This is a genomic window from Bacillus sp. 9.4, from assembly GCF_055486415.1.
In genome coordinates this window covers 800551-858221 of sequence record NZ_JBVFMU010000002.1, presented here as the reverse complement: position 1 = coordinate 858221, position 57671 = coordinate 800551, and the positions used below count along the sequence as shown (strand labels likewise).

Sequence of the window (57671 nt, the reverse complement as noted above, 5' to 3'; positions counted from 1 at the left end):
TACTGTCTTCAATAACAAGTTCTTTTCCTTGTACGTCACCTTTTAAGTGTTTTAATAGTGACATGTTTTCTTTGCTTTTACCTGAAATCTTAACCTGTTTTTGCATGAACAGTACCTCCAATGATTTTATAATCTAAAAATTTATTACAAATTTATCCTAATTTCTGAAATCGGTAACATGTCAACAACTTTTTTAAGGAAGGGAAAATATGCCTACAATTGATGAAATAGCAAAATTATGCAACGTGTCTAAAACCACAGTGTCAAGAGTATTGAATAATCATCCGTATGTGTCGAAAGAAAAAAGAGATATGATCTTAAAGGCAATTAACGATCTTGACTACACTCCCAATTATTTAGCTCGGAATTTTAGGAGAAATAAGACACAAACGATAGCTTTATCGGTTCCGAGTATTGACCATCCATTTTTTGCTCAATTAATAAAAGGGGTCTCACATGAAGCACTGTTTAAGAATTACAAGGTAATTGTATTTCAGACCTTTTATGACAAACAGACAGAGCTAGAATTGTTAGAGTTATTGAAGCATAAAGAAGTGGATGGTATTATTCTTGGAACTTTAGAAAATGAATGGGATCAGATATCCCCTTTTTTAAAGTATGGTCCTATCTTATTATGTAATGAATATCATCACTCAGCGGACATCACGATAATTGGGTATGATGAATTTGAAGCTACATACATGGGGGTAGTACATTTAATTGAAAGAGGGCATAAAAAAATTGGGTTTTGTTTTGATACTCCATATAGCGAAGCTCAATGTCAGAGGAAAGAGGGTTACTTGAAAGCTTTACAAGATTACAATTTACATCATAGAAGCGAATGGATATTCGGCGAAATGTTTAATATCGAGGATGGCTTTCGTGTTTTTCATAAGATAAAGGATCTAAAGGACAGACCCTCAGCAATATTTACAGGAAATGATCAAGTCGCCGCAGGGATTATTAAACAGGCAATGAAAAATGGCTTTAAAGTTCCAGAAGACTTAGCTGTAATTGGTTTTGACAACCAATTGATTTGCCAAGTCGTTACTCCGACCATAACAACAATTGATATTCCCGTAATAGAATTAGGCCAACAGGCTGTGTTGAAAATCATCGAGTCCATTTCGGGTAATGCCTCTTTAAACAGAAGAATTATTAAACTGCCAACAAAGCTTATTATAAGAGAATCAACGTAACGATAGATTTCCCTTTATCATTTTATATCTTTATATAAGAAAAAGAGGTTATTCATTTTAACCTCTTTTTCAATAGTAAGTCGTCAATTATTTCTTTCACTTCACCCTCTGGCAGCACTCACTTCAAATCTGATCCATTAACAACGAAATATCCACTTATATTTCCCCATCTCGATGGTTTGCGAATTAAAAGTTCTTGAACCCTTTTTTTAACTAGGCATTACTGCCGCTAATCGAGCTCTTTTTGTCTTTTTTTTCACCATGAAGATGGTGAAGCAGGCGATAAAACGGCGGCAGCAGGGCAATAACCAGAATGACGCGAATGACCTGAACCGCAACGACAAAGGTGGAATCAGCATGTAAGGTAACAGACGTCGTCGCCATCTCTGCAATCCCGCCGGGCGCAAATGCCAGAACAGAAGTGATAAGCGAAATTCCTGTCAGCTCGGAAACGATCACGGCGCTCAAAAACATTGCTGCGATTAAACCGACGGACGAGACAAACCCGACGATGATAATACGGGTGACGCCGGCAAACATGCTTTTGTACATCTTAGAGCCGATCGTTGCCCCGAGAAATACTTGTGATACATGGTTAGCTTGTGACGGCCACCATGCCATCATGTCGTGCCCTGTCACCGCAGCTCCGCCAACATGTACAATTGCTACACCGAGCATGCTGCCGAGCAGCCATGGAGCTGGAAATTTTAAAAATTTCGCAGCTTTGCAAGCTCCCCAGGCAGCGAGAATAAGAATGACGGTCCACAAAACGGGAGCGAGCCTAAAATCTGTCGTTGCAGAAGAAATCGTCTCTGCTGCGGCACTTGCGGTACGATCTTGTTTTGTATAGATCAGAATGACTAAAAACGGAATGGAAAGCACCACGAGCAGCACACGCATCATTTGAACGAGGCTGACTATAGCGGTATTGGCGCCTACTTCCTGTGCGATGCTCGGCATGGCGGAAAGCCCGCCGGGAGCGGTGCCGACAAAGCTAGTCATCATATCCGTTTTGCTGAAACGCCAAAGCACATATCCTGACAGCATGGCCAGCAGGATAGACAATATCAGCATAACGCCGACTGAAAACCAATGGTCTTTGAGAACAGAGAGAACGGATAAATTCAGCTTTTGGCCCAATTCGATGCCGAGGATCATCTGCCCGAGGGCGAGCCATCGTCGGTTAATTCCTTTTTGGTCTGGTGCCATCATCAGCCATGCCGGCCGTATCATGGCGAGGCAGCAGGCGACAATCAGTGTTCCGATCATCCATCCAATTGATATTCCGGTTAATGAAAGAATAAACCCCCCGGCTGCACTGATTGCGATAAACCATAGATCTTTGAGGAGATTTTCGTCTTTCTTCAATGTAAAACCCTTCTTCCTTTTTCACGTAACACTCCAATTGTTCACGTAGTGAATGTATTTATTACTATAGTATATTTTTGTTGATAAAGAAATTATGAATTATTTTCTATAAGCGATTCACTTTTCTTATGACCTTGTGTTCGAGCTTCTCTATTGTGTAAGTCAGAGATAAACCCGCTGTCAGCAGACATACGGCAAGAGCGTAAAAAATCACTTCTCCGCCAAATGATGTCAGGATCAGCCCGCCTGCCAGCGGTCCGATTGAGCGGGATATATCCCAATGCAGACCATAGACAGCATAAAACCGGCCCAGCAAATGAGGCGGCGCCAATTTCGATATGAAGGTCTGGATGTGGGTTAGCCCGATGCTTTCGCCAACCGTCATCACCGCTGCCGTCACTAAAAGCATTGTCAGAGAGGTTGAGCATGCAAAGCCGGCTGCCGCAAGGGAGTAGCAAATATAAGTAATGAAGAGGATCGTTTTCATTGAAAGCTTTTCGGTCCCTTTGACAAGAGGTACTTGGAGAACACAGCTGAATAAAGCTTTTGCTGCTGAATAGATGGTCAGCATGGACAGATAATCAGAAAACATGTTTTTGCTGAACAGTCTGTATGTTGTTTCTGTTTGTGCATATAACATGCTGATGGGGAGAGAGAGCAGCAAAAGAAGCAGGACAGGCCTGTATATCGTAAAGCTCGCGGACATTTTCGGGGTAACAGCTGGGTGTAGCGGCTTTGTCTCTGGCAGTTTCAGTGCAGCGATCAGAAAGTAGATAAACAATGCTGCAGCATCTAATGCGAATATCCACACGGGGTTATGATTGTACAGAAGCAGCCCCACTAGCGGTCCTGCCGTCAGACCCGCTGAATAGATCGCATTGATGACCGCAAACACTTCCGAACGTCTGCTTTCCGGCGTGCTTTCGGCGATTTGGGCGCGGGAAGCAGGAATGTACAACGACCTTCCGATGCCATTCATGACATAGAGAATAGCGATAACATACGCATGCTCAGCAAATACAAACCCAGTCATTGCCGCTGATTGAAGAAGCAATGCGGTCAAAATCGCTGTGCGCCGCCCAATCCGGTCCGCCGCCTTTCCTACAGCGAGCGTCAGGAAAATATCAGCAAATGGCTGAAGGCTAATGATCAGCATTGGCATCATGATACTGCCGTTTAATTGTTCATGCAGATACAGCACCATAAAAGGTCCCATCATTGCACCTGTCAGGCTTGTCAGCAATTCGCCGAAAAAGCGGAGCCGAACGGGAGCGGTATATCTCGATTTTATAGAGTGAAAACTGGCCAACATGTGATCGCCGCCTTTCGCTGTTTGATATAGTAGTAGTGTATAGAAGGGGCGGCGGCCCAAAAAGTGAAGAAAAGAAGAGATAAAAGTTCCCCTTTTGTCGGGAGGTGCGGGGATTGAAGCTGATAGAGCACTACGTGGCGCTTGTAAAAACAGGCTGCGCCGAGTATGGGCAAATGAACGAAATGACGCTTACTGAGATTGCCGACTGTTTATTTTGTACAGAAAGAAATGCAAAGCTCATTTTACATAAGCTGGAGAACAGCAATTGGATTATCCGGGAAAGCGGGGCGGGGCGCGGCCGCAAATCTAAAATCGCGTTTCTTCGGAGGCCTGAGGAACTGCTTCTTCAAACTGCAAAGGAATATACCATGTCAGGAAAGCTTAAAAAGGCAAAGGAGCTGCTTCAGCAGTATCAGTCCGCGTTTCCGGGGCTTCAAAACGAATATAACATGTGGCTTTCAGAGGTATTCGGATTTGTGACGGAGACAGGCGAGAATGGGGCGAAGGATGTCCTGCGGCTGTTCATCACGCCTGAATCTGTCAGCAGTTTGGATCCATGCCAAATATTTTTGCGGTCTGAGGGCCATTTCGTCAAACAGATATTTGATACACTCTTCACGTTTGATTCGGATATGCAGGAGCCGAAGCCTCATTTGGTTCATGGATGGGAAGAGGTCGGAAAAAAACAATGGAGATTTTTTCTTCGAAAAGGTGTGTCATTTCATAATGGACAGCCGCTGACATCGCGGGACGTTGCGTTTACATTTCAGCGCTTTTTGGAACTGGGTGACAACCCGTATAAATGGCTTCTGCACGGAGTGAAACAAGTCTTAGAAAAGAGCCCTTATTGTGTGGAACTCATACTCGATAAGCCGAATGCGCTTTTGCCGTATGCTCTTTGTGATGAACGGCTGTCCATACTGCCGGCAGAACAGGGCGGCGGGAAAAATGGAACAGGGCCTTTTCAGATGAATCAGCAACACAGCGGGATGCTTGTGCTTGAAGCCAATGAGCGCTACTTCAAGGGACGCCCCTATTTGGATCGCGTTGAGTTTGTGTTTTCTGAGCAAGCCGGAGAGATGAACGGTTTTACCATTCAAGAAAAACAAACATGTCCTGAGCAGCAAACTGTTTTTGATGAGCGGCATGTTCAGTATTTGTCGCTCAATCTGAAAAAGAAGGGGCCTCTTCAACACCGAAGCTTTAGAAAAGCGCTCCGGCTGCTAATTTCCTCTGAACGGCTCGTTCGTGAAGCGGGAGGGCACCGAAGTATCCCGGTTACGTCCTTTTTGCATCCGAGTTCTTTTGAGTGGGAGGGCGTTTCACCATCTGAATTGTTGAAGAAAAGCGGATACGAGGGCGAAACAATCGTGCTTTATACCTTTTCGGAAACGGATCATCGTGAGGACGCCGAATGGATTCAAAATATTTGCGCCCAGCACGGTATCAGGCTTACACTTCAATTCTGTGATTCTGCTGATCTGCGACGGCCGGAAATCTTGCAGATGGCGGATATCATTCATGACAGTGCGACGTTTTATCAAGACAGCGAGCTTGGTTTTCTGCATTTGCTGCTGTCGGAGAACAGTTTCTTGTATCAGCATCTATCTGAAAAGCTGACACAGATATGCTCAGGAATGACGGAGCAGATGTTTTCCATGCCTGACCGCTGTTCGAGAATCGACATCCTGCGTGACATTGACCGGCAGATGATACAGGAGCTGAATGCGATTCCGCTGTATCAAAATGTGCTCCAGGTGACATCAAGTAAAAATGTAAAAGGCCTGGTGCTTGATGAAGAGGGATGGATTGATTTGTACTCCGTATGGCTGTCCAAATAAAAAGAGGGTTCTTTTTTGAACCCTCTTTTTTACGCTGCCATGCTGCGACATTGTTCAGCACAGGTGAAGCAGGCTTTCGCACATGCTTGGCAATGATCATGATCGTGTTTTCCGCATTCAGTGCCGCATGCTTCACAAATATCGGCGCAAAGTGCACAAATTTCTTTCATAAACGGGCTGTCCGTTTGCATGGCTTTGACCGCCAGCGCGCAAATATCCGCGCATTCCCTGTCAAGCCGGATGCATCCGCTGAGATGATGCTGCATGCTTTCTTCCAAGCATTTAGTAAAACAATGATTGCAAGCCTTCATACAATCGCTGCAAGCCTCAATACAAGCTTCAGAATATTGCTCCATGGTTGATTCCCCCTGTATGACAGTATATGGTTTTATGTTTCCCGGCTGCATTTGAAAAAAACAGGGGAGTGTGTTTTTAGCTGAGGTGATATGTACATATACCCTGAACGGGTATATCTAACGTTCCATCAGATAGTATAGGAACCAGACAGCGTGATTTTGTTCATCACGTGCTGCGCGTGTAAAGACGCCTTTCGCTTTTAAGTTTGACGTTTCCTCGGCCGCACGCAAGTAAAAGTCGACGGTTTCTTGTTCATCTTTAAAAGCGGCGTCCAGTCCTCTTGTGAAATTGTCCGGGCATTCTTCCGTTTGTTTCGGCATGATGTGTTTGCCGGTAATTGAACCATACAGTGTGGAAAATTCACGGAGGTGGCGAATCTCGTCACGCCTGATTTCTTCAATCTGTTTTCTGACCTCATCGCTGTGGGCGAGTTCGGCAAGCTTGCGGTAGCATTGAATTGCACTGAATTCTCCGTTGATGGCCTTCTGCAAATTCCGAATCAAAACAGGATCTTCCCTGTATGGCACCGGATAGGGATAGTAGCTGTAATGCAAGGGGATTCAACTCCATTCTTAGGAATTGGGCTTCTGTAAAAGCATATGTTGGGCAGGGAGAGATGTGCGGAGATAATCAGCTTTTTATATGTGAAAAGGCCGTTTTTACCAATAGATCAGATTGGTCATTTTCGTCAACATTCGATAAAATATATAGAGATAAAAAGAGAGGGGTCTTCTAATTTGGGAGCAGAGTTTTTAGTAGGCAGGTCCGGGAGTGGAAAAACGAAGCTGATCATCAACAGCATTCAGGATGAATTGCGCCGGGCTCCATTCGGGAAGCCGATCATTTTTCTAGTCCCGGATCAAATGACGTTTTTAATGGAATACGAGCTTGCTAAAACGCCAGATATGGGCGGGATGATACGCGCTCAAGTGTTCAGTTTTTCACGATTGGCCTGGCGCGTCCTCCAGCATACGGGAGGAATGAGCAGGCCGTTTCTGACGAGCACCGGCGTACAAATGCTCCTGCGGAAGCTCATTGAGGAGCATAAACAGGAGTTCAAAGTCTATCAAAAAGCGAGTGACAAAAGCGGGTTTACCGCACAGGTTGAGCGGATGCTGACAGAGTTTAAGCGCTATTGTCTGGAACCGGAGGATATCCGCCGGATGGCAGAAAGCGGAACGGCTTCCGAGTATCGCGGAGAACGTGTTTTATCTGAAAAGCTCCATGACTTATCAATTCTGTATCAGCAAATGGAAAAAAGCCTCGCAGACCAATATCTTCACTCTGAGGATTATTTGACATTGCTGGCAGAGCATATCCCGCTTGCGGAAGATATAAAAGGCGCCCATATCTATGTGGATGGCTTTTATCAGTTTACACCGCAGGAATTCAGGGTGTTGGAGCAGCTTATGGTTCATGCGGAGCATATCACGTTTGCGCTCACAGCGGACAAGCCGTCATATGAGCGGGAGCCGCATGAACTGGAATTGTTCAGAATGACGGGGAAAACCTATTACCGCCTGCATCAGAAGGCGAAGGAACTGAATTTGGACATTACGTATAAAGAGCTGAGCGGGACTGAGCGGCATACAAAGACGCCGGAATTGGCGCATCTAGAGGCACAGTATGAAGCGCGTCCGGCCGTTCCATACGCAGAAAAACAAGAAGCCCTTACTGTGATGCAGGCCGCAAACAGACGAGCTGAGCTGGAAGGCATTGCCCGGGAAATTCACGCCCTAGTCAGAGAGAAGGGATATCGCTATAAGGATGTAGCAATTCTTGCGCGCCAGCCGGAAGACTACAAGGATATGGTGAAGGAAGTTTTCGCAGATTACGAGATTCCTTATTTCATTGACGGAAAAGCATCTATGCTGAACCACCCGTTAATCGAATTTATCCGGTCAAGCCTTGATGTTCTGAAAGGGAATTGGCGTTATGAAGCGGTGTTTCGCTGCGTGAAAACCGAACTGCTATTCCCGCTCAATGAACCGAAGGCCAAAGTGAGAGAACAGGTCGATCAGCTCGAAAATTACTGTATCGCCTATGGTATTAAAGGCGACCGCTGGACAAAGGGCGATCGTTTCCAATACAGGCGTTTTGTGTCATTGGATGATGATTTTGCACAGACTGATCAGGAAATCGAAATGGAAAACATGTTGAATGACACCCGCGATTGGATTGTTCCGCCGCTTTTTCAGCTTCAAAAACGCATGAAAAAAGCAAAGACGGTTCAAGAGAAGGCAGAGGCGCTCTATCGTTATTTAGAAGAGACGGATGTGCCGCTGAAGCTGGATCAGGAAAGGCAGCGTGCTGAGGATGACGGCAGAATCATTGAAGCGCAGCAGCATCAGCAGGCGTGGGACGCAGTCATTCAGCTGCTTGAGGAGTTTGTTGAAATGATGGGAGATGATGAGATTTCTCTTGATTTGTTTCAGCAAATGATAGAAGCCGGCGCGGAGTCGCTTACATTTTCTCTAATTCCGCCTGCGCTTGACCAGGTGTTTGTCGGCAATATGGATTTGTCCAGAATGTATGGCACCTCCTGCACCTTTGTGCTCGGGGCAAACGACGGCGTTCTGCCGGCACGCCCTGATGAAAACGGGGTCCTGTCGGATGACGACCGGGAATGGCTGAAAACGATTGGGATTGAGCTATCCTCAGGCGGACGAGAGCGTTTGCTTGATGAGCACTTCCTCATCTACATGGCGTTTTCAAGTCCGTCTGACCGGCTTTACGTATCGTATCCGATTGCTGATGCGGAAGGAAAAACGCTTTTGCCGTCGATGATCGTTAAGCGGCTGGAAGAACTGTTTCCGCATCATAAGGAGCGCCTGTTAACAAATGAACCTGAACAGGTCAGCGATGAGGAACAGCTGATGTATGTTGTGAATAAAAGCGTGGCACAGTCCTTTACCGCGAGCCAGCTCAGGTTATGGACTCGGAAATACGACATCAGCGACGTCTGGTGGAGCACGTACAATGTGCTGATGAGTGAGCCGGACAGGCTGCAATCGAAAAAGCTGTTCTCAAGCCTGTTTTTCCGGAATGAAGTGAAGCAGCTTGAACGCAGCGTGTCGAGACAGCTCTATGGTGAACGCATTCAGGGCAGTGTCTCAAGAATGGAAACCTTTAACGCGTGTCCGTTTTCCCATTTTGCGTCACACGGGCTGCATCTGAAGGAACGGCAATTCTTCAAGCTTGAAGCACCGGATATCGGCCAGCTGTTTCATTCCAGCTTAAAGCTGATTTCAGACAGGCTGCGTGAGCAAAAGCTGGATTGGCGCGATTTAACGAAAGAGCAGTGCGAGCTGTTTTCCTATGATGCGGTAGAGCGGCTGGCACCGAAACTGCAAAAGGAAATTCTGCTCAGCTCAAACCGGCATTATTATGTGAAGGAAAAACTGCAAAAAATTGTGACACGTGTGTCCGGCATTTTAAGCGAGCATGCGAAAGCGAGCGGATTCGTACCGATCGGGCTTGAACTGGGATTTGGAGGAAAAGGGCCGCTTCCGCCGCTGACCTTTCAACTGAAAAACGGCTGTACGATGGAACTCGTCGGGCGAATAGACCGTGTTGATAAGGCTGAAAGCTCAAAAGGCCTGCTCCTCAGGATTGTCGATTATAAATCAAGCGACAAAGGCCTTGACTTAGCGGAAGTATATTACGGATTGGCACTGCAAATGCTGACGTACCTTGATTTATCGATTACACATTCAGCTGACTGGCTCGGGATGAGGGCGACGCCTGCCGGAGTGCTGTATTTCCATATTCATGACCCGATGATTCAATCTAATCTCCCGCTTGGGCTTGACGAGATTGAACAGGAGATCTTTAAGAAATTTAAAATGAAGGGCTTGCTCCTCGGTGATCAGGAAGTGGTTCGCCTCATGGATACAACCCTTCAAGAGGGACGTTCAAATATCATAAACGCCGGCTTGAAAAAAGACGGATCTCTTAGATCAGACTCGGCAGCAGTCGGTGAAAAGGAATTTGATTTTTTGACAAAGCATGTGCGCCGCACCTTCCAGGAAGCGGGCGAACAAATCACCGACGGGCACGTATCCATTGAGCCGTACAAAATGAAGAACAAGACGCCGTGCACATACTGTGCGTTCAAATCAGTATGCCAATTTGATGAATCACTGGAAGAAAACGAGTATCGCCCATTAAAGGCTGAAAAGGACAAGACAATACTTGAGTGGATAAAAAAGGAGGCGGATGGCAATGAACATTCCTAAACCGGCAGACAGCACATGGACAGATGACCAATGGAATGCCATTGTTTCAACCGGCCAGGATATTCTTGTGGCAGCGGCTGCGGGCTCTGGTAAAACCGCTGTGCTCGTTGAACGAATGATTCGGAAAATCACCGCGGAGGAAAACCCAATAGATGTAGACCGTCTTCTCGTTGTGACATTTACAAACGCCTCAGCGGCAGAGATGAAGCACCGAATCGCAGAAGCCTTGGAAAAAGAGCTTGTACAGCGCCCCGGCTCGCTGCATATCAGACGCCAGCTTTCTCTTTTGAACCGGGCCAGCATTTCGACGCTCCATTCCTTTTGCCTGCAAGTGCTGAAGAAATATTACTACTTGATCGATCTTGATCCGGGCTTTCGGATAGCTGATCAGACGGAAGGTGAGCTACTGGGGGATGAAGTGCTTGACGAGCTGTTTGAAGACGAATACGCAAAGGGCGAAAAGGCGTTTTTTGAGCTTGTTGACCGCTATACGACAGACCGGCATGATCTGGATCTGCAATTTCTCGTTAAACAGGTGTACGAGTATTCCCGATCCCATCCCAACCCGGAGGCGTGGCTGGAAAGTTTTGTTCATTTGTATGATGTATCAGAAAAGAGCGCCATCGAGGAGCTGCCGTTTTATCAATATGTCAAAGAAGATATTGCAATGGTACTTAACGGGGCGAAGGAAAAGCTCTTGCGCGCGCTTGAGCTGACGAAAGCGCCGGGCGGCCCGGCGCCGCGTGCTGACAATTTTCTTGATGATCTTGCGCAGATTGATGAACTGATTCAGCATCAGGACGATTTCAGTGAACTATATAAGCGGGTGCCCGCCGTCTCTTTTAAGCGTGCCAAAGCAGTAAAAGGGGATGAGTTCGATCCAGCGCTCCTTGATGAGGCGACAGATTTGAGAAACGGCGCAAAAAAACTGCTTGAAAAGCTCAAAACCGACTACTTCACGCGAAGTCCTGAACAGCACTTGAAAAGCCTAGCCGAGATGAAGCCTGTCATTGAAACGCTCGTACAGCTTGTCATCAGCTATAGAAAACGATTCGAAGCTGCGAAACAGGAGAAATCAATCATCGATTTTTCTGATTTGGAGCATTACTGTTTAGCGATTTTGACAGCTGAGAATGACAAAGGTGAATGTGAGCCGAGCGAGGCTGCAAGGTTTTATCAGGAACAGTTTCATGAAGTGCTCGTTGACGAATATCAGGATACCAACCTCGTGCAGGAATCGATTCTGCAGCTCGTCACAAGCGGGCCGGAGGAGACTGGCAACCTGTTTATGGTAGGAGATGTCAAACAGTCGATTTATCGATTCAGGCTTGCGGAGCCGCTTCTTTTCCTCTCTAAATACAAACGGTTTACAGAGAGTGGAGAAGGCACGGGGCGGAAAATCGATTTAAATAAAAATTTCCGAAGCCGGGCTGATATTTTAGACAGCACCAACTTTTTATTTAAACAGCTGATGGGCGGCAAAATCGGTGAGGTCGATTATGACGAGCAGGCTGAGCTGAAGCTTGGTGCAGCGTATCCGGACAATGAAGAGACGGAAACAGAGCTGCTGCTGATCGACAACGCAGAAGATACGGATGCAAGCGAGGAAGCAGAAGAGCTTGAAACGGTGCAGTTTGAGGCAAAAGCCATCGCTAAGGAAATTCGCAAGCTGATTTCATCGCCATTTAAGGTGTATGACGGAAAAAAGAAAACACATCGCAATATTCAATACCGAGATATCGTGATTTTGCTCCGTTCGATGCCGTGGGCTCCGCAAATCATGGAGGAGCTGAGAGCACAGGGCATACCGGTTTACGCCAATTTAACGTCAGGCTATTTTGAAGCGGTCGAAGTCGCCGTCGCGCTTTCTGTGCTGAAGGTGATTGATAATCCGTATCAGGATATACCGCTTGCCTCTGTGCTGCGCTCACCGATTGTCGGAGCAGATGAAAACGAGCTGTCTTTGATCCGGCTTGAAAATAAAAAAGCGCCGTACTATGAGGCAATGAAAGACTACCTGGCTGCTGGTGACCGGAATGATGAGCTTTATCAAAAGCTAAATACGTTTTACGGACATCTGCAAAAATGGCGCGCGTTTTCGAAAAACCACTCAGTATCTGAGCTGATTTGGGAAGTGTACCGCGACACCAAATATATGGATTATGTCGGCGGGATGCCGGGCGGAAAACAGCGCCAGGCCAATTTGCGTGTTCTTTATGACAGGGCGCGTCAATATGAATCAACGGCATTTCGCGGCTTGTTCCGTTTCCTGCGGTTTATCGAACGCATGCAGGAACGGGGCGATGATCTTGGTACGGCGAGAGCGCTCAGCGAGCAGGAGGATGTTGTCCGCTTAATGACGATCCACAGCAGCAAAGGGCTCGAATTTCCAGTCGTGTTTGCAGCAGGTCTCGGCCGGAATTTCAACATGATGGATTTGAACAAATCGTACCTGCTGGATAAGGAGCTCGGATTTGGCACGAAGTATATTCATCCGCAATTACGCATCAGCTATCCGACACTTCCGCTCATTGCGATGAAGAAAAAAATGCGCAGGGAGCTGCTGTCAGAGGAATTGCGTGTTCTCTATGTTGCATTAACGAGAGCGAAGGAAAAGCTGTTTCTGATTGGCTCATGTAAGGATCATCAGAAACAGCTTGCAAAATGGCAGGCATCCGCGTCCCAAACTGATTGGCTTCTGCCAGAATTTGACCGCTATCAGGCGAAAACGTATCTAGATTTCATCGGGCCGGCTCTTGCCAGGCACAGAGACTTGGAGGATTTGGCTGGTGTGCCAGCACACGCTGACATCTCAGATCACCCGGCTCGTTTTGCCGTTCAAATGATCCATTCCTATGATTTGCTTGATGATGATCTGGAAGAAAGAATGGAAGAAAAAAGCGAGCGCCTAGAAGCGATCCGCCGAGGTGAACCAGTTCCCGGCTCGTTTGCGTTTGATGAAAAAGCCCGCGAGCAGCTGAGCTGGACATACCCGCATCACGAGGTGACGCAAATTCGGACAAAGCAATCGGTTTCTGAGATCAAAAGAAAAAGAGAGTACGAGGATGAATACAGCGGCAGGGCCCCTGTAAAACCGGCTGATGGAAGCATTCTGTACAGACGTCCCGCTTTTATGATGAAAAAAGGCCTGACAGCGGCAGAGAAAGGGACTGCTATGCATACGGTTATGCAGCATATCCCGCTGTCACATGTGCCGTCGATAGAAGAAGCTGAGCAGACGGTTCACAGGCTTTATGAAAAAGAGCTTCTCACTGAAGAACAAAAAGACGCTATTGATATAGAAGAAATCGTGCAATTTTTCCATACAGAAATCGGCGGACAGCTGATCGGCGCAAAGTGGAAGGACAGGGAAATACCATTCAGCTTAGCGCTTCCGGCCAAGGAGATCTATCCTGATGCACAGGAGGCAGATGAGCCGCTTTTAGTGCAGGGTATCATTGACTGTCTCTATGAAACTGAGGACGGATTATATCTATTGGATTATAAGTCGGACCGGATTGAGGGCAAATTCCAGCATGGATTTGAAGGAGCGGCCCCGATCTTGAAGAAACGATATGAAACGCAAATTCAGCTGTACACGAAGGCAGTGGAGCAAATTGCAAAAACTAAGGTAAAGGGATGTGCGCTTTATTTCTTTGACGGAGGGCACATTCTGACATTATAGCGAGATCCATAAGCTCCGGAATTTCAGGCGGAGCGGGTCTCGTTTTCTATATAAAAGAGAGGTGAAAGCATTTGCGGATTTTACATACGGCTGACTGGCATCTTGGAAAAACGCTTGAAGGAAGAAGCAGGCTGAGTGAACAGGCCGATGTGCTGGATGAAATGAATACGATTGTAAAGGATGAGCAGATCGATGCCATTGTAATGGCGGGGGATGCATTTGACACCGTAAACCCGCCAGCTTTAGCCGAGCAGCTGTTTTATGAAAGCCTGTCTGCGCTTAGCGACAGAGGAAAGCGCCCGATCGTAGTCATTGCCGGAAACCACGATAATCCTGACCGTTTGTCAGCCGCTTCACCGCTGACACATGAAAACGGCATTCATTTAATCGGTTATCCGACAACAGAGCCGATTCATATTGAAGTGCCTTCAGCAGGAGAGCTTTTGGCGGTTGGAGCGCTGGCGTACCCATCTGAAGCAAGGTTAAATGAAGTGCTATCCGATACGTTTGATGAAAAGCTGCTCCGTGATCACTATGATGTGAAAATCAGGCAGGCGTTTGAGCATATGACAAGCCGGTTCCGGAACGATGCAGTGAAGATTGCCGCAAGCCATATTTATGTGGCAGGCGGAAACCAAACCGATTCAGAGCGGCCGATTGAAGTCGGCGGTGCATACACGGTGGCTGCTGAAAGCCTGCCGGCAGATGCCGCTTACGTTGCGCTCGGCCATTTGCATCGCCCGCAAACGATCAAGCGGGCGCGGACGCTTGCGCGTTATTCAGGATCTCCGCTCGCCTACAGCTTTTCTGAAGCGGGCTACGCAAAATCAGTGACGATTGTGGACGCAAAGCCTGGGGAAGAGGCCACTTGGCAAGAGGTGTTATTATCAAGCGGCAAGCCCCTTGTGAAGTGGAAAGCGGCAAATGGATTAAGTGAGGTGTACAGCTGGCTGGATGAAGGCAGAGATCAGAATGCTTGGATTGACCTGGAAATCCGTGTCACAGACCAGCTGTCACTTGAAGAGATTCACAGGCTGCGGAAGGCGCACCCGGGCTTTATCCATATCAGGCCGGTTTTTGAAGAACAGAACAAAGACCGGGAACGGATCGAGGTTAAACATGTCTCAATCGAGGACCGCTTTAAGAAATTTTATGAAAAACAAACTGGCGGTGCGGTGCCGGATGAAGAAATGGTGAAGCTATTTTTAGAGCTTGCATCAGGCGTTGAAGAGGAGGATGTGAAATGAAGCCGATCGCCTTAAGCATTAAGGGGCTCCACAGCTTTAGAGAGGAGCAGACGATAGATTTTGAAGGCCTTTCCGGTGCGGGTGTTTTCGGCATTTTCGGCCCGACAGGAAGCGGTAAATCCTCTATTCTCGACGCAATGACGCTTGCTTTATACGGAAAGGTGGAACGGGCGGCGAATAATACGCACGGTATCTTAAACCAGGCGGAAGATACGCTGTCTGTTTCCTTTACCTTTGCGCTTCAGACGAATCACCAAATCTCATACAAAGTCGAGCGTGTGTTTAAGAGAACGGATGAAATGAAGGTAAAAACGGCACTTTGCCGCTTCATCGAAATCAAGGATGAGCATACCGTACTGGCTGATAAAGCCAGCGAAGTGAATAAAAGAGTGGAGGAGCTCTTGGGGCTGACGATCGACGATTTTACGAGAGCGGTGGTGCTGCCCCAAGGGAAGTTTGCTGAATTTCTGTCTTTAAAAGGGGCAGAGCGCAGGCATATGCTTCAGCGTTTATTTAATTTGGAGCAATATGGAGACAGGCTTGTGAAAAAGCTGAGACGGCAGGCGCAGGAAGCTAATGCGAGAAAAAATGAAATGCTTGCTGAACAGTCCGGTCTTGGTGAGGCGAGTTCAGAGGCAGTTGAGCAGGCTGAAAAGGCTCTCGAACAAGCTGAAGCCCGGCTGGAAGCGATGAGGAAGAACCGTGATCAGGCGAAGGAGCAGTTTACAGAGCATCAGGAGATTTGGAATGTCCAAAAGGAAAAATCCGCTTATGAAGCAGAGGAAAAACGTCTCGCAGAAGAACAGCCGCATATAGACAGCATGCAAAAACGCCTGCTGGAAGCAGAAACAGCAGCAGCCCTTAAGCCCTATGCGGACCGGTACGCAGAAGCGATCCAGCATGAGGAGCAAGCTGAAAAGGAACAAACGCTAGCCCAAAAGGATTTAGCAGACCGGACAGCTTTCTTTCAGCAAAAACATGAAGAGTATGAAGCGTGGCGCCAGCATAAAAGCGAGAAAGAGCCTGAGCTTTTAGCCAAACAGGAACAGCTTTCACGCTTGCAGGAAATCGAAATCAAACTGAGTGAGGCCAAGCAAGAGGAAGAGCGCAAAAAGGCTGACCTCCGGCAGAAAGAAGAGGCTCTTCAATCTGTCATGAATGAATTGGAGACCGTAACAGACCGCCTGACACGAGGGCAAAACAGACAGACAGAATTGAAGCAGCAGCTCAAATCCCTGCAGGTGACATCCGATGAGCGAAAAAGCTGCCAGCAGGCCGCAGAAATGGCATTGCGCATCAGACAAACCGAGGAGCAAATCAAAAAAGAGAAAAAACGAAGTGACGAATTGAACCTCGTGCTTCAGAAGATGAATGAAGAGAAGAATACACTCGTTCAAAAGACGGAAGCGGAAGAAAACAACATCATTCAGGCATATGAGGCAGTGCAAACTGTGTACCATTTGGTGTGCGAAACGGAACGCTCATTAACACGTATGACGGAAGAGGCTAGAAAGAGTCAACACACGCTTCACTTACAGCGTGAAAAAGCAAGGGTGGCACTGCTGACAAAAGAGTTAGCCCAAAAGCTGACTGCCGGTAAGCCTTGCCCGGTATGCGGTTCAACCGATCATGATCCATCTGCCTCAGTACATGAAACATATGAAGCCGACAGCCATCTTGAAGAGGACATTAAACAGACAGATGTATTATTGACGGAAGCTGCAGCTCTCAGCCAGGAGATTCTTTCAGCCAAAATTACGCTTGAAGAACAGTCCGCGCGCTTTATTGAACAGTGTCCGTTTTTGCAGACAATTCAAGCGCAGAACCTTGAAGCGGCAGCTTCCTTCGAAAATCAGCCGGTGTATGAAGCATTTGAAACTGCCAAATTTGAATGGAAACGAATCAAGCAGGACATTCTTTCTGTTAAGACACGAATGGCACAAATGATCGGCGCCTATCAGGAGTCTTTAAAAAAGGCCGAGCAGCTTAATGAAAAAATCGGTTTTGAAAAAAGAGAAGCTGACCGTATTGAAAGCATCATCACCGAGCTTCAATCCTCAATGGACAGCAGTCTGAACATGTTTAAAGAAGCATTTCAGAATCAATCTGTGGACGAAGCAGAAAAATGGCAGCAAGCCATTGAAGAAAAGGACCGGGCTGCAGAAGAATGTGAAAAACGAATTGAGAAGAGTATCGCGTTTCTTGCTGAGCATGAAGCACAAAAGGAAAAACTGCGGGAATCGGGACACCGGCTTGAGCGGGAAAAGCTGGAGCTTCATTATGCGGCTGAACGCATAAAGAGCGTGATAGCTGATTATGAGCACGAACTCGGAGATTATGCAAAAGGAGATTCGATTCAAATCAAACTCCGCTCTGTCCAGCAGGATCTAAAGCTGTTAAAGGAAAAAGAACAATCTTTATATGAAGAACTGCAAAGCGCCCAAATGAAGCTCAACCAGGCGAAAAGCCGCGCTTCTGCAAGCGAGCTCACTCTTCAAGAGGCGAAGGGCAGATTGGAAAAAGCAAAAGCTGCTTGGCTTGAGCATACAAAAAACACCTCCATTACCCGGACTGAGGAGGTTGAACAAAGTCTCATCCCAGCTGATGAACTTGAAAAGATGAAAACCGGCATAGACCAGTTTATGGATAAACTGAAGCAAAATGCTGCAAACTTAAAACGAGTAGCAGAGATACTTGCCGGCAGAGCATTATCAGAGAGCGAATGGAACGAAACCGTTGCAGCATTACAAAAAGCTGAGGAAGCATTTGGCGCTGCTATAGAGGAAAAAGGCGCGGCAGCAAAAGCACTGGCTGTCATTCGCGACCATCATAAACGGTTTAATGAAATTGAAGCTGAACTGAAAAAATGGCAGACGCATATCGACAGGCTGGACAAGCTGCAAGCTGTGTTTAAAGGCAATACCTTCGTCGAATTTTTAGCTGAGGAGCAGCTTGAAAGCGTTGCGAGGGACGCCTCAGCAAGACTCAGTATGCTGACAAGACAGCGCTATGCCATCGAAGTAGATTCAGAAGGCGGCTTCGTGATGCGGGATGACGCGAATGGAGGCGTAAGACGCCCGGTTTCCAGTTTGTCTGGAGGAGAGACCTTCCTCACCTCGCTTTCACTTGCTCTTGCGCTGTCTGCGCAGATCCAGCTTCGCGGGGAATACCCGCTTCAGTTCTTTTTCTTAGATGAAGGCTTCGGCACACTGGATCAAGATCTGCTTGATACGGTTGTCACGGCCTTGGAAAAACTTCAGTCAGACAATCTGGCTGTCGGTGTCATCAGCCATGTGCAGGAGCTGCGTGCACGGCTTCCGAAAAAGCTGATCGTCCATCCGGCTGAACCGAGCGGCCGCGGTACGCGGGTATCACTTGAGTTGATGTAAGGGAGGAGCGGATATGGCAAAGCAGACTGCCGGAATATGTGAGCTGTGCGGCCGGAGCGATGTCCAGCTGACAGAGCATCATCTCACACCGAAAGAGGAAGGCGGAGCGTTTTTGCCGACAGCGATGCTCTGTATTCCTTGCCATAAACAGATTCATGCCTTATATACCAATCAAGAGCTCGCTGTACGTTTAAACGGAATGGCTGAACTCAGAAGCGATCCAGAGCTTGCCCGGTTTGTCAAATGGATCAGAAAACAGCCGCCTGAGAAGCTGATCAAAACAAAGAAATCAAATGAACGAAAAAAGAAAAAATGACTAAAAAGCAGCCCTCTCTTTGCAGAGCGGCTGCTTTTATCCGTTTCCAACCATATCCTGATCGTTGACATCGGGGTCTATATAATTTGTCGCGTTGACTGCATTATTTAATAGAAGGAAATCTCCCGTGTTTCCTGCTCCCGAACCGAGCGCAGATTTTGAAGAGCTTTTCGGAGAAAGGTAAAAGGAATCACCAAAGTTTACGACTCCGCCCGATATGGAATTGATAGCTATAGGCCCGACAATTGCTGGCATAAACGACACCCTTTATCGAAGTCTCTGTTTATTATATGTTCTTGGCGGGCGATTGTGAGCGCGGAGACTGAATCTGTCTGATATGTTTGATTCTCGCATCACCGCGGATAAGCGAAGCTGAACCAGCATGTAAAACAGAAGAGGCGGAAACCCCTTGAATTTTGATGCTGCGAACATAAATAGCCGGCACCTCGTGGCAAAATGCGCTTTGTACACCTGTTTCGCGAATCGGCTTCACTGCCTGCTGCTGAAAGATTTGGTACTCCTTTTTGTTAAATGAGCCTTCATTATTGTAAAACGTGGACCGAGAACGCTGAACAGCAAATACTTTTACACTCATATCGATTTCATTTGTGTCGCCAACTTGAAACACACTTGCGATCCCGAGGGAATTAAACTTAACTAGTCTGATGCGTGATATGCGTTTAAGCATTATTCTGGCGCAATCGGAGCAAACGGCCCGATGATAAGAGATTCAGGCGGTGTATCAAAAATAGAAGACAGGTAGATGGATTCAGTGTCTCCGATGTGGAAAACGGAGGAACTGGACACACCGTTCATCCGGATGTCCCCGACTTCCAAGCTGCGGTTGATGACTGTAAAGATCATGCTTGCTCATCTCCTTTCATTTCTGATGGAATATGCTCCAGAAAGTGTTCTACAGCGCGGATGACATCACGCTTCACATGCTCAGCGATATGTTCTGCATATTGTGCAGGCGGTGTATTTTCTTCTTTTTTGATATGGGACATATAATAGTGAATCCGGCTGTCCATTTGTTTTCTGATGTCTTCAATAACATGGTGTCTGTTTGTATCGTCAAGTCTGCTGTCATATTGGTTTTCAAGCTGTTCCAAAATATCTGGGATTTCCTCAGTTAAGTACATGTCGACATTCTGGCGGATCTGCTGCATGAGCTGAGCGCTCTCTTCCTGCTGCATCATCCCGATTTGCGGTGTCGACTGGCTGACTTCAAAGTTTTGGACGCTGTTCGGGTCAGTCGGATTTAAGCCGATATTCAAAGTCCCGTCGAGCCTTTCGATTTTCAGCTGATCAAATTTATACTCCACACGCTCAATGGTAGTGGCCGGCCGCTGTTTCATCGTATTCATTTCAGTTTGAATCTCTTTCAGCTGACGTTCGAGCTGCTGAATGTGAATCGCCTGCTGCTGAACGAAGGAATTCAAGTTTTGCAGGTAAGAGGAAACAGATTGATCATACATGTTCTTCACCTCTTTCATATGATTAACGGCCAGGAGGCTGGAGCGGGACCAATGAACCTGTGTCGGGCTCCTGCAGCTGGAGCGGTTGCCCTGAGCCAGAAACTTCTGGTGCCGGTTCTACATAACTCCCTGTATTATACAAATTTGACAGTGACTTGATTGATCCGGCGCTCCCGATTTGCAGAATGGAGGAGTTGCTGATTGATTCCAGCCGGAGATAGTTGATTTGAATGGTTTGATTAATATAAAAGTTCATGAGCCTCACTCCTTTTACGCATTGGCCACGATCGGCTGATCAACCGCATCATTGTCATACACATTCGTCGCGTTTTGATAATTCATCACCTTGAGGCTGTCGCCGGTATTAAAGCTGCCAGCACCGGCAAACGTTCTGACCTGAGCCTGAGGAGAAATCGTAATGCAGTCCCCGATGTGAACGACTCCGCTCGTACCAATCGCATTAATTTTAAACGCTCCGACAATGGCCGGCATACGAGCACATCCTTTGTTGAAAAATTAAAAAAAGACAGGTAAAGTGAAATGACAATTCTGATTTCAATTGGGCTATTCACGATAGCTTATGACAAACGCACATATGTGTGAGAGAAATTTAAAGGGGACATATCGGCTCTTGATGAAAGCGTTTTATTTTTTCGGGCCGTTATGTTTAAACATGGCAAAAGAGGATGTTGGGTATAAATTGAGCGGAAATGCGGCGAAGGATGCCGCTATCCGCCTATGGTGATTTTTGTTTATTTCTTTGGTGTTTTTGCGTGTAGAATGCTTTTTGGAGTATGTCGTGCTGCGGTATTCGATTTTTGGGCGGGCACATTCTCGCCCTGAGGTATATCCCAGAAGTGCTGAGCAAAAAGCGGAGTTACATGTGGTGTATTCTAATTGTTATAGAAAATGATTTACATACGGGAGTTTTCAAGATATCTCCCAAAAATCATTTCTTCTTTAATCCGGGTATTCAGCAGGATATCCAGCTCTTGGCTGCATTGAATCGTTTCTTTTGAATTCATGCCATATTTTTGTGCGGTTTCAATTAGTGTGATCCTCATTTCTTCAATTTTACTGTTCATTACGCTATCTCCAATTCTAGATTTTATTTTGATATAAATACAGGATATCGTTAGTATAACCTATTTTGGCTCAAAAGGTTGCCTTTCGTCAATTTGACTAAAAAAGCGACAATTTTTGCTGCGGCCTTTTTTAATGGAGAAAGGACTAAAGTCTTGCTAAGTGTGCTTGCAAAAAGTCCTGCCGTTCCTCAATTTCTCTAAGTATGTTTGTCTGCTCCTTTTCGATCTGAAAGGGGCTTTTTTTGATAAAAGGATCATCAGCAGCACTTTGACAAATGTCAAGGTGCCATTCGTTGATGAGAGGAGATAATCGTTCAATAGTAAACGACCGCTTCAGCACGTTTTTCATTAATGTGTGATATTGCGACCGGAAGGCGGGAATGGATAGAAGCCTTGACGAAAGCGTCTTTCCTTTTGTCAGAAGCGGGTCTTCGTCATACCATTCTTGTACGGCAAGCGATCTTGTCTCTATCGGGGAAACGTAAAGCCGGCCGGATTCGTTTAAACAAAATGTGTAGTAAAAGCCTTGATTGGTGCAGGCGTTGCCGATCAGCCACAAAAAAAACAGCTTGACATCCAGATACAATTTAATCCTTTCAGCCAATTCGTCATCTCCGGCTGTGCGGATCAGTTTGAAAAATTCATGTAAGAATGCCGAGGAATCATTGTTAAAAAGGGAAAACGGAACCCTTGGATCGGCCGTCTTCACTCCGTAACTCGTTTTACTGGCTGGCTGATGGTTCTTGATGTTCAAATAAATGCCTTCAGGCTGGCCATTGATGGTCAGAAAGCTGTACGAGGCAGCGGGAGCAGGTACGCCGATCTGGTCAAAAAAACAATAGGCGAGTCTGCGCCGCATCAGGGACGGATCATCCTGTTCTGCATTCAAAAAAAGTGTCCTTTCACCAAGCAGAGACTTTTCCCAGCTGATTTCGTAGGATGCCTTTTCCGCTCTGTCACGCTGTGTGAGAAGAATGGGAGAAACAGATCGATCTGTTACGAAAAGCCCCTTGGCAGTACCTTTCCTTTTCAGCTGCTCCCGATGAAAAAATAAATGCACGCGCTCCATATTCTTTCCTCCTTCTCAAAACGACATTTGTATGATATGTAGAGCAAGCCCGTCCTGAAACGAAATGAAAACGGAATTGAGAAAAAGGGATTTCAGCATTCGACAGAGAATACATGAAGGAGCATTCTGATTTAAAAGATGATGGAGGAATAACATGAAATTTGCGACAGGGGAACTTTACAACCGAATGTTTGTCGGCCTGATCATTGACGATGAGAAAATTATGGATTTGCAAAAGGCTGAAAAAAAACTGTTTGAACTTGAGACGATTCCGGGATCGCTGATTGAATGTATCGCAGAAGGGGATAAATTCGTTGCGCATGCAAGGCAGCTGGCCGAGTGGGCAAAGAAACCGAATGATGAGCTGGGATCATTTATGTATTCATTATCTGAGGTGAAGCTCCATGCACCCATTCCGAAGCCATCAAAAAATATCATCTGCATCGGCAAAAACTACCGGGATCACGCGATTGAAATGGGAAGCGAGGCTGATATTCCGGAGCATCCGATGGTATTTACAAAATCGCCGGTAACGGTTACGGGGCATGGTGATATCGTAAAGAGCCATGAAGAGGTTACCTCTCAGCTTGATTATGAGGGAGAACTTGCTGTCGTGATCGGAAAAAGCGGGACCCGCATTTCAAAAGAAGATGCATATGACCATGTTTTCGGATATACGATTGTGAATGATATCACGGCGCGTGATCTGCAAAAAAGGCATAAGCAGTTTTTTATTGGAAAAAGCTTGGATACGACATGTCCGATGGGGCCCGTGCTTGTACATAAATCATCGATTCAGGAGCCAGAGCGCCTCAAGGTTGAAACAAGAGTCAACGGCGAGCTGCGCCAATCCGGTTCAACAAGCGATATGATCTTTTCCATTCCGGAATTAATTGAAACCCTCTCAAAGGGGATGACGCTTGAAGCGGGCGACATCATTGCCACCGGTACCCCGTCTGGTGTCGGTAAGGGGTTTACGCCTCCAAAATTCTTGCGGTCAGGTGACAAAATTGATATTACAATTGACCCGATCGGAACGCTGTCAAACCAAATTGGCTGAATAAAACTGGAGGGCGGACCCGGACCCGCCCGTTTTTTCTGATAATCATCTTTGTGGCAGAGGACAAGTTCATGGTACTATAAGTGGGGTAATTTATCTGATAGGGGGAACATATATGACACACCTACATATTACGACATGGGTGGTAGCGCTGATTCTGCTTTTCGTCAGCTACTCGCTGTATTCGTCAGGAAGTGCAAAGGGCGCAAAAATCACTCATATGATTCTGCGGTTATTCTATATCCTTATTATTTTGACAGGAGCTGAGCTGTTTGTCCGTTTCGCCAACTGGAACGGAGAATACGCCGGCAAAATGATTCTGGGCATTATCACCATCGGCCTGATGGAAATGCTCCTCATCCGCAAGAAAAAAGAAAAATCAACAGGAGGCCTGTGGATCGGCTTCGTCATTGTCCTTTTGCTGACAGTGCTGCTCGGTCTGCATTTGCCAATTGGTTTTCAGTTGTTTTAATAGAAAAACCTATGAACCCGGCTCTTTGATAGAGTTGGGTTTTTTTATATCTATCCCCTTATATTCCAAATCATTTAAAATAACCTTAAAATTACCTGTAAGCGGTATCTCGTCCTATGAAATTATGATACCTTCAAGGAGATTCATTATTTTGCAGGAGGGATAACATGAAACGCAGAAAATTCAGCTCGTTTGTGGCGGCAGTGCTTATTTTTGCACTGATTTTCAGCCTTTTTTCTCCGGGAACCAAAGCTGCAGCGGCCGGCGCGATCGATCAGGCGGCTGCTCTGGAAAACGGCAAAGAGCAGACAGGCGCCATGAAGGAGCCGGAACAGGTGAAATGGTACAAAGTGACCCCGGGAGCAACGGATATTCAGAAACACTCACATATGGCACTGACCGTAAAGAGTGATTCAGTACTGAATGTATCTGTATATCCAAGTAGGGAAAAAGCGCTTAAAGATGAAACGTTTGAGATGTACCGTTCTTTCACAGCGGAGGATGGAAAAAGCGAAGTCATTTTTCCATACGCGTGGAGCGGCCCTTACTATGTAAAAGTTGAATACCTCGGAGAAGAAGAGCCAGAGGACGGCGGAACGGCAGAAGCAGCTGCAGAAGCCAAGTATACGATTGGGTATAAAGGCACCAAAAAACAGCCGTCAGATTTAGAAGAGGAAGAAGCTTGTCCGGTTGAAATGAGTGTCGATCAGAAGAAATCAGGAAAAGGCATCCTAGATAAGTTGAGAGCGATTCGTGATGAGCAGCTGAGCCAAACAGCAGAAGGCAAAGAACTGACAAGCCTTTATTACAAAGCAGCACCGTTTATCGTTGCAAAGCTCGCACTCAATAAAACAGCAAGAAATGAAATCTATCAGGATCTTGTGACATTAAAGCCGTTATTTGACGATGTGTCAGAAAACGGAGCATCATCTTCGTATAAGGTCACTGAAAAGGATCAAAAAGCAATCAACCGGCTATATGATAAAGCTTTACAATCAGTCCCGTCATTCCTTAAAGAGGAGATAAAGAAACAAGCGGACCGACTAAATATGAAGCAGCTGCAAGGCAAAACAGCCGGAGCCATTTTAACAGAAAACAATATTGCAGCAAAAAGTGAAATTCAGACAACAAAGGTTATTTTCAAGGTGAAGGACAATAAAAGCCTCTCATCCGTACATAATGAAATGAAGGGCTTTTCTGCAAGCGCGCAATCGAAAAAAGACATATCTAATGTGAAAAAGGCAAAGAAATTGTTTGACAATCTGTATTCATTTGAACTTCCGAAAGATGAGAAACAGAACGGCGCATATACGGCAAGCGCCAAAAGGGTCAAAAGCGCTGCTGCGACACTATCCAAGATGTCCAATGTAGAGTTTGCGGAACCCGTGCAGGAATACAAAAGCCTGGCAAACGATATTCAGTACCCTTATCAATGGCCGCTTAAAAACAACGGTGAAAACGGCGGTGTCAAAAATGCGGATATGAAATATGAGCCTGCCAACACATTGCTGTCCAAACGCAAGCTTAACGATACACTCATTGCAGTAGTAGACACAGGCGTAGACAGCACGCTTGCTGATTTAAAAGGAAAAGTAAGAACAGATCTCGGACACAATTTTGTCGGACGAAATAACGATGCAATGGATGATCAGGGGCATGGGACGCATGTCGCAGGCATTATTGCGGCCCAAAGCGATAACGGCTATTCAATGACTGGATTGAATGCCAAAGCAAAAATCATCCCTGTAAAAGTGCTTGATTCCGCAGGTTCCGGAGATACTGAACAAATTGCTCTCGGCATCAAATATGCTGCTGACAAAGGAGCAAAGGTGATTAATTTAAGTTTAGGCGGAGGCTACAGCCGCGTGCTTGAATTTGCTTTGAAGTACGCGGCTGACAAAAATGTGTTGATTGCCGCAGCCAGCGGGAATGATGGAGAAAATGCCTTATCTTATCCTGCATCTTCTAAATATGTGATGTCAGTCGGCGCAACGAACCGCATGGATATGACCGCTGATTTCTCTAACTATGGAAAAGGTCTGGACATCTCTGCTCCAGGGTCGGATATCCCGAGTTTAGTGCCGAACGGAAATGTCACGTACATGAGCGGAACGTCTATGGCGACGCCGTATGCTGCCGCTGCTGCAGGATTGCTGTTTGCTCAAAATCCTAAGCTGAAAAGAACAGAAGTTGAGGATATGTTGAAAAAGACGGCAGATGATATTTCCTTTGAAAGTGTCGATGGCGGAGAAGAAGAGTTGTATGACGATTATGGCGATCCGATTGAAATTCCGAAGACACCTGGTGTAGACTGGCATTCAGGCTACGGGCGGCTGAATGTCATGAAGGCTGTCAGCGCAGCTGATTTACAGCTTAAGGTCAACAAGCTGGAAAGCACTCAAACAGCTGTCAGAGGGAACGCGAAGGAAGGCACACTTATCGAGGTGATGAACGGCAAAAAGAAACTCGGCAGCGCCAAAGCCGGAAAAGACAATGCGTTCAAGGTTAATATCGCGACTCAAAAACAGGATCAAGTACTGTATGTGAAAGCAACAAAAGGCGATGCGAAAACATCGTATAAAGTTGTTGTCGTCAAAGGAAAACCTTCCGGCACACCGAAAGTAAACGCGGTGAAAACGAAGGATACGGCAGTAAAAGGGAAGGCAAACAGCAAAGCGATGATCAGAGTGAAAAACAAATCAAAGAAGGTCATTGCTTCTGCCAAAGCTGACGCAAAAGGAACGTTTTCGGTGAAAATCAAAAAACAAAAAGCCGGAACGGTGCTGTACGTCACGGCTGCGGATACAGATAAAAAAGAAAGCAAGGAAGCAAAAGTTGTTGTTGAAAAGTAACCAAAAAGCGGTGCTCGATGCACCGCTTTTTTATTTGCCCCCCCGTTGGACTGCTGAATACATAATGGATCGCTTTCCGTTTGAAGCCGTCCATTCAAAACGGTCTCCTGTCCCTTCGCTGCTGTAGTGATGCTGCATCGCGCATTGGGCGGTGTCATTTGAAAAGTGATAAAAGGACACACCCTGCTCCGCCGAAGAATTCGAAAAGACTCCTTTATTATAAGAAAAGACGCAATCGAATACCGATAAGCCGAAGCTGTGCAAGTGCTGCAGAAACGCGATAAAGGTTTCGTCGTCAAGAGAATCCAAAAGCGCCATGAGCGGCCGCTTGACTGATTTCTCATAGCGGATGCGTTCTCCGCCGGAAAGGGAGATGTTTTCTGCACCGCATGCCAAAACCAACTTGTCCTGAAAGCCGGCTTGCTCCCACTTTCCTTTATGATGGATCCAGATTGGGCTGTGTTGGAGACTGTCCGCCAGCAGTATATCGCCTTCTCCGTTTTCGATTAAACAGATGCCGTCTTCGATGAGGATGGTGCCGTATTCCCATTTTCGTTCCCCTGTATATATCAATTGTTTCCGTTTCATCCATGCTGTCTCCTTTTTCTTCATTCCTCTCTTTTCTTTCCAATTCAAGCCTGTCCCATACAACTCTTTTATGGACAAATCAACTATCTGCCTATAGATGCATAAACTTACTAAGGTGCTGAAAGAAACGAAATTGTTACGAAAGAAACGGGATTGGAGCTGATGTCACATGTGTGGAATTACGGGTTGGGTCGATTTTAAAAAGCAGCTCGTCCAGGAAAAACAAACGATGGACAGAATGACAGACACTCTTTCCAAACGAGGGCCTGATGATTCAAACGTTTGGGGGGAGCACCATGTTTTATTCGGACATAAAAGACTTGCGGTTGTTGATATTGAAGGCGGACGCCAGCCGATGGCGTGTACCTATAAAGGGGATACGTACACCATTATTTACAATGGCGAGCTTTATAACACGGAAGATTTGCGCAAAGAATTGCGGGCGCGGGGCCATCAATTCGAGCGTACGTCAGATACCGAGGTGCTTCTGCACAGCTACATCGAATGGCAGGAAGACTGTGTCGACCATCTCAATGGCATATTCGCTTTCGCTGTGTGGGATGAAAAGCGAAATTTGCTGTTTGCCGCGAGAGACCGTCTCGGCGTAAAGCCGTTTTTTTACACGAAGGAAGGCTCTTCATTTCTCTTCGGTTCGGAAATCAAAGCAATCCTCGCGCACCCTGATATAAAAGCGCGAGTGGACAGAACGGGACTTTCTGAAATTTTCGGTCTTGGACCGTCCAGAACCCCGGGCACTGGCATATTTAAAGGCATAAAAGAAATCCGCCCGGCTCACGCGCTGACATTTTCCAAAGACGGACTTAATATTTGGCGTTATTGGAATGTTGAAAGCGAAAAACATACGGACAGTTTTGATGACACGGTTGCCAATGTCAGATCGTTATTTCAGGACGCGGTGACGCGGCAGCTTGTGTCGGATGTGCCGGTTTGCACATTCCTATCAGGCGGTCTGGACTCAAGCGCAATTACAGCGATTGCGGCGGGCCATTTTGAAAAGGAAGGAAAAGCACCGCTTCATACTTATTCGATTGATTACGAAGAGAACGATAAATTTTTTCAAGCAAGCGCTTTTCAGCCGAATGATGACGGACCATGGATTGAAAAAATGACAGAGGCTTTCGGCACAACGCACCACAAATGCGTCATCAGCCAAAAAGATCTCGTTGATCATTTGGAGGAAGCTGTACTGGTCAAAGACTTGCCGGGAATGGCGGATGTCGACTCATCCCTGCTGTGGTTTTGCCGGGAAATCAAAAAGGACTTTGTCGTCAGCCTATCGGGAGAGTGCGCGGATGAGATTTTCGGCGGGTACCCGTGGTTCCATACGGCAGATGTTGAGTCTGGCTTTCCATGGATGAGATCAACGGAGGAGCGGATCAAGCTGCTTTCTGACTCATGGCAGAAAAAATTGAATCTGAAAGAATACGTAAATGCCAAATATGAAGAAACCTTGGCAGAAACGCCATTATTAGACGGAGAAACGGGTGTGGATAAAGCAAGAAGACAGCTGTTCTATTTAAATATGCTTTGGTTTATGACGAACCTTTTGGATCGGAAGGATCGCATGAGCATGGGGGCGAGCCTGGAAGTGCGGGTGCCGTTCGCCGATCACCGGCTTGTGGAATATGTTTGGAATATTCCGTGGGAAATGAAAATGCATGATAATCGGGAAAAAGGCATTTTACGCAAAGCGCTTGAGGGCATTTTGCCTGATGACATTCTGTATCGCAAAAAAAGCCCGTATCCGAAAACACACCATCCGGAATATACAAAAGGCGTCAGCGAATGGCTGAAAACGATCAGAAGCCAAAAGGACTCCGTGCTCCATACCTTGCTGGACAGAAAACAATTAGATCAGCTTTTAGAAACGGAAGGCTCCTCCTTCAAGGTGCCGTGGTTCGGGCAGCTCATGAAGGGGCCTCAGCTGATCGCCCATCTTGCTCAAATTCATACATGGTTTGAAGCGTATCGCATTGATATTGATGAAGGATAAAGAAAAAGCCGATTCTGCTCAAAGGAATCGGCTTTTTCTTCATATACAATTGCGAGAAAACATAATAGACTTGAAGAAGCAGTGATACATAGGAGTGAAAAGAAATGAAAGAGATAAAAGAAGCCTATCAGCAATGCGGCCAGATCGTCAGCGCCCGCGAACCAGCCTGTTACAAAGCATTTTCGTTTCTTCCGCTGAAGCAAAGGCAGGCAGCTTGGGCGGTTATGGCGTTTTGCCATACGGCAGCCAATGCGGATGAGAAGGCGTTATCTGCCATTAAAGCTGAGGCGGAAGATGTTTTTTCCGGTACGTATAACGGGAATCATTTTTTGTGGAAGGCTTTCGGCCATGCCTACCAGACATTTACACTGGACAGCGAGCCATTCCGTGAGTTCATTGCCGCACAGAAAGCGGAAGATAAACCGTTTGGAAACCTTGATGAATTGCTCATGCACGCATACCAGACAGGCGGGGCAGCCGGATTGATGCTTCTCCCGATTATGGCGCGCCGGCATCAGAAACAGCTGACACATGCAGCCGGTTCTCTCGGTTTAGCGATTCAGCTGATTCGGATTCTGAGAGATATCGGCACTGGCCAACAGCAAAAAAGCCGTATCCCTCGGGAAGTGATGCAGCAATTTGGATATACAGAGGACGACCTTCAAAAGGGCGTCGTGAATAAGGCGTTCACAATGACGTGGGAGTATATCGCTTTTGAAGCAGAAGCCTACCTTGAAGAGTGTCAGGATGCCTTGCCGCTATTTCCGCAGTATTCTCAAAAACCGGTGAAAGCCGTTCTTCTTTTGCACCGGGCTGTTTTAGAAAAAATCCGGGTGAAGCAGCACGATGTATTTCAACATCACTTCGCTCTCACAGAGACCGAAGTGAAGCAGATTCTCTCTGATATCTAAAAAACCCGGCCTTGATTGAGCCGGGTGTTACGCCATACCTTTTTGAATCCAGATACGTGAGCGCCATCTTCTGTACATTAAGATTCCCCGGACCCATTCATCCGCGATAAAAGAAATCCAAATGCCGGCAAGACCGAAACCGAGGTGGATGCCGAAAAGATAAGCAAGCGGGAGACCAATGCCCCACATTGAAATCATTGCCATGTAAACCGGGAATTTCGCATCCCCCGCGGCCCGCAGAGAGTTAATGATAATGACATTAAACGAGCGGCCTGGTTCAAGGATAATGGTCATGGCAATCAATAGGCTTGCAGTTGCTATAATGTCAGGGCTTTGTGTGAAGAGTCCGATCAGGTCTTTTGAAAAGATCGTCATCAAAACAGATGTAGCCGCAGCAATTCCGAGTGCCCAATATAAGCTCTTCATGCAGCGCTCATAAGCGGCATCAAATTGTTTGCCGCCGATATAACGGCCGATTAAGATTTGTGTACCCTGGCTGATCGCAGTGCCGAACAGCAAAATAAACATCGTAATATTTTGCGTATACACTTTTGTTGTCAACGCCTGCGCGCCCATGATGGCGATAAAATACGTGACAATCATTTGCGAAAGGTTGTATGAAAGCTGCTCTCCCGCAGAAGGAATGCCGATTTTCAGCAGCTTGCGCAAATGCTCTTTATGCATATGAAAGACTTTTTTCAGCGACATCTTCAGCTGAATGCGTTTGTTGACAATCACAATCATCGCGATTAATCCGATGACGCGGGCGATAGATGTGGACATGGCCACACCGGCAACGCCGAGAACAGGAAAGCCGAACAAACCAAAAATCACAACAAAGTTTCCGGCAATGTTTAAAATGTTCATGCCGATAGTGACAAACATTGTATCTTTTGTGTAGCCGTAGCTTTTTAAGATCGCGCTGAATGTCATGATTAAAGCCTGAATAAAGGACAGACCTCCGACAACTTGTAAAAAGACTTTCGCATCAGGCATCAGTGCGTTTGATAATCCCATCATATGAAGCAGAGGGACAGCCGTGAAAAAGACGACGGCGCTGATGGCCAGGCTGATGAAGAAGTTGGCGCCGATTGACACATAAGCGACTTCCATGGCTTCTTTCTTTTGCCGTGAGCCTAGAAATTGCGAAATGATAACGGTCGTTCCTGTTGCGATAAAGCTGAACATCACGATAATTAAATTTAAAATCTGGTTGCTGACGCCGACTGCTGCCACGCTGTTATCCGAGTATTGGCTGAGCATCAGTGTATCGGCATTACCCATAAACATATATAATGAGACCTCAATGAAGATCGGCCAAGTAAGCGAAAATAATGAGAACGTTTTGTCAGCGGGTTTTTTCAAAGCAGTTGATTTGAAGACAGCTTGTTTCATAGTGTCTAACCCCTTTCGTAAATAAAATCAACGTTTTAAAGTGTACCTCCATTTCCTTATAATAAAAAGGGATAGAAACGATACTTCTTGTAAAAATCCGACTTAAAAAGGAGGATGATTCAAATGCCTCGCATCCTGTTTACAGTCCCGCCTTTTCCGGTATTTATCGCAGCTGGGGAAGGGGTTTTTAAGAAAGGAGAAACCCATGTGAAACGTGTATTCTCCGTGTTTGATCTGATATATGTCAAACAGGGAACGTTATATATAACGGAAAATGAAACATCGTTTTCTGTTGAAGGCGGCGAGTACATCTTGCTTTCTCCCGGTCTTGAACACTACGGGACGAAGGGCAGTGATGAAGCAACCTCCTACTATTGGCTTCACTTCGATGAACATCGATATGAATTTACGGCAAAGGGAGGCAGCAACTGGTCTGAGCTTCAGCAGGAAAAAGGGAGCTTCGAAGAGCCGGCCCGCTACGGATTGGCCTTGCCGAGAAAAGGCAAGGTGCAGCGCCCGCAGTTTATGGCGCAGCAGTTTGAAAAGCTGATCGATTACTCCGCGGAAAACTCTGATTTGCCGCTCAGAAAGCAAATCTTATTTGAGGAACTGATGCTGCATCTTCAAAAAGAAGCGTTCCAAATACCGTCTGCGAAAGAGCGGGTTGCCTGGGAGGCGGCCCGGTACTTACAGGAGCACTATAAGGAAAAGACGACAATCAAGGATCTGTCGCTCGCCCTTCACTATCATCAGGATTATGTGAGCCGCTGCATGCAGCAGGTGCTCGGCGTAACTCCGGCACAATACACGAACCGGGTGAGAATGACGGAAGCGAAGCGTCTTTTATCCTCTACAAATGATAAAATGGGCGTTATTGCGGAAACGGTCGGAATGGAAGATCCGACATACTTTTCAAAACTCTTTAAGCAGATAGAAGGCATTTCACCAATTGAATACCGGAAAATTGTCAGCCGGAAAGTTCAATAACCAGACGAGGGATGAACATGAAAACAACAATTTACGATGTGGCAAAGGCGGCGGGTGTCTCGATCACAACTGTGTCGCGTGTGATTAACAATACGGGGAGAATCAGCGGCAAAACACGGCAGAAGGTCATGAATGTCATGAATGAAATGGCATACACGCCCAATGTCCACGCCGCGGCGTTAACGGGAAAACGAACGAATATGATCGCTCTTGTGGCGCCTGATATTTCAAATCCGTTTTACGGCGAACTGGCTAAAAGCATTGAGGAAAGAGCGGATGAACTCGGTTTTCAAATCTTGATTTGCAGCACCGATTACGATCCGAAAAAAGAAACAAAGTATTTTTCTGTGCTGAAGCAGAAAAAGGTGGATGGCATTATTTTTGCAACAGGGATTGAAAGCCATGACAGTATGTCTGCTTTGGAGGAAATCGCCAGTGAACAAATTCCGATTGCCATGATTTCTCAGGATAAGCCGCTTCTTCCGATGGATATTGTTGTGATAGATGACGTTCGTGGCGGATATGTGGCTGCCAAGCATCTTCTGTCACTCGGCCACACGAACATCGCCTGCATTATCGGAGACGGGTCAACGACAGGCGAAAAAAATAGAATCAAAGGCTTCCGTCAGGCGATGGAGGAAGCGGGCGTGCCCATTGATGAATCACTTATCATCCAGACGCGGTTTTCCTTGGAAAGCGGCAAGGAAGAAGCGGGAAAATTGCTCGACAGGAACGCTCCGACTGCTATTTTTGCCTTCAACGACGTATTGGCCTGTGCCGCCATACAAGCTGCGAGAATAAGAGGCATAAAAGTGCCGGATGATCTTTCTATCATTGGTTTTGATAATACGATACTCGCAGAAATGGCGGCTCCGCCCCTGACAACCGTAGCCCAGCCGATAAAAGAGATGGGGAGGAGCGTCATCGAACTGCTGGCAGAAGCAATAGAGGGAAAACGAAAGGCGAAACAAAAAATAGTGCTCCCGCCTGAACTTGTAGTCAGACATTCTACATCACCGCTCAACACATGAGCCCGCTAATGAGCGGGTTTTTTCATTATGACAGTTGAAGCCAAAAAAACATATTGCGTGTAAACCAAAGGCAGTGTAAAATAAAACCATCTTTTGAGAAAGCGCTTGCGCAAAATGGTAGAGCGGATAGAACCGCTGTTTTTTAGCTGTTAAGAGAAAGCGCTTTCTTAAAGCGATCCTGAAATGAGAAAAAGGAGAGGATGGGACGTGGAACATCAAGTAAGATGTGCAGTATTGGGATTAGGAAGGCTCGGTTATTATCATGCGAAAAATCTCGTCACCAGTGTGCCGGGGGCAAAGCTGGTTAGTGTCGGTGATCCGTTAAAAGGGAGAGCGGAGCAGGTTGCCAGAGAACTCGGTATTGAAAAATGGTCAGAGGACCCGTATGAAGTGTTAGAAGATCCTGGCATTGATGCTGTCATTATCGTAACGCCGACAAGCACACATGGTGAAATGATCATCAAAGCAGCCGAGAACGGCAAACAGATCTTCGTTGAAAAACCGCTGACATTAAGCCTTGAGGAATCTAGAGCAGTTTCTGAAAAAGTGCAGGAGACAGGTGTCATTTGCCAAGTAGGCTTTATGAGACGATTCGATCCTGCATACGCAGATGCCAAGCGGCGGATTGACGCAGGTGAAATCGGCAAACCTATCTATTATAAAGGCTTTACGCGCGATCAAGGCGCGCCACCCGCAGAGTTTATCAAACACAGCGGTGGGATTTTTATTGACTGCTCCATTCATGACTATGATATTGCCCGTTATTTGATAGGGTCGGAAATCACTTCTGTTTCAGGGCACGGCAGGATTCTGAACAATCCGTTTATGGAGCAGTACGGCGATGTGGATCAGGCGCTGACGTATATTGAATTTGACTCCGGCGCAGCGGGGGACGTCGAGGCAAGCAGAACCTCTCCATACGGACATGACATCCGGGCGGAGGTGATCGGGACAGAGGGCAGTATTTTCATAGGGACATTGAGACATCAACATGTGACCATCCTATCGGCTAAAGGGAGCAGTTTTGATATCATTCCAGACTTTCAAACTCGTTTTCATGAAGCCTACTGCTTGGAGCTTCAGCATTTCGCCGAGTGTGTCCGGAATGGAAAAACACCGATTGTGACTGATATTGATGCGACGATCAATTTAGAAGTGGGCATCGCCGCAACCAATTCCTTTCGAAGCGGCAGGCCGGTACAGCTAGATGTGAAGCGCGCTTATACAGGTATGTAAAAGCTAATATGTTGCATTTGAGGCTTTCCGCAAAAAAAAGCAAGGACATTTTAGCCCTTGCTTTCTCTTTTCTCATATAACTCATATAAATAGTACATATAATCAGTAGGTATGCCTGAATGGCCCAGCTGTCTCAGCATGGCGGTTACGTTCCCTCTATGGTAAGTCCCGTGATTGACGACATGCAGGATGGTGTCTGCATAGGTTGATTCCAGTGTACCTAGTTTCGGATGCTGCATTGTGAAGGTCTGTTCTAAGTCCGTCTGGCGGCTGAAGAAATCATGATACTGTGACTCCAGCTCGGCAGCGTGCTGTTTAATCGCTGCCATATTACCTTGCGCGGACTCTAATTTGCCTGCGCTGTCTATAATCTCTTGGTAGGCCACTCCCGAAAGAACATTCAGCCAAATGTAGTCAGCCCTGCACATATGAAGCAGCACGTCGCTGACAGAAGGAAATACGCTCTTTACTTCTTGATAGGCAGTTTCCTCCGGCAGGTTTTCGATATGGTTAAATATTTTCTTGTTTGCCCAAGAATGATAGTCATAAAACTGTTTTGCATTAGTCATCAGCATGCCTCCTTTTCTAAGAAATTCGTTTTTTTCATTTGTTTCTCCTTCAATTGCAAAAGAGTGACACCCCAAAATATCCTGCCGCTGCCCACATTACCGCTGCAGAGCATTTGTTTACGATCAGCATAAGCCTGCCGCTCGTATCTATCGTCTGAAACAACCGGCCCGCTATTGCAAGGCTGATAAACCAAATCCAAGACACAGCGATGCAGGCGGCCATAAAGAGCCATTTCTCAAGCCCCGAATATTGAAGAGAGCTCGTGCCGATGACGCCGATCGTGTCCAGAATGGCATGCGGGTTTAAAAGAGAAACAGCGGCCGCAAACGCAACTTGCTTTTTTGGTGTGAACGTATGTTTCTCATTTTGGCTTGTGTTCGGACGGCTGTTCCAAGTCACCCAGCCCATATAGAGCAAAAATAAAAATCCGCTGGCTATCATGACTGTCTCAAACACAGGCAGCTCCTGCACAATGACAGATACGCCCGCAACGGCTAATATGATTAACAGGGTATCGCAGACTGAAGCACTGATGACAGCTGGGAGAGCCCGCCAAATATGCTTTTGCCACGCGCCTTGCTGAAAAATAAACACATTCTGCACTCCCAGCGGCAAAATTAAGCCAAACGCGAGCACAATTCCGTGAATGATTGCATTCATGCTGAAAAAGCTCCCTTCACATTTTTTTTAATCATAAGAGAGATTGTCACTAAAGTCTCCAGCCATTTGGTTGGGTTAGAAACCAGCCAAATGTATAATGTGTAAAAAAGGGGGGCATGACCTTGTCTCAATGGCAGCCAAGCCGAAAGTCGGATGTTCCGCTGCATCGGCAGATCGAACAATATATGAAAGACAAGATTCTTCACGGAGAGTGGGCTGTAGGAACGAAAATCCCCTCACAGAGAACGCTGGCCGACATGTTTCAAGTCAACCGCAGCACAGTCACAGCAGCCATAGATGAACTCACGTCTCAAGGCTTGTTAGAGGGAAGAAGAGGCGGCGGTACGAAGGTTGTAAACAGTACTTGGAGCGTGCTGGCGGCTGAGTCTCCGCTTGATTGGAGCGATTACGTCCGTTCGGGCATTCATCGCCCCAATTCTTCCATCATCCAAGCTATTAATCAGAACGAACCAAGAGCGGATATCATCAGATTAGGAACAGGAGAACTATCACCGGATCTGCTGCCTGCTGACACAATGAGCCGGATGTTTCAGCAAATCAATCCGGGCGCCCTGTCTTTAGGATATGAGCAGCCGAAAGGAAACCGTCTGCTGCGGGAGGCAGTGGCCGACCATTTAAAAGGAAATAATATCCATGTGTCACCGTCTGCAATTTTAATTGTGTCCGGTGCACTTCAGGCACTTCAGCTCATCTCAATTGGACTTTTAAAACGAGATTCTGTCATTTTGACGGAGAAGCCGTCCTACCTTCAATCCTTGCATGTATTTCAATCAGCGGGGATGCGGCTTCGCGGCTTGCCGATGGATGGTGAAGGGGTCAAAGCGGGGCTTGTTTCTTCTTATCGAAAACAATATGGCGGACAGCTGCTTTACACGATTCCGTCGTTTCATAATCCGACAGGCACAGTCATGTCAGAGCAGCGAAGGAAAGAGATCATCAGCCTGTCAAAAAAAGAGCAGCTGCCCATCATTGAGGATGATGCGTACGGTGATTTATGGTTTGAAGAAAAACCGCCGCAGCCGTTGAAAGCAATGGATCATGAGGGCAATATTCTGTATCTGGGCACGTTTTCAAAAACGGTTAGCCCCGGTCTGCGAATCGGCTGGCTTGCCGGTCCGGAGCCGGTTATTGAAAGGCTGGCGGACATTAAAATGCAGACAGACTACGGATCAAGCGGCCTGTCCCAGTGGGCGGCTGCCGAGTGGCTGTCACAGGGATATTATGAAGAGCATCTGACTTGGGTACGCAGGAAGCTTAAAGAAAGGAGAGACGCCGCCGTTCATTTTCTCGAGCGGTATGCCGGGGACATTGCCACGTGGCGGATTCCCGCAGGCGGCTTTTATATTTGGGTGACATTTCACAAAAACCTGCCTGTCAGCCGTTTCTTTTATGGATTGCTGAAACGGCAGGTGCTTGTGAATCCCGGCTACATTTATGACGGTGAAGACCGAAACAGCATCAGGCTGTCATATTCCTATGCATCTCTTGGAGATTTGGAAACTGGCATTAAAGCGGCAGCTGAAACAGCACGCCGCCTGATGATGTCCTAGGCTTTGGTTATACGATGACAGCTCCCAGTGCCCTGGCGAAGGCAATCGCGTGCTCAGGTGCGATTTTGCAGCCTTTCAATTTGTCGAGGGAGACATGAAGCTGTTCAAAACGGCACGTGCTGATGTCCATGTTTTGAAGGGACGTGCCGGTAAAGCTGGCGCCTTCCAATTCGCACCTGTCAAAGTGTGTCTGATGGAGCACCGTATTGCTGCATTCACTTTGCATAAGAGCACAGTGATCAAATCGAACTTGTTTCATATTTGAGTACGAAAATGAGCTGAAATGTCCGTGGCATTCCTCGAATGAAACATTCCGCAGCGTTGCTTCCGCCACATTCATTCCAACCATTTTTGACTGCTTAACTGAAGTTCTGTGAATGACAGCCCCGCTGAAATCGGCGTTTGATAAATCACATTTTTCAAAGATCACATCGGTCAGTTCAATATGCCGAAAAGACACATCGATAAAGACGACATTTCTGAATACCGTTTTTTCTACACAGAGTCTTTCGATATCTTCGCCGCAGATGGTACAATCTTCAAACAAATGCATGCTGATTACATCATCCTGCGTCACGGCATCATGAAAATCTGCGGTTTGCAGGTTTTCCGGTATGTTCGGTTTTTGAATTGCGATTTTATTCATGTGATGACATCCTTTGCTGCCCGGAAAACAGAGGCTTCCGGGTTCAATTTAATAGATCGTTAAGGAAATTGATACATATAGTAAATCGTGAAGAGCCTTTTCTTGGTACAGCAGCCCGCTTGTTTTGTAAGCATAAATGGAAAGCTTCCTATACGTCAAGGCGTTTACAGGCCGAAAAAGCCAAAGGGAACAGGAGGAATGCGTAATGGGGCATTACGTCAAAACCGAGGAGCATGTGACACTGTTTGTAGAGGATATCGGACATGGAAGGCCGATCATCTTTTTGCACGGGTGGCCGTTGAATCATAAGATGTTTGAATATCAAATGAATGAGCTTCCGAAAAGGGGATTTCGTTTTATCGGCGTTGATTTGCGGGGATATGGGCAATCTGACCGCCCTTGGGAAGGCTACGATTATGACACGATGGCCGATGATGTGAAAGCAGTCATTTATACGCTGCAGCTTGAGAATGCGATTCTTGCCGGTTTTTCAATGGGCGGCGCCATTGCAATCCGTTATATGGCAAGGCATGAAGGAGCCGATGTTGATAAGCTGATTTTACTGTCTGCAGCGGCCCCCGCGTTTACAAAACGCCCGGGTTATCCGTATGGGATGAGGAAGCAGGATATTGACGATATGATTGAATTGTTCAAAGCTGATCGGCCCAAAACACTGGCTGATTTAGGGGAACAGTTTTTTGAGAAAAAAGTGTCTCCAGAGCTTAGGCAGTGGTTTCTCAATCTGATGCTGGAGGCTTCCTCCTACGGGACGATCCACTCAGGCATCGCATTAAGAGACGAAGATCTCAGAAAGGAACTTGCTGCAATCAAGGTGCCGACGCTGATCCTGCACGGGAGAAAGGATAAAATTGCGCCGTTTGATTTTGCGAAAGAATTGAAGCGCGGTATCAAACAGTCGGAATTGGTTCCGTTTGCAAACAGCGGGCACGGAGGATTTTATGAGGAAAAAGAGAAGATCAACAGTTTGATTGCGCAGTTCTCCAACTCATAAGAAAAAACCCGACATTGATCGGGTTTTTTATATAATTCCTCTGTTTTGCAGTGCGTTAATGATGAGATCAGCTCCATCGGAAATAGAGGTCTGGTCTGACTCAATGATGAAATCGGGTGAAAGCGGCGCTTCATACGGAGAATCGATCCCGGTGAAATGTTTGATCTCTCCGTTTCGCGCTTTTTTATAAAGCCCTTTTGGATCGCGCTGTTCACAAACATGCAGCGGGCACTTCACATAAATTTCGAAGAACTCACCTTTAGGAAAGAGTGCTCTAACCATGTCCCGATCCTCTCTGAATGGAGAAATAAAAGCCGTTAAAATCATTTGCCCGCTGTCGACAAACAGCTTCGCCACTTCTCCGATCCGGCGGATGTTTTCAATCCTGTCACCAGTCTGAAATCCAAGGTCTTTGTTTAAGCCGTGGCGGATATTATCACCGTCAAGCACGTAGCTCTGAATGCCCTTGCGGTAAAGCTTTTCATCGACAGCATTGGCCAGCACCGATTTTCCGGAGCCGGACAAACCTGTAAACCAAAGGACGCAGCTTTTGTGTCCGTTTAAGGACTGTCTGTCAGACTTTGAGATGGCAGCGGGATGCCAAATGATGTTCGGATTGTGTGTCATTGCAATTCCCCGCTGTTTTGCTTGATGGCAACAGGCTGTTGGTGAAGTCCCTTGATCAGCACGGCTGCGACCTCAGGCCGGCTGAATTCTTTAGGCGGCTTTTTGCCTTGGCGGAGAAGCTCTCTCACTTTTGTGCCTGATAAGTGGATGTGGTCTCTCGGGCTGTGCGGACATGTTTTGGAGGTGCCCATGTTTCCGCATTTTCGGCAATAAAAGCTGTGCTCAAAAAACAGCGGCTTGATGCCCAGCTCTTCCTCTGTGAATGATTGAAAAATATTTTGGGCGTCGTATGTTCCATAGTAGCTGCCGACACCCGCGTGATCACGGCCTACAATAAAATGGGTGCAACCGTAATTTTTTCGGACGAGCGCATGGAAAATCGCTTCCCGCGGACCTGCATAACGCATGGCGGCAGGGAAAACCGATAACATGACACGATCCTTTGGATAATAGTGATTAAGCAAAGCCTGATAGCTCTCCATTCTGATATCGCTTGGGATATCGTCTGACTTTGTTTCTCCGACAAGCGGGTGAAGCAGCAGACCGTCGACCGTTTCTAACGCTGTTTTTTGAATGTATTCATGCGCTCTGTGAACAGGGTTCCTGGTTTGAAAGCCGACAATCGTTTTCCAGCCGAGCTTTTGAAAGGCCGCTCTTGTTTCTGCGGGCGTTGCATAAAACTGTTCGAAAGATTTGTCAGGCAGGCGGCTGACCGTGATAGGCCCTCCGATATAGTAATCCGGGCGCGCCAGCAATTTTTTTACGCCTGGGTGGGCAGGATCGTTTGTTTTAAAAACAGACAGTGCTTCTTGTGTTTTATCAGGCTGGTATATATCGGTGACTGTGATCATGCCGTAGGTAACACCGTCTTTCACAAGCTTGACGTGATCTCCGGCAGACAGCTGTTTTGCTGTTTTTTCTCCGACAGGCAGCGTAATCGGCAGGCTCCACGGCAAGCCGTTTGCCAGCCTCATTTCCTTCACAACACGATGATAATCTTTTTCTCCCAAAAAACCTGTTAACGGGCTGTAGCCGCCGATCGCAATAAGCTCCAGGTCGCTCAGTGCAAGCTGATCCAGCTCAGCTTGGCACGTGCACCCTTCAAAATGGCATGCGTGATCACAGCGGTTGATTAATACCCCTCCGTGGGGTTCGTTTCCATTCAACGTGTTCAACCTCCATTTATACGTTTCCTTGTTTTCTTTGCTGCAGTTAATGAAAGTTTGACATCAGCGCCTCAACATCATTTCGACTCTCATAGCCAGAACCTGCCGTCCGCTATTCTTGATGCAGGCCGCATTCTGTTTTCTCCCGTCCGGCCCATCTTCCAGCCCTCTCATCGTTCGGGTCCGGGGAAGGCAATGTACACATTTCACAGCCTATGCTCGGGTAATGTTGATCGTGCAGTTTGTTATAAGGCAAATTGTGCAGGCGGATGTACGTCCAAACGTCATCCCATGTCCAGTGGATGAGCGGGCAAATTTTGATGAGCTCAAACTTCTGGTCCAGGTTTACGTATTGAATATGCTTTCTCGTTGGTGACTGATCCCGGCGCAGTCCTGAAATCCAAGCTGTCATGCCGGACAGGTGCTTTTTGAGCGGTTCGATTTTCCGCAATTGGCAGCAGAGGTTCGGGTTATGCTTCCACAGCTCTCCGCCGTACTTCGTCCCCTGTTCTGTTAAGCTCAGCTCGGGTTCGAGCATCTGGATTGCAAATCCCGGATATCGTTCTTTGACGGTCTCGATCAGCTCATATGTTTCCTGAAAATGAAGCCCGGTATCCAAAAAGATGATGTGTGCATTTTTGTTGATTTTTGATATTAAGTCGAGAAGCACCATTCCTTCTGCGCCAAAGCTGCAGGCGTACACAATCTTTTCTCCGTACATTCGGTAAGCCCATTTCAACACATCGAGCTCATCGATCAATTGATCCGTTATCCGTTTGGACAGCATGTCGTTCCATGTGTCATATGTGATGGTTTCGTTCAATGTTTTCCCCCCGTTTGCATCTGCTTTTTTTATCTATTGATCGAGTTATAGGCAGACTATTCATTTTTTGCATAAAGGTTCAGGGTTTTTAGGGGCTGCGCCCGCCTAAAATGAGGTGCGGAACCATTAAGAGCCCGGCTGAATATGCTTTTTAGCAAAATGGTTTTATGCCCAAGGAGAGGTAGTATGCCGATTGCCATTTATCAGGGGCATCATCATTCGCTTGCCCCGGCTGATATTAACATCGTCATTGATGTCATCAGAGCCTTTACGGTCGCCCATTATGCGTTTATCGGCGGGGCGAAAGAGATTTTGTTGGTCCGGACAGCTGATGAAGCCTTTGCGCTGAAAGACACCTATCCGGATTATGTATTGACGGGAGAGGAAAAGGGGGTCGGTATCAGCGGATTTGATTTAGATAATTCTCCAAAACGCATGGCGGGACAGGATATGGCGGATAAGCGCCTGATCCAGAAAACAACAAACGGCGTCACAGCAGCATTGGGGGCGCTGAACGCAAAGCATCTGTTCGTAACTGGATTTTCCAATGCCAAAACAACGGCACAGCATGTGAAAAAGCTCGCCGCAAACGATTGTGTCATAAACATTGTGGCTTCCCATCCATCCGGTGATGACGATATGGCATGTGCGGAGTATATCAAAGGCATCATTGAAGGGACAAATGCGATAATGGCTGCGGAGGCGATTGAAAGAATAAAACGCTCTTCTGTTGCGGAGAAGTTTTTTGACAGCCGCCAGCCATTATTTGATTCGGAAGACATCGTTTACTGTACAAAAGAACTGACGGGCGATTTTGTGATGAAAGTGAAACAAGATGGAGAAGTTCCAACGATAGAGAGGGTCATAATATGAATGATTTTTCACTAGAATTGCCAGTGAGAACAAACAAGCCGAGAGAAACCGGGCAGTCCATTTTAATTGATAACGGCTATCCCTTGCAATTTTTCAAAGATGTCATATCTGGAGCGTCCGACTATATTGATTTTGTGAAATTCGGCTGGGGCACATCATTACTTACGAAAGATCTTGAAGAAAAAATCAGCACACTGAAAGAACATGACATTACATTTTTCTTTGGCGGCACACTGTTTGAGAAGTACGTAAGCCAGAAAAAAGTGAATGAATTTCATCGGTACTGCACCTATTTCGGCTGTGAATATATTGAGATTTCAAACGGTACGCTCCCGATGACAAATAAAGAGAAAGCGGCTTACATTGCCGATTTTTCTGATGAATTTCTTGTCCTCAGTGAGGTGGGCAGCAAGGATGCGGAATTAGCAAGCCGGCAAAGCTCTGAGGAATGGCTTGAATATATCGTTGAGGATATGGAAGCGGGCGCGGAAAAAGTGATTACAGAAGCCAGAGAAAGCGGAACGGGAGGGATCTGTTCCAGCAGCGGCGATGTCAGGTTTCAAATTGTTGACGACATCATTTCCTCGGATATTGATATCAACAGGCTGATTTTTGAAGCGCCTAACAAAACGCTTCAGCAAGGTTTTATTCAAAAAATCGGGCCGAATGTGAATCTGGCCAATATTCCATTTCATGATGCCATCGCTTTGGAGACGCTGCGTTTAGGGCTAAGATCCGATACCTTTTTTCTGTAAAACAGCGGCTGCGGGGCTCTCGTCGTGAAGAGAGCCTCTGCCTATTATTTTTTATGGCGGTACATAGGCGTGAGATAGGGAAGTGAGGTCAGACGGATGTTGTAGATGAAGTCGATGACTCTTGTCGATATCACTTGGCATATCAGGGCTTGAATGACAATGCCCCAGTCAATAATAGACGCGGTGACCATAAAAATGATGCAATTCATGATGAGCAGGATCGTACCAGGATTCCCGCCGCGGTAGATAGAAATCATCAGAGCAAGGGCTCCGAATCCTCCGTTCGAAATTTTATATTTGTATAAAAGTCCGATGCCGAGTCCCAATAACACTGCGCCGCTTGCCAGATCAAGCCACAGATTAGATGTGATATCCGGAAAAACCGCATCAAAGATCAATACCGAGACAGAGGTGACGGTGATAGAAGCGAGGGTGCCGGTGAATGTTCTCATCTCCAGCCATTTTAAAGCGGTAAAAAGCATTGATACATTCACAGCCCACACTGAAAATCCGTGGGGGATTTGAAACAGATAATGCAATAGCACCGCAATACCTGCTGCACCGCCTGTCGGAATATCATGCGGAAATAAAAACAAGGACATGCCGAGTCCTTGTAGTACGCCGCCTACGACAATCATAAACGTAAGTTTTGCTTTCATCAGCAGTTCAGCCATTAAGTCATTTGCTCCTTTATGAAAAGACTTGTCCGCTGTTTTCATTTTATGAGGCTGTCCATGATTTATGTCTCAAAATAAAGAAATGGCCCAGCTTAATATGCTGAGCCATCCCACTTGTAGCGATTGACGATCTCCTTATTGATCTCTGTTCCAATGCCTTTTCCTTTCGGGATATGGACCATTCCTTTTGAAGGCTGCAGGCTGACGAGATCTGTAAAAGGATTCTCCATGACGTCCCACTCGATCGGTTCAATGTGATCGTTCTTCATTTTAGACCATGGGGGCAGACAGGCTTGTGCAAATAAAGCATAGAGCCGTGAGAGCGATCCGTCATATGCATGGGCGGATGCTCTGACGCCAAAATAACGCGCGAGCTGGAGGCAGTCCCGAAACTCATCAATTCCGTTGACATGCATGACATCGGGCTGAATGATATCCAAACAGCGCTGTGAAAGGAGAGGCACATATTGCGCCGGGCCTTTCATGTTTTCTCCGCCGGCAACAGGAACAGACAAACGGCTTCGAAGCATAGCGTAATCCTGCGGCTGATCAAAGGGCAAAGGCTCTTCAAGCCAGCCAATGTTCGTCCATTCGGAGAAATAGCGCTCCCATTTAAAAGCCGCAGCGGCATCGTAGCTTTGGTTTGCGTCCAGAATCATCGTAATGGAGCTGCCTGCTGTATGCTGCAATGCATTGATGTGCCGGACATCCTCCTTGAATGAAGTCCCGCCAATTTTGACTTTGATTTGCTCAAACCCTTTTTTCAACTGGGCTTCAACATTGGAGACTGAGCGGCTGATCCATTGCGGGGAGTCTGAGTACGATTGAAAAGACGCGTACACAGGAATCTCCTCTCTGTATCGCCCGCCCCATAATTCGCATACCGAACAATCCGCAGCTTTGGCTGCAATCTCTGTCAGCGCCATGCTTACAGCGGAGGCCGCCCGCTGGTGCCATTTTTGAATCGTGCGCACTAATGACAGGCGGCTGCCAGCCTGTTTTCCTAATAGAAACGGGATGATCCGTTTCGTAAAACCGACATGGAGAGCAGGGAGCCAATCAACGCATTCTCCCCAGCCGTCTATCCCGCTTTCGGTGATAATCCTGATGAGATAATAAGTCCGATATCGTTTAAACCCATTGGCATCTCCGTATGGCTTTTCTAATCGGTGAAATAGCGGAAAGGTTTCAATCCGTACAATTTTCACACTGGGTGCTACCTTTCCTCAGCGGGCTGTAGCCGATTTCCAGCCATTTTAGGGTCTTCTTTTTCTTTTGTTTCTTCATTGTTTTGCTTCACATGGATGAGCATCATCACAAGAAACCCGACAACGAGAGTCAATCCCGCGATGCTTAAAAACATGCCGGGTCTAGACCATTGCATCAGGCGGCCGAAAATCGGAGGACCGATCGCTACCCCTAAGAAACGTACAGAGCCGTACAGCGAGGTGACAAATCCCCGTCTTTCTTTGCCGACAGCCCCGGTAATAAAACTGTTCACACAAGGAAGGACAAGACCTGAGCCTATACTGCTCAGTACAAGAACACTGATAAAAAGGACAAGATTTTCAATGAATGACAGTGCCGCGTAGGATACGGTCATGAACGCCAATCCAAGTACGATCAGCTTTTTCATTAACGATTGCTTTTGCCCGATTTTGCTTCCTGTTGTATAGGACGTCACACACATAACCAAAAGCGGGATCGCTAAAATCAAGCCTTTTTTCACGCCGTCGGTGTCGTATGTTTTTTCAAGAACATCTGAGAGATAAAACAGGATGCCGAATAAAGTAAACAAACAGGTCGCACCGGCTAAATAAGCGGTAAACAGCCATCTGCCTTCATGTTTAAAGACACTTAACAGCCCTTTTGCATATTTTCCGATTGGTGGCGGTTCTTTTTCCTTTTTCTTTTCTTTAATAAAAATCCAAGTCAGTACGATCGAAATGATACAAAACACAGGAAAGGCAAAAAACGCGCCATACCAGACGAGCAGGGCGATCAGCGAGCCAATGATCGGCGATAGCACTTTCCCCATGCCGTTTGAAGCTTCAACAAGGCCGAGCACCTTGCTCTCCTGGGCGCCTTTAAACAGATCTCCCGTCAGTGCCATGGCAATTGGGCCGGTTCCGGCTGCCCCGATTCCCTGTAACGCTCGTCCTGCCATGACCCAAGGGTATGCATTGTCAAAAAAACCTGCCGCAAACCCGGCTAACAAACCGCCGGCACCATACAAAATTAAGCAGGGAATAATGATGACTTTCCTTGAGAATCGGTCTGCGAGATAACCGACAATCGGAATCGCAAATGCTGCAATCAAGGAAAATACTGTGATCACGAGACTGACTTGAAATTGTGATAAATGAAGTTCAGATTTCATTTTTGGCAAAATCGGAATAAGCATCGAGTTTCCTAGGGTTAATATTAAAGGGATTGAACCGATTGCTACAATCGTCATTCCGTTATTTTGTTTTGATGATTCCATCTCAAAGCACACTCCTTTTCTTCTGCTTAGAATGTCCCTGATGGCTTCGTTTATTCAGCGATCAGACAGCAAAAAACCGAACAGAAGATACCTGTTCGGGAAAAAAGAGGGTTAACCGAGAGCCTGGGAAATCAAAGCATATAAGTGTCCATTTTGAATAGGCGCTTTTTTCTGATAGAACAAAAGCGGAGGTTCATCATCTTTAAGAAATCCCATTTCTATCAGGCTGTCATGCAGAGACGTGTGTTCACTCGGTATATCAATTCGCATCGGCCCTTGTTTGCCGGCCGCCAGCCTGTTAATTATCTGTGCTGCAACATCTGGGGATGGAGCGATGATGGGGCCGAATTTCAAATTGGCCGGTGTCTGTACAGAAAGTCCGTAGCCAATTAGCTGTCCGTCCTGATTTCGGGCGATGATACATTCGCATGAAGCAGAAATAAGCTGCTGCAAAAGGTTTGATCGATCTCCGCCAAAGGCAGCCAGATCCGCCGCGGTTAAGTCGTGAAAGTCTTGTTCTCTAAAGGATGTCAGTTCAGCATCAAGCTTTTTTGTATAAGGTTGAAAACTGTGACAGCTGTACTTTCGCACTGAACCAGCCGTATGAAAACCTGCTTTTTCATAAAGCGGCAAACCTTCTTTTGTGGCGCAAAGCCTGATGGCGGTGTTTTCATCCGTTTGGGTGATACAGGCGTTTACCATACGCCGGCCGAGACCGAGCCGTTGATATTCCTTGTCAACGATAACGAGGCCGATAGAAGCAAGACTGCCAAACAAAAACAAGCCGATGCAGGAAATAATATCACCGCTGACATTTTGATAGCCGAAAAAGCGTCCTTGCTGGACAAGCAGTGCCAGCTCTTGTTCGCCGTAATCCGGCCACCCGGCTTGCCTGCAAAGCCGCAATAGACTAGGGGTATGTTCTTCATGAAGCTTAATTAGCTTATCGATTACCCTCATACAGATCACCTGCTTGTTTCGAGTTTTTTATACATGATGATATGTGTGCCTATGCCGGGAATCTCAAACGGTTCGCCGAGTTCTTCCCAGCCAAGTTTTGAATAGTAGCCTTTCACATGGCTTCTGGCATTGCACCAGACTGCCTGAACGCCGTTCTCCGCCAGTTTCTCTTCCGCGTGTTTGACCAGCGTGCTCCCGCCTTTTTGATCGCGATATCCTTCAAGCGTTGCCATGCCTCTCAGCCGATATGCTGGGGATTCTGTTATTAATGGCTGAATTTGCGGGGAAAAAGAAGCGATGCTGATCAGCTTTCCTTCAAAAAACGCGCCGAGATGAAAGGAGCCTTTTGCATGATCCTCTTCATATTTGCATTGTTCAATGGATTGATGGGGACGCAGAATGCGGTGCCGGATTTCATACGTATCTTCCGCGGAAATGGTTTTGACTTCGAGCATAATGTTCCTCCTCATGACTGTTTTTCTATATCGTAACACGAATCCCGTTGAAAAAGACCGCCCGATTGGATCAGACAGTCTTTTAAGGGATTAATGCAAAAAGATATTTTGGCGCTGCTCATCTTTTTGCTGAATATATGAAGTAAGCTCAGCGGTTAAGTCAGATCTGAGGAAAGGCGTTATCAAGTAGATGCCGTTAAACAGCTCGCATGCCGTATCCAGCAGGGAGCGGGCAATCGCAAGGCCTTCCGCCTTTTGCTTTTCTTTATCTTCACCGGCATGGGCCATTTTTTCTCGAATCGTATCAGACAGCTTAATGCCGGGAATTTCGTTATGGATGAATTCGGCATTCCGGCTGCTTGTCAGCGGCATGATGCCGATATAGATCGGCGTCTTCAGATGTTTTGTTTCGTTATGGATATCGACAAGCTGCTGCTCGGAATAGACAGGCTGAGAAACAAAATAATCTGCGCCGCAATCTATTTTTTTCTCAAGCCGTTTTACCGCTTTATCCAGATGGCGGACGTTAGGATTAAATGCAGCGGCAACTGAGAAATTTGTTTTCTTGCCGAGCGGTTTTCCAGACAGAGACAGACCTTCATTGAATTGTTTGATCAGCCTGATTAAATCAAAAGATGTTAAATCATATACAGACGTCGCACCAGGAAAATCCCCGATTTTAGAAGGGTCGCCTGTAATCGCAAGCACGTCATTCAGCCCTAACGTATCAAGGCCCATTAAATGTGACTGTAAGCCGATAATGTTACGGTCACGGCACGTAATATGGACAAGGGAACGCATATCGAGCTGCTGCTTGACAAGAGCGCCGCAGGCAACATTGCTGATCCGCGGGGTCGCCAGAGAATTGTCGGCGAGTGTCAGGGCATCGATTCCCGCTTCTTTTAATTCAGCAGCCGCCGATAGAAATTTGTCAAAGCTTAGTTTTTTCGGCGGGTCCAGTTCTACGATAATAGAGCGTTTTTTCGCCGCGATCTCATCCAGGCCGGGCTCGGTTCGCTCGTGATGAACAGAAATGAATTCTTTTGCCCGGGTTTTGACTTCTTTTTCCGTAATCGGAGCCAGCCCGCCAACCGCTTCCGCCATCGCCCTGATGTGATTCGGCGTTGTGCCGCAGCAGCCGCCGATAATCCGCGCACCTTGCTTACGGAATTCTGACGCGCTGTTTTGAAAATACGTGTCGTCTGTTTCATAGACGAGCCGTCCCTCTTCAAGCGAAGGAAGGCTGCTGTTCGGATAAACGGATAAGAATACGTCATCAAAAATCGGCACTTCGCTGAGCGCTTCAATCATGTGATAAGGGCCGAGGCGGCAGTTAATGCCGACAATATCAGCTCCGAGATCCGCAATCGAGCGCAATGCGTCAGAAAGCGGCGTTCCGTCCTGCAATACGCCTTGCTCGTGCATGGAGACATTGAGCATAATCGGAAGATCAGTCTCTTTGCGCGCGATTTTCAGCACTTCACGGGCTTCTTCCAAATCATAATACGTTTCTAACAGCAAGCCATCCGGCTCTTCATGCAGCAGCAGGTAAAGCTGCTCGCGGAAGCTGCGCTTAATTTCGTCAAGACTGTACGCGTTTTTATTAAATGTGCGTATGCCGCCCATCGTTCCAAGCACGTATGCATCGCCTGCTGAAGCCCGCGCGATCTTTACGGCCTCCTGATTCATTTTTTTGATGTCATCCTCAAGCCCGTGTCTGGATAATTTAATATAGTTGGCCCCGTACGTATTCGTTTGAATAATGTTGGCTCCCGCTTCAACGTACGCTTTATGTATGCGCTGAATTTCCTCCGGCTTTGAAATATTGAGCTCCTCAAAACACCTGTCAATGCCATAGGAGTAGAGGAGCGTCCCCATGGCGCCGTCACCGATTAACACCTGTCTTTGCAAATCTTCTAAAAGTCCCATTGTCTGCCTCCTTTATTCACATCAGCAAGGAAAAAAGAGAAATAAAAAAAGTCCTCTTAAGAAGAAGACTTTGTCAGTGATTTTGTCTCTTCTTATCTTCCAAGCTGTTCGAGCTTGCTGGATTTAGCACCTTGGTCATGGCTGATCGCCATTACACCGGTTGCTGAAGCTTCGTCGGGCCAGTCCCTCTGCTTCTCTTGATAAGAACGGATATGAAATTTTCGTGTCAGGAAGTGCCAAAAGATACCTGGCGTTTTTCCCTTTCTCCAAATTTACCGAAAATAAAGACAATAATCAATAGGAATCAGAAAATTTATCTGAAATTTATAAATTGAACGTCAACTGGTAAATCTGCTCCCCGCACAGCTGAGATAATCTGCTGCAGGTCATCTTTGTTTTTTCCGGTGACACGCACTTGATCATCCTGCACCTGAGACTTTACTTTCAGTCCGGAGTTTTTGATGATTGTATTGATTTTTTTTGCGTTGTCCTTGTCGATGCCTTGAACAAGCTTTGCACGCTGGCGTACCGTTCCGCCTGACGCGTTTTCAACCTTGCCGTAATCAATGTTTTTTGTCGGAACGTTTCGTTTAATCAATTTGCTGACCAGCACATCTTTCAGCTGGCTTAATTTGAAGTCGTCATCAGAAACGAGGACCAGCTCCTCTTTATCTAAAGAAATGTCGCTTTTGCTGCCTTTAAAGTCGTACCGGGTACTGATTTCCTTCAGTGCGATTTGGATTGCGTTTTGCACTTCAGGCAATTCCACCTTGGATACAATATCAAATGAGCTTTCTTTTGCCATATGAAAACCTCCATAACATTTAACTTATGTGTTGATTATAGTAGAATAAAGAGAAACTTCCAACAGAACAAAGAATCAATTTGTGATGATTGGAAAAAATGTTAACAAAATCCGCAGAGAATAAGCGGAACAGGAAGGACGATAGCATGAGACCAGGGCAGCAATTAACCTTGAGTATAGATCACCAAACCGACTTCGGTTACTTTTTAACCGATGGGGAAGATACGATTCTCTTACATAACAGTGAAATGACTGAGGATATCGAGGACAGAGACGAAGTAGAAGTCTTTATATACGTCGACCAGCAGGAAAGGCTTGCGGCCACGATGAAAATTCCGGTCATCAGCGCGGATGAATATGGCTGGGTTGAAGTGGTGGATAAAGTGGAAGATATGGGCGTTTTCGTTGATGTCGGTTTATCGAAGGACGCACTAGTCGCAACTGAGCATTTGCCGCCGTACGAAGATGTCTGGCCGCAAAAAGGGGACAAACTTTACTGTATGCTGAAGGTGACGAACCGGGGGCGCATGTTTGCGAAACCAGCGCCGGAAGATATCATCAGCGAACTGTTTACCGACGCTTCAGAAGATCTGATGAATAAAGAGCTGACAGGTACGGTGTACAGGCTGATCGCATCGGGTTCATTCGTGATCACGGATGACGGTATCCGCTGTTTTATTCACCCGTCAGAAAGAAAAGAGGAGCCAAGACTCGGTTCAAGAGTCACAGGCCGGGTGATTCAAGTGAAAGAAGACGGTTCAGTCAACTTGTCGCTGCTTCCGAGAAAACAGGATGCAATGTCGGTTGATGCTGAGTGCATTCTAACGTATATGAGAATGAGAAACGGTGCCATGCCGTACAGTGACAAAAGCCAGCCTGACGATATCAGAGAACGTTTTAATATGAGCAAAGCCGCCTTTAAACGCGCGCTGGGCCATTTGATGAAAAACGGAAAAGTGTATCAGGAAAATGGATGGACATACGAGAAAAAATAGCATGAAAACGGCTCGCCTGCAGCAGACTGCGGAGCGAGCCGTTTTTTTATGTCTAGTTTAATTCATCAACCAGCGTTCTGATTGCCATTTCGCGATCCACATTGTCTGAAATCGCAATCGGCGTAATATCAATGGCGAGAATGATCAGAATCAGGGCACCTGCTGCAGCAACATAAGAAACATAATAGAAATAGTTAGCGGTATCAACAGTGTTGACAAGCTCGGCCTGAACTCTGGATGTATCATCCTTAGAAGCGGCGATTTCCTTTGCAGCTTCTACTTTTTCTTCAACGATTTGACCTGCTTTTTTCAGCAGTTCATCCACTTTCAATGCATCTTTGCTGTAAACAGCTTTCTTCAGGTTATCAAAAAAGTCAGCATCCTCTTTTTTAATATCAGCGACAACCTGATTGGCAAAAGCCTTTGCCTGTTTTGTGTTGAGTTTGTCTGTCATCGCTTTATTAAAGACCTCTGGAAGCTGTTTGCCAACTTCCCCTTGGGCAAACACAAAGCCTTTAAAAATTTCCTCACCTGAATACTCAAGCTGCTTTGCCTGTGCCACACTTTCTTGCTGCTTCACCAAAAACACAGTCGTCACCAATACAACCGACAAAAATACTAGAAACGCCTTCTTCAAACTGAAACCTCTCCCTTCTTGTGTTTTTTATTCCACAACAGTCTGCGAATATATGTAAATTGAATCGTGGAATCGATAGGAGTGAGATACAATATCAAAATGCCGGCCATGATAATGGAAAAACTGATAAGGCCTAGCATGATTGCAAAAATCTCATGCATAAAAACAGCGATGATCAAAATCAATCTCCAATGCTTCTTCGGCGCAAACAGCGCCGCGAAGATGACAATTTGAACCAGCAGCGTCCCCCATGTCGGAATCACCACGAACGGACTTGTTACAATTGGCTTCGTTAACGCCTGAAAAAAGCCGTTGAAGCCAATGGTTTTTTCCTGGGCGAAATAATAGACGGCCGTTCCGTCCACCCATTCCTGCTGAGACAGCTTAGCGACGGTAGAGTGAAAATAAAGCACCGCCACTTGGATTCTGATCACAGAATAAGAAATAAAAGCTGTTATTTTTCCAAGTGTTCTTTTGCCCTCTATAGGTCTCGTGCTCCAATGCCATTTTCTCGGATCGGTCAGCGTGATGGGAAGCAATAAAAAGGTCATGACGGCTGCTGCCTGCTCGCCTCCGTCGATGACGATCAGCGATGACTGCAGGCTGTAACTGACATACCAATGCAGAACCCCGGTGATTCTGGGGCGCCAGCCAATGACAACAAGCACCAGAATGGCAATGCAGACCCATCTGAAAAGATTTAACATCATATAGTTATTTTCGCCGAGGCAAAAGAGACTGAGGTTCATTTTACAAGCTGGATAGCTGCTGATCCCGCTGGCTGGCTTCATAATGAGGCTCGGGTGATTGATGAGCAGCGTCAGCAGGCTGGATAGCGCAATGATGCTTCGCGCGAGGCCGTATACATTTGTCCACGGATTTCTTTCGTCCCATCTGGTGATGGTCTGTTTTATGTTTTCGAGCATGAGATCACAACCTTGACTATGCTTTTTACCTGATAAGACGAAGGGGTGTATTTAGAATAGCTCCAAGGAACAATATCCTCTTTCGTCAAATAGTAGCTGCCACAAAGCAGCGGGCGGGGAGCGGGTGTTTTTAATTGCACGGTTTTGGCTTTGCTTTTGCATGCGCCGAGGTCCTTTTCTTTACATGCTGTCCACTGTTCCTTGTCGACTTGGCTGTAGATCACGCCCATTTCAACGCCTTGTGACCGCCCATACCGATACAGGCCGAATAGGTTGTCAGCCCTCATATTGGGCCATCTGACCTTGGCGCTGGCATTTTCAGCTTCATACAAGCCGATTGCAGTATCACGCGGATTTTTGCTAAAAAAGCCCCAGCCCTGAGGGAGGATGCTGGACATGAGAAATTTGGAGTCCTTTGTCAGCGGAATCGGGGTTGTCCCCAAGCTGCCAATAATAGAAAACAGAAATAGCGAACCCCAAAGGATTGAAAAAATGACAAAAAATGATATCGATTTCTGCATTCGACTGCTCCTTTTAACCTGAAGAATCGTTTTTACACTTTTCATAATATAAAAACATTTATGTAATAAAAAGGTTAAAAAGTATGAGAAATTCCATTTTTGTTAAAAGAAAAAACAGGACATTTTACACTGCTATATGTGATTGATATATAGTGGTTTTTTCGATATATTTAAACCATGAAAACGAATCAAGTTAATGACCGCTGGATTGTTCAATTTCGAAAAGGGATTTTCGAGCTGGCCATCCTATCCCTACTGCGTTCTAAACCGATGTACGGTTATGAGCTGACGTCATCCTTAAAAACCACCTCGGCTCTGGCTATTTCAGAGGGAGCGATTTATCCGATTTTGAAACGTATGACCGAGAAGGGATGGATCGAATTTTTTTGGGAAGATTCACTGGACGGCCCGAAAAGAAAGTATTACAAAATGACACAAAAAGGAGAAGAAATGTTAAAAGAACGGCTGGAGAAATACCTGGAAACCCATCAAGCCTTACTGTCTTTATCGGGGGATTTGCTATGAATGGACAGCTTATCATTGACCGATACATGGAGGAACTAAATGCAGAGCTGGCGAATATGCCTGATGTAGAGAGAGAAAACGCTATCGACGAATTAAAGGGGCATATCACCGCTTTCGTTCAAGACAGAATCAAAGCCGGCCTTAGTGAAGAGGAACTGCAGGAAGCTGTTGAATCTGAATTTTCTCATCCGAAGGAGCTTGCCGAATTGATGATGGGTGATGGGGGAGAGACGAAAAGGAGGAGGTCTTTATTGGGCAAAAGCTGGATTTCGGTCCTTCTCATTGTCACGATTATCGCCCTGCCGCTGCTGCCGTCCGACTTCAGACATCTGCCGCTGGCTGTTTATTTAATGGTGCTCGCCGGATATGTATGGAAGCGGAAAAAATTGATGATGTTTGCAGGTGTCAGAAAAAACAAAATGCGCTCTCAAAAGGAGATTGTCAAGATTTCGCGAGTCGGTGCGGTTTATCTGCTGTTTTTAGCAGTGCTGCTTCTTTTGAGCCCGTTCCTCAATGCGCTTGTCGTCCTGCTGCTAATTGCAGTAAGCTGCGCCGCTTTTTTTCTTTTTCTTAACATCAAGTAATCTTGTAGGAGGCTGTAAGATGGAAATCAGCATCAATTATCTATTAATTGTCATCGCGCTTTTATTCTTTGTGGTTGCCTATTTTGTCGGAATCAAAAAACAAACCTGGATGCTGGCTGGGTTTAACGAGGCGCGTATACGGGATAAAGATCGGCTGGCCAGAATAGCAGGCTACTTTTTCTTGAATTCCGGTTTGTTCATTTTGCTGAATAGTTTTATCTCATTTCAAGGTCAGGAGCAGCTCATACCTCCGCTTATACTGGCATATGGAGCAGGGGTTATTATTTATGTCAATAAAAAATTAGTAGAGTAGAAAAAGAAGGGCAGAGCGAAATATCTCTGCCCTTCTTTTTTGGGAAAATAAGAACGAAGCACCACATACAAGTTTTTGTATTTTTGATAGGATGAAGAAAAATGGTAGATTCCAAAATAGGAAGGATGTGGTGTTTTGCGCAACCTGACCAAGACATCTCTATTACTGGCCGGCTTATGCACAGCGGCCCAAATGGTTTTTGTAACACATGCCTCAGCTGATCAAAGCATCGAATACGACCATACGTATCAAACCCCTTCATACATCATCGAAAAGTCACCGCAGAAGCCGGTACAAAACACAACCCAGAAAGAATCGCTATTTTCCTATCTTGACAAGCATCAAACACAGTTTAAGCTCAAAGGGAATGCGAACAGCCATTTTCGCGTTTCGAAAACCATAAAGGATCCAAAGACAAAACAAACGTTTTTTAAATTAACGGAGGTTTACAAAGGAATTCCGATTTACGGCTTTGAACAAGCGGTCGCGATGAAGGAAAACAAACAAGTGAAAAGTTTCTTTGGAAAGGTGCATCCGCAAATCAAGGACGTCTCCATCACACCGTCTATTTCTGAGAAAAAAGCAATACATGCAGCAAGGCGTGAGCTCGAGGCTTCCATTGGAAAAATCGAATATCTTGATGGGGAACCAAAAGGCGAATTATATATCTATCCACACGACGGTGAATATGATCTCGCCTACCTTGTCAGACTCTCGACATCTGAACCTGAGCCTGGCTATTGGCATTATTTCATCGATGCCAAAAACGGAAAGGTCATTGAGTCCTTTAATGCCATTCATGAAGCGGCAGGTACAGGAATCGGCGTGTCAGGTGATGAAAAAAGCTTTGACGTCACAGAACAAAATGGGCGCTTTTATTTGGCTGACGAAACAAGGGGAAAAGGGATCAATACGTTTGACGCGAAGAACCTGAACGAAACCTTGTTTACGCTTTTGTCTCAACTGATCGGGTATACGGGCAAAGAAATAGTCAGCGGCACGTCCGTATTTAATGAACCTGCGGCTGTAGACGCACACGCAAATGCGCAAGCCGTTTACGATTATTACAGCAAGACATTTGGCCGTGATTCTTTTGATCAAAACGGAGCAAGGATTACGTCTACCGTGCATGTCGGCAAACAATGGAACAATGCTGCGTGGAACGGTGTCCAGATGGTATACGGGGATGGAGACGGTTCGAAATTTAAGCCGCTGTCTGGATCGCTCGACATTGTCGCGCATGAAATCACACACGCAGTCACACAGTATTCCGCCGGTCTTTTATATCAAGGAGAACCCGGTGCATTAAATGAGTCCATTTCTGACATTATGGGCGCGATGGCTGACCGTGATGATTGGGAGATCGGCGAAGATGTCTATACTCCGGATATTGCAGGAGATTCATTGCGGTCATTGGAGGACCCATCTAAGCAGGGAAATCCAGATCATTACTCGAACCGCTACACAGGAACAGAGGATTATGGCGGAGTCCATATCAATTCGTCCATTCACAATAAAGCAGCTTATCTTCTTGCAGAAGGAGGCGTGCACCACGATGTACAGGTTGAAGGGATTGGGCGTGAAGCAAGTGAACAAATTTACTATCGGGCTTTAACATATTATGTAACGGCATCTACAGATTTCAGCATGATGAAGCAAGCGGCGATTGAAGCTGCCAATGATTTATACGGTGAAGGCTCGAAGCAATCAGCTTCAGTCGAAAAGGCGTATGAGGCTGTCGGCATTCTATGAGCAAACAAAAACAGTCAGGACACAGAGTCTGACTGTTTTTGTTTGCTCATTTTCTTAAAAAGAATATCGCCAATGTACCTGGGCCGGCATGCGAGCCGATTGCTGAACTGATTGGATGCATAATGATTTCTTTCGGCTTGAACGCTTCCTCAATCAGGTGTTTCATGTCCGTGGCTTTTTCTTTGTTCGCGGCGTAGCTGATCCCGACGGTTTGATTGCTCCAATCATCCCCGCGCTCTTTCATAAGCTCGATGATCCGTTTGAAAAGTTTCTT

At 46.4% G+C, this 57671-nt stretch carries 54 protein-coding genes, 2 pseudogenes and 1 riboswitch (2 of these 57 only partly in view); of the genes and pseudogenes, 24 read left to right on the top strand and 32 right to left on the bottom strand.

The genetic code is table 11. From position 1 onward, the window contains the following. A protein-coding gene (gene ntdA, locus ACZ07B_RS11005; protein ID WP_349611985.1) for a 3-dehydro-glucose-6-phosphate--glutamate transaminase crosses the window boundary here: on the bottom strand, positions 1-106 show its start. The gene continues 1220 nt to the left of window position 1, outside the view; the window shows 106 of its 1326 coding nt (coding positions 1-106); its start codon is at positions 104-106; its stop codon lies off the left edge, out of view. 103 nt (positions 107-209) lie between these two features. Between ntdA and ntdR the strand changes: the two genes are divergently transcribed. Continuing rightward, positions 210-1199, top strand: a complete 990-nt coding sequence (gene ntdR, locus ACZ07B_RS11000) for an NTD biosynthesis operon transcriptional regulator NtdR (protein WP_213418815.1) — start codon at positions 210-212, stop codon at positions 1197-1199. A gap of 213 nt (positions 1200-1412) precedes the next feature. On the opposite strand, the gene ACZ07B_RS10995 is transcribed toward ntdR, so the two are convergent. Both ACZ07B_RS10995 and ACZ07B_RS10990 read right to left on the bottom strand, forming a co-directional pair. Further along, positions 1413-2567, bottom strand: coding sequence for an AbrB family transcriptional regulator (locus ACZ07B_RS10995; protein ID WP_160244067.1), 1155 nt, complete (start codon positions 2565-2567; stop codon positions 1413-1415). Between the two features lie 106 nt (positions 2568-2673). Continuing rightward, positions 2674-3879, bottom strand: coding sequence for an MDR family MFS transporter (locus ACZ07B_RS10990; protein ID WP_464877179.1), 1206 nt, complete (start codon positions 3877-3879; stop codon positions 2674-2676). A gap of 113 nt (positions 3880-3992) precedes the next feature. Between ACZ07B_RS10990 and ACZ07B_RS10985 the strand changes: the two genes are divergently transcribed. Next, a complete protein-coding gene (locus ACZ07B_RS10985) occupies positions 3993-5720 on the top strand; it encodes an ABC transporter substrate-binding protein (RefSeq protein WP_464877178.1) in 1728 nt (575 codons plus the stop codon). Positions 5721-5749: 29 nt separating this feature from the next. On the opposite strand, the gene ACZ07B_RS10980 is transcribed toward ACZ07B_RS10985, so the two are convergent. Both ACZ07B_RS10980 and ACZ07B_RS10975 read right to left on the bottom strand, forming a co-directional pair. Next, positions 5750-6076, bottom strand: coding sequence for a four-helix bundle copper-binding protein (locus tag ACZ07B_RS10980; RefSeq protein ID WP_101169446.1), 327 nt, complete (start codon positions 6074-6076; stop codon positions 5750-5752). 117 nt (positions 6077-6193) lie between these two features. Next, on the bottom strand, positions 6194-6631 hold the full coding sequence (locus tag ACZ07B_RS10975) for a ferritin family protein (RefSeq protein ID WP_003245806.1): 438 nt from the start codon (positions 6629-6631) through the stop codon (positions 6194-6196). Between the two features lie 183 nt (positions 6632-6814). Between ACZ07B_RS10975 and addB the strand changes: the two genes are divergently transcribed. From addB to hlpB, 5 genes are all read left to right on the top strand, one after another. Beyond that, entirely contained in the window at positions 6815-10315 is a 3501-nt protein-coding gene (gene addB / locus ACZ07B_RS10970) for a helicase-exonuclease AddAB subunit AddB (RefSeq protein WP_464877177.1), read from the top strand. Next, on the top strand, positions 10302-14000 hold the full coding sequence (gene addA / locus ACZ07B_RS10965; protein ID WP_464877176.1) for a helicase-exonuclease AddAB subunit AddA: 3699 nt from the start codon (positions 10302-10304) through the stop codon (positions 13998-14000). Before addB ends, addA begins: the two co-directional genes overlap by 14 nt. 71 nt (positions 14001-14071) lie before the next feature. Beyond that, a complete protein-coding gene (gene sbcD, locus ACZ07B_RS10960; protein ID WP_217019749.1) occupies positions 14072-15247 on the top strand; it encodes an exonuclease subunit SbcD in 1176 nt (391 codons plus the stop codon). Continuing rightward, positions 15244-18636, top strand: coding sequence for an exonuclease subunit SbcC (gene sbcC / locus ACZ07B_RS10955; protein WP_217019748.1), 3393 nt, complete (start codon positions 15244-15246; stop codon positions 18634-18636). The genes sbcD and sbcC overlap by 4 nt, the downstream gene beginning before the upstream one ends. A gap of 13 nt (positions 18637-18649) precedes the next feature. After that, positions 18650-18952 carry an HNH nuclease-like protein HlpB gene (hlpB, locus tag ACZ07B_RS10950; protein WP_129092378.1) on the top strand — a complete coding sequence of 101 codons (303 nt, stop codon included), beginning with the start codon at positions 18650-18652 and terminating at the stop codon, positions 18950-18952. 36 nt (positions 18953-18988) lie between these two features. On the opposite strand, the gene ACZ07B_RS10945 is transcribed toward hlpB, so the two are convergent. The 8 genes from ACZ07B_RS10945 to ACZ07B_RS10910 form a co-directional block, all read right to left on the bottom strand. Next, positions 18989-19207: a spore germination protein gene (locus tag ACZ07B_RS10945; RefSeq protein ID WP_003233096.1), complete on the bottom strand. Its 219-nt coding sequence runs from the start codon at positions 19205-19207 to the stop codon at positions 18989-18991. A 31-nt stretch (positions 19208-19238) separates the two neighbouring features. Continuing rightward, the gene (locus ACZ07B_RS10940; RefSeq protein ID WP_032679918.1) at positions 19239-19640 is read right to left on the bottom strand and encodes a spore germination protein GerPE; all 402 of its coding nucleotides are present in this window, start codon (positions 19638-19640) and stop codon (positions 19239-19241) included. Then, positions 19640-19816, bottom strand: coding sequence for a spore germination protein GerPD (gene gerPD, locus ACZ07B_RS10935; RefSeq protein ID WP_014476380.1), 177 nt, complete (start codon positions 19814-19816; stop codon positions 19640-19642). Before gerPD ends, ACZ07B_RS10940 begins: the two co-directional genes overlap by 1 nt. Continuing rightward, positions 19813-20430, bottom strand: coding sequence for a spore germination protein GerPC (gene gerPC, locus ACZ07B_RS10930; RefSeq protein ID WP_014476381.1), 618 nt, complete (start codon positions 20428-20430; stop codon positions 19813-19815). Before gerPC ends, gerPD begins: the two co-directional genes overlap by 4 nt. Positions 20431-20452: 22 nt before the next feature. Then, positions 20453-20686 carry a spore germination protein GerPB gene (gene gerPB, locus ACZ07B_RS10925; RefSeq protein WP_003233090.1) on the bottom strand — a complete coding sequence of 78 codons (234 nt, stop codon included), beginning with the start codon at positions 20684-20686 and terminating at the stop codon, positions 20453-20455. A gap of 14 nt (positions 20687-20700) precedes the next feature. Further along, positions 20701-20922, bottom strand: a complete 222-nt coding sequence (locus ACZ07B_RS10920) for a spore germination protein (RefSeq protein ID WP_003233088.1) — start codon at positions 20920-20922, stop codon at positions 20701-20703. A 422-nt stretch (positions 20923-21344) separates the two neighbouring features. Continuing rightward, a complete protein-coding gene (gene yisI / locus ACZ07B_RS10915) occupies positions 21345-21515 on the bottom strand; it encodes an aspartyl-phosphate phosphatase YisI (protein ID WP_003233086.1) in 171 nt (56 codons plus the stop codon). 145 nt (positions 21516-21660) lie between these two features. Next, positions 21661-22584: a CotH kinase family protein gene (locus ACZ07B_RS10910; RefSeq protein ID WP_217019747.1), complete on the bottom strand. Its 924-nt coding sequence runs from the start codon at positions 22582-22584 to the stop codon at positions 21661-21663. Between the two features lie 154 nt (positions 22585-22738). Between ACZ07B_RS10910 and ACZ07B_RS10905 the strand changes: the two genes are divergently transcribed. From ACZ07B_RS10905 to wprA, 3 genes are all read left to right on the top strand, one after another. After that, positions 22739-23644, top strand: coding sequence for a fumarylacetoacetate hydrolase family protein (locus tag ACZ07B_RS10905; protein WP_217019746.1), 906 nt, complete (start codon positions 22739-22741; stop codon positions 23642-23644). Between the two features lie 115 nt (positions 23645-23759). Next, positions 23760-24116, top strand: a complete 357-nt coding sequence (locus ACZ07B_RS10900; RefSeq protein ID WP_014479397.1) for a YisL family protein — start codon at positions 23760-23762, stop codon at positions 24114-24116. 167 nt (positions 24117-24283) lie between these two features. Beyond that, positions 24284-26968: a cell wall-associated protease WprA gene (gene wprA, locus ACZ07B_RS10895; protein WP_464877175.1), complete on the top strand. Its 2685-nt coding sequence runs from the start codon at positions 24284-24286 to the stop codon at positions 26966-26968. Between the two features lie 30 nt (positions 26969-26998). Here wprA and ACZ07B_RS10890 read toward each other — a convergent pair whose 3' ends face one another. Beyond that, complete coding sequence (locus ACZ07B_RS10890) at positions 26999-27580, bottom strand: DUF2777 domain-containing protein (RefSeq protein ID WP_124059933.1); 582 nt, start codon at positions 27578-27580, stop codon at positions 26999-27001. A 145-nt stretch (positions 27581-27725) separates the two neighbouring features. Here ACZ07B_RS10890 and asnB point away from each other — a divergent pair, with 145 nt between their 5' ends. Both asnB and ACZ07B_RS10880 read left to right on the top strand, forming a co-directional pair. Then, positions 27726-29570 carry an asparagine synthase (glutamine-hydrolyzing) gene (gene asnB, locus ACZ07B_RS10885; RefSeq protein WP_014476388.1) on the top strand — a complete coding sequence of 615 codons (1845 nt, stop codon included), beginning with the start codon at positions 27726-27728 and terminating at the stop codon, positions 29568-29570. An 81-nt stretch (positions 29571-29651) separates the two neighbouring features. Next, positions 29652-30481 (top strand): annotated as a pseudogene (locus ACZ07B_RS10880) (phytoene/squalene synthase family protein). Between the two features lie 27 nt (positions 30482-30508). Here ACZ07B_RS10880 and ACZ07B_RS10875 read toward each other — a convergent pair. After that, the gene (locus tag ACZ07B_RS10875) at positions 30509-31876 is read right to left on the bottom strand and encodes an MATE family efflux transporter (protein ID WP_217019743.1); all 1368 of its coding nucleotides are present in this window, start codon (positions 31874-31876) and stop codon (positions 30509-30511) included. A 123-nt stretch (positions 31877-31999) separates the two neighbouring features. Here ACZ07B_RS10875 and ACZ07B_RS10870 point away from each other — a divergent pair, with 123 nt between their 5' ends. From ACZ07B_RS10870 to iolX, 3 genes are all read left to right on the top strand, one after another. Further along, positions 32000-32863, top strand: coding sequence for an AraC family transcriptional regulator (locus ACZ07B_RS10870; RefSeq protein ID WP_003245539.1), 864 nt, complete (start codon positions 32000-32002; stop codon positions 32861-32863). 17 nt (positions 32864-32880) lie between these two features. Beyond that, positions 32881-33894 (top strand): transcriptional regulator DegA, encoded by a 1014-nt coding sequence (gene degA, locus ACZ07B_RS10865; protein WP_130572203.1) that lies wholly within the window; start codon positions 32881-32883, stop codon positions 33892-33894. 207 nt (positions 33895-34101) lie between these two features. Continuing rightward, complete coding sequence (iolX, locus tag ACZ07B_RS10860; protein ID WP_464877174.1) at positions 34102-35130, top strand: scyllo-inositol 2-dehydrogenase; 1029 nt, start codon at positions 34102-34104, stop codon at positions 35128-35130. Positions 35131-35180: 50 nt separating this feature from the next. Here the strand turns inward: iolX and ACZ07B_RS10855 are convergent, their stop codons facing one another. Further along, complete coding sequence (locus tag ACZ07B_RS10855) at positions 35181-35699, bottom strand: DinB family protein (RefSeq protein ID WP_024573152.1); 519 nt, start codon at positions 35697-35699, stop codon at positions 35181-35183. Between the two features lie 49 nt (positions 35700-35748). Beyond that, positions 35749-36410, bottom strand: a pseudogene (locus tag ACZ07B_RS10850) (LysE family transporter). A gap of 66 nt (positions 36411-36476) precedes the next feature. Between ACZ07B_RS10850 and ACZ07B_RS10845 the strand changes: the two are divergent. Beyond that, positions 36477-37931: an aminotransferase-like domain-containing protein gene (locus ACZ07B_RS10845; protein ID WP_217019741.1), complete on the top strand. Its 1455-nt coding sequence runs from the start codon at positions 36477-36479 to the stop codon at positions 37929-37931. Between the two features lie 7 nt (positions 37932-37938). Here the strand turns inward: ACZ07B_RS10845 and ACZ07B_RS10840 are convergent, their stop codons facing one another. Continuing rightward, positions 37939-38577 (bottom strand): pentapeptide repeat-containing protein, encoded by a 639-nt coding sequence (locus ACZ07B_RS10840; protein WP_024573336.1) that lies wholly within the window; start codon positions 38575-38577, stop codon positions 37939-37941. A gap of 205 nt (positions 38578-38782) precedes the next feature. On the opposite strand from ACZ07B_RS10840, the gene ACZ07B_RS10835 reads away from it, so the two are divergent. Then, positions 38783-39589 carry an alpha/beta fold hydrolase gene (locus ACZ07B_RS10835; protein ID WP_167559992.1) on the top strand — a complete coding sequence of 269 codons (807 nt, stop codon included), beginning with the start codon at positions 38783-38785 and terminating at the stop codon, positions 39587-39589. A 27-nt stretch (positions 39590-39616) separates the two neighbouring features. On the opposite strand, the gene cysC is transcribed toward ACZ07B_RS10835, so the two are convergent. The 3 genes from cysC to ACZ07B_RS10820 all read right to left on the bottom strand — a co-directional run bounded on the left by cysC (position 39617) and on the right by ACZ07B_RS10820 (position 42205). After that, positions 39617-40216 carry an adenylyl-sulfate kinase gene (cysC, locus tag ACZ07B_RS10830; protein WP_003245829.1) on the bottom strand — a complete coding sequence of 200 codons (600 nt, stop codon included), beginning with the start codon at positions 40214-40216 and terminating at the stop codon, positions 39617-39619. Then, positions 40213-41382, bottom strand: a complete 1170-nt coding sequence (sat, locus tag ACZ07B_RS10825; protein WP_167559988.1) for a sulfate adenylyltransferase — start codon at positions 41380-41382, stop codon at positions 40213-40215. Before sat ends, cysC begins: the two co-directional genes overlap by 4 nt. Positions 41383-41494: 112 nt before the next feature. Beyond that, positions 41495-42205 (bottom strand): phosphoadenylyl-sulfate reductase, encoded by a 711-nt coding sequence (locus tag ACZ07B_RS10820; protein WP_134982174.1) that lies wholly within the window; start codon positions 42203-42205, stop codon positions 41495-41497. 186 nt (positions 42206-42391) lie between these two features. On the opposite strand from ACZ07B_RS10820, the gene ACZ07B_RS10815 reads away from it, so the two are divergent. After that, positions 42392-43078, top strand: coding sequence for a 2-phosphosulfolactate phosphatase (locus ACZ07B_RS10815; protein WP_212129634.1), 687 nt, complete (start codon positions 42392-42394; stop codon positions 43076-43078). Then, complete coding sequence (locus ACZ07B_RS10810; RefSeq protein WP_217002609.1) at positions 43075-43833, top strand: phosphosulfolactate synthase; 759 nt, start codon at positions 43075-43077, stop codon at positions 43831-43833. The genes ACZ07B_RS10815 and ACZ07B_RS10810 overlap by 4 nt, the downstream gene beginning before the upstream one ends. Positions 43834-43877: 44 nt before the next feature. Here the strand turns inward: ACZ07B_RS10810 and ACZ07B_RS10805 are convergent, their stop codons facing one another. The 7 genes from ACZ07B_RS10805 to ACZ07B_RS10775 form a co-directional block, all read right to left on the bottom strand. Further along, positions 43878-44507, bottom strand: a complete 630-nt coding sequence (locus tag ACZ07B_RS10805) for a YitT family protein (protein ID WP_009966972.1) — start codon at positions 44505-44507, stop codon at positions 43878-43880. A gap of 95 nt (positions 44508-44602) precedes the next feature. After that, the gene (locus ACZ07B_RS10800) at positions 44603-45718 is read right to left on the bottom strand and encodes a mandelate racemase/muconate lactonizing enzyme family protein (RefSeq protein ID WP_464877173.1); all 1116 of its coding nucleotides are present in this window, start codon (positions 45716-45718) and stop codon (positions 44603-44605) included. Between the two features lie 8 nt (positions 45719-45726). Next, positions 45727-46995, bottom strand: coding sequence for an MFS transporter (locus ACZ07B_RS10795; RefSeq protein ID WP_217002607.1), 1269 nt, complete (start codon positions 46993-46995; stop codon positions 45727-45729). Positions 46996-47106: 111 nt separating this feature from the next. After that, positions 47107-47955, bottom strand: coding sequence for a GNAT family N-acetyltransferase (locus tag ACZ07B_RS10790; protein ID WP_464877172.1), 849 nt, complete (start codon positions 47953-47955; stop codon positions 47107-47109). Between the two features lie 5 nt (positions 47956-47960). Continuing rightward, on the bottom strand, positions 47961-48410 hold the full coding sequence (locus tag ACZ07B_RS10785; protein WP_217002606.1) for a GNAT family N-acetyltransferase: 450 nt from the start codon (positions 48408-48410) through the stop codon (positions 47961-47963). A 90-nt stretch (positions 48411-48500) separates the two neighbouring features. Further along, positions 48501-50339, bottom strand: a complete 1839-nt coding sequence (locus ACZ07B_RS10780; RefSeq protein ID WP_003245847.1) for a bifunctional homocysteine S-methyltransferase/methylenetetrahydrofolate reductase — start codon at positions 50337-50339, stop codon at positions 48501-48503. Between the two features lie 89 nt (positions 50340-50428). After that, a riboswitch (SAM riboswitch) is annotated at positions 50429-50546 on the bottom strand. Between the two features lie 106 nt (positions 50547-50652). Further along, positions 50653-51144 (bottom strand): YajQ family cyclic di-GMP-binding protein, encoded by a 492-nt coding sequence (locus tag ACZ07B_RS10775; protein ID WP_217002605.1) that lies wholly within the window; start codon positions 51142-51144, stop codon positions 50653-50655. 98 nt (positions 51145-51242) lie between these two features. On the opposite strand from ACZ07B_RS10775, the gene ACZ07B_RS10770 reads away from it, so the two are divergent. After that, the gene (locus ACZ07B_RS10770) at positions 51243-52139 is read left to right on the top strand and encodes a CvfB family protein (RefSeq protein WP_015252384.1); all 897 of its coding nucleotides are present in this window, start codon (positions 51243-51245) and stop codon (positions 52137-52139) included. 52 nt (positions 52140-52191) lie between these two features. Here ACZ07B_RS10770 and ACZ07B_RS10765 read toward each other — a convergent pair whose 3' ends face one another. Genes ACZ07B_RS10765 through ACZ07B_RS10755 form a run of 3 tightly spaced genes read right to left on the bottom strand, consistent with a single transcriptional unit; the run spans position 52192 to position 54223 of the window. Further along, positions 52192-52776, bottom strand: a complete 585-nt coding sequence (locus ACZ07B_RS10765; protein ID WP_003244950.1) for a sporulation delaying protein family toxin — start codon at positions 52774-52776, stop codon at positions 52192-52194. Continuing rightward, entirely contained in the window at positions 52773-53702 is a 930-nt protein-coding gene (locus tag ACZ07B_RS10760; protein WP_080529167.1) for a sporulation-delaying protein SdpB family protein, read from the bottom strand. The genes ACZ07B_RS10765 and ACZ07B_RS10760 overlap by 4 nt, the downstream gene beginning before the upstream one ends. Further along, positions 53687-54223, bottom strand: coding sequence for an SdpA family antimicrobial peptide system protein (locus ACZ07B_RS10755; RefSeq protein ID WP_041850995.1), 537 nt, complete (start codon positions 54221-54223; stop codon positions 53687-53689). Before ACZ07B_RS10755 ends, ACZ07B_RS10760 begins: the two co-directional genes overlap by 16 nt. Positions 54224-54400: 177 nt before the next feature. Here ACZ07B_RS10755 and ACZ07B_RS10750 point away from each other — a divergent pair, with 177 nt between their 5' ends. The 4 genes from ACZ07B_RS10750 to nprB all read left to right on the top strand — a co-directional run bounded on the left by ACZ07B_RS10750 (position 54401) and on the right by nprB (position 57397). Beyond that, the gene (locus ACZ07B_RS10750; RefSeq protein WP_003245674.1) at positions 54401-54748 is read left to right on the top strand and encodes a PadR family transcriptional regulator; all 348 of its coding nucleotides are present in this window, start codon (positions 54401-54403) and stop codon (positions 54746-54748) included. Beyond that, positions 54745-55332: an HAAS signaling domain-containing protein gene (locus ACZ07B_RS10745; protein ID WP_086343692.1), complete on the top strand. Its 588-nt coding sequence runs from the start codon at positions 54745-54747 to the stop codon at positions 55330-55332. Before ACZ07B_RS10750 ends, ACZ07B_RS10745 begins: the two co-directional genes overlap by 4 nt. A 19-nt stretch (positions 55333-55351) precedes the next feature. Continuing rightward, positions 55352-55645, top strand: coding sequence for a DUF3784 domain-containing protein (locus ACZ07B_RS10740; RefSeq protein ID WP_003233021.1), 294 nt, complete (start codon positions 55352-55354; stop codon positions 55643-55645). A gap of 135 nt (positions 55646-55780) precedes the next feature. After that, positions 55781-57397, top strand: coding sequence for a neutral protease NprB (gene nprB, locus ACZ07B_RS10735; protein ID WP_217002604.1), 1617 nt, complete (start codon positions 55781-55783; stop codon positions 57395-57397). Between the two features lie 46 nt (positions 57398-57443). On the opposite strand, the gene ACZ07B_RS10730 is transcribed toward nprB, so the two are convergent. Next, positions 57444-57671, bottom strand: partial view of a DegV family protein gene (locus ACZ07B_RS10730; RefSeq protein ID WP_003245785.1) — the 3' portion only. Its footprint extends 624 nt past the window's final position; 228 of the gene's 852 nt are visible here — the last part of the coding sequence; its start codon lies off the right edge, out of view; it ends in the stop codon at positions 57444-57446.

Bases quoted from the DNA above. Each gene is read 5' to 3' on its own strand.
- ACZ07B_RS10745 (WP_086343692.1), top strand. From the start codon at position 54,745: ATGAATGGACAGCTTATCATTGACCGATACATGGAGGAACTAAATGCA.
- sbcC (WP_217019748.1), top strand. From the start codon at position 15,244: ATGAAGCCGATCGCCTTAAGCATTAAGGGGCTCCACAGCTTTAGAGAG.
- wprA (WP_464877175.1), top strand. From the start codon at position 24,284: ATGAAACGCAGAAAATTCAGCTCGTTTGTGGCGGCAGTGCTTATTTTT.
- ACZ07B_RS10890 (WP_124059933.1), bottom strand. From the start codon at position 27,580: ATGAAGAAAAAGGAGACAGCATGGATGAAACGGAAACAATTGATATAT.
- ACZ07B_RS10835 (WP_167559992.1), top strand. From the start codon at position 38,783: ATGGGGCATTACGTCAAAACCGAGGAGCATGTGACACTGTTTGTAGAG.
- ntdR (WP_213418815.1), top strand. From the start codon at position 210: ATGCCTACAATTGATGAAATAGCAAAATTATGCAACGTGTCTAAAACC.
- ACZ07B_RS10760 (WP_080529167.1), bottom strand. From the start codon at position 53,702: ATGCTCGAAAACATAAAACAGACCATCACCAGATGGGACGAAAGAAAT.
- ACZ07B_RS10790 (WP_464877172.1), bottom strand. From the start codon at position 47,955: ATGAGGGTAATCGATAAGCTAATTAAGCTTCATGAAGAACATACCCCT.
- ACZ07B_RS10805 (WP_009966972.1), bottom strand. From the start codon at position 44,507: ATGGCTGAACTGCTGATGAAAGCAAAACTTACGTTTATGATTGTCGTA.
- ACZ07B_RS10755 (WP_041850995.1), bottom strand. From the start codon at position 54,223: ATGCAGAAATCGATATCATTTTTTGTCATTTTTTCAATCCTTTGGGGT.
- ACZ07B_RS10945 (WP_003233096.1), bottom strand. From the start codon at position 19,207: ATGCCAGCAATTGTCGGGCCTATAGCTATCAATTCCATATCGGGCGGA.
- ACZ07B_RS10980 (WP_101169446.1), bottom strand. From the start codon at position 6,076: ATGGAGCAATATTCTGAAGCTTGTATTGAGGCTTGCAGCGATTGTATG.
- ACZ07B_RS10780 (WP_003245847.1), bottom strand. From the start codon at position 50,339: ATGGGACTTTTAGAAGATTTGCAAAGACAGGTGTTAATCGGTGACGGC.
- ACZ07B_RS10775 (WP_217002605.1), bottom strand. From the start codon at position 51,144: ATGGCAAAAGAAAGCTCATTTGATATTGTATCCAAGGTGGAATTGCCT.
- ACZ07B_RS10785 (WP_217002606.1), bottom strand. From the start codon at position 48,410: ATGCTCGAAGTCAAAACCATTTCCGCGGAAGATACGTATGAAATCCGG.
- ACZ07B_RS10750 (WP_003245674.1), top strand. From the start codon at position 54,401: ATGAAAACGAATCAAGTTAATGACCGCTGGATTGTTCAATTTCGAAAA.
- ACZ07B_RS10905 (WP_217019746.1), top strand. From the start codon at position 22,739: ATGAAATTTGCGACAGGGGAACTTTACAACCGAATGTTTGTCGGCCTG.
- ACZ07B_RS10940 (WP_032679918.1), bottom strand. From the start codon at position 19,640: ATGCTTAAACGCATATCACGCATCAGACTAGTTAAGTTTAATTCCCTC.
- ACZ07B_RS10810 (WP_217002609.1), top strand. From the start codon at position 43,075: ATGAATGATTTTTCACTAGAATTGCCAGTGAGAACAAACAAGCCGAGA.
- asnB (WP_014476388.1), top strand. From the start codon at position 27,726: ATGTGTGGAATTACGGGTTGGGTCGATTTTAAAAAGCAGCTCGTCCAG.
- ACZ07B_RS10740 (WP_003233021.1), top strand. From the start codon at position 55,352: ATGGAAATCAGCATCAATTATCTATTAATTGTCATCGCGCTTTTATTC.
- gerPC (WP_014476381.1), bottom strand. From the start codon at position 20,430: ATGTATGATCAATCTGTTTCCTCTTACCTGCAAAACTTGAATTCCTTC.
- addA (WP_464877176.1), top strand. From the start codon at position 10,302: ATGAACATTCCTAAACCGGCAGACAGCACATGGACAGATGACCAATGG.
- ACZ07B_RS10990 (WP_464877179.1), bottom strand. From the start codon at position 3,879: ATGTTGGCCAGTTTTCACTCTATAAAATCGAGATATACCGCTCCCGTT.
- gerPD (WP_014476380.1), bottom strand. From the start codon at position 19,816: ATGATCTTTACAGTCATCAACCGCAGCTTGGAAGTCGGGGACATCCGG.
- ACZ07B_RS10770 (WP_015252384.1), top strand. From the start codon at position 51,243: ATGTTAACAAAATCCGCAGAGAATAAGCGGAACAGGAAGGACGATAGC.
- hlpB (WP_129092378.1), top strand. From the start codon at position 18,650: ATGGCAAAGCAGACTGCCGGAATATGTGAGCTGTGCGGCCGGAGCGAT.
- ACZ07B_RS10870 (WP_003245539.1), top strand. From the start codon at position 32,000: ATGCCTCGCATCCTGTTTACAGTCCCGCCTTTTCCGGTATTTATCGCA.
- ACZ07B_RS10920 (WP_003233088.1), bottom strand. From the start codon at position 20,922: ATGCCGGCCATTGTCGGAGCGTTTAAAATTAATGCGATTGGTACGAGC.
- yisI (WP_003233086.1), bottom strand. From the start codon at position 21,515: ATGAACAGTAAAATTGAAGAAATGAGGATCACACTAATTGAAACCGCA.
- ACZ07B_RS10795 (WP_217002607.1), bottom strand. From the start codon at position 46,995: ATGGAATCATCAAAACAAAATAACGGAATGACGATTGTAGCAATCGGT.
- gerPB (WP_003233090.1), bottom strand. From the start codon at position 20,686: ATGAACTTTTATATTAATCAAACCATTCAAATCAACTATCTCCGGCTG.
- degA (WP_130572203.1), top strand. From the start codon at position 32,881: ATGAAAACAACAATTTACGATGTGGCAAAGGCGGCGGGTGTCTCGATC.
- ACZ07B_RS10910 (WP_217019747.1), bottom strand. From the start codon at position 22,584: ATGGAGCGCGTGCATTTATTTTTTCATCGGGAGCAGCTGAAAAGGAAA.
- ACZ07B_RS10900 (WP_014479397.1), top strand. From the start codon at position 23,760: ATGACACACCTACATATTACGACATGGGTGGTAGCGCTGATTCTGCTT.
- ACZ07B_RS10875 (WP_217019743.1), bottom strand. From the start codon at position 31,876: ATGAAACAAGCTGTCTTCAAATCAACTGCTTTGAAAAAACCCGCTGAC.
- ACZ07B_RS10855 (WP_024573152.1), bottom strand. From the start codon at position 35,699: ATGACTAATGCAAAACAGTTTTATGACTATCATTCTTGGGCAAACAAG.
- cysC (WP_003245829.1), bottom strand. From the start codon at position 40,216: ATGACACACAATCCGAACATCATTTGGCATCCCGCTGCCATCTCAAAG.
- ACZ07B_RS10845 (WP_217019741.1), top strand. From the start codon at position 36,477: ATGACCTTGTCTCAATGGCAGCCAAGCCGAAAGTCGGATGTTCCGCTG.
- ACZ07B_RS10815 (WP_212129634.1), top strand. From the start codon at position 42,392: ATGCCGATTGCCATTTATCAGGGGCATCATCATTCGCTTGCCCCGGCT.
- ACZ07B_RS10840 (WP_024573336.1), bottom strand. From the start codon at position 38,577: ATGAATAAAATCGCAATTCAAAAACCGAACATACCGGAAAACCTGCAA.